51 protein-coding genes and 1 pseudogene (2 of these 52 only partly in view) are annotated in these 57210 nt (G+C 60.3%); 25 read left to right on the plus strand and 27 right to left on the minus strand.

From position 1 onward, the window contains the following. The 3 genes from J7E41_RS21090 to J7E41_RS21100 form a co-directional block, all read left to right on the plus strand. Positions 1-165, plus strand: partial view of a K+/H+ antiporter subunit F gene (locus J7E41_RS21090; protein WP_214995897.1) — the 3' portion only. Its footprint begins 114 nt before the window's first position; only the last 165 of its 279 coding nucleotides appear in the window; its start codon lies beyond the left edge, outside the window; the stop codon is at positions 163-165. Continuing rightward, on the plus strand, positions 162-503 hold the full coding sequence (locus J7E41_RS21095; RefSeq protein ID WP_214995899.1) for a Na+/H+ antiporter subunit G: 342 nt from the start codon (positions 162-164) through the stop codon (positions 501-503). Before J7E41_RS21090 ends, J7E41_RS21095 begins: the two co-directional genes overlap by 4 nt. Positions 504-1249: 746 nt before the next feature. Further along, entirely contained in the window at positions 1250-1585 is a 336-nt protein-coding gene (locus tag J7E41_RS21100) for a DUF6124 family protein (RefSeq protein WP_214995901.1), read from the plus strand. A 73-nt stretch (positions 1586-1658) separates the two neighbouring features. Here the strand turns inward: J7E41_RS21100 and cysS are convergent, their stop codons facing one another. Together cysS and J7E41_RS21110 are read right to left on the minus strand one after the other, a co-directional pair. Then, positions 1659-3047 (minus strand): cysteine--tRNA ligase, encoded by a 1389-nt coding sequence (gene cysS, locus J7E41_RS21105; protein ID WP_214995903.1) that lies wholly within the window; start codon positions 3045-3047, stop codon positions 1659-1661. A gap of 21 nt (positions 3048-3068) precedes the next feature. After that, positions 3069-4769: a glutamine--tRNA ligase/YqeY domain fusion protein gene (locus J7E41_RS21110; RefSeq protein ID WP_214995905.1), complete on the minus strand. Its 1701-nt coding sequence runs from the start codon at positions 4767-4769 to the stop codon at positions 3069-3071. Between the two features lie 247 nt (positions 4770-5016). On the opposite strand from J7E41_RS21110, the gene J7E41_RS21115 reads away from it, so the two are divergent. After that, positions 5017-5520 carry a peptidylprolyl isomerase gene (locus J7E41_RS21115; RefSeq protein ID WP_214995908.1) on the plus strand — a complete coding sequence of 168 codons (504 nt, stop codon included), beginning with the start codon at positions 5017-5019 and terminating at the stop codon, positions 5518-5520. Continuing rightward, the gene (gene lpxH, locus J7E41_RS21120; RefSeq protein WP_214995910.1) at positions 5517-6266 is read left to right on the plus strand and encodes a UDP-2,3-diacylglucosamine diphosphatase; all 750 of its coding nucleotides are present in this window, start codon (positions 5517-5519) and stop codon (positions 6264-6266) included. Before J7E41_RS21115 ends, lpxH begins: the two co-directional genes overlap by 4 nt. 155 nt (positions 6267-6421) lie before the next feature. Here the strand turns inward: lpxH and J7E41_RS21125 are convergent, their stop codons facing one another. From J7E41_RS21125 to J7E41_RS21155, 7 genes are all read right to left on the minus strand, one after another. Then, positions 6422-7951 carry a DHA2 family efflux MFS transporter permease subunit gene (locus J7E41_RS21125; RefSeq protein WP_214995912.1) on the minus strand — a complete coding sequence of 510 codons (1530 nt, stop codon included), beginning with the start codon at positions 7949-7951 and terminating at the stop codon, positions 6422-6424. 66 nt (positions 7952-8017) lie between these two features. Further along, on the minus strand, positions 8018-9220 hold the full coding sequence (locus tag J7E41_RS21130; RefSeq protein WP_214995914.1) for an efflux RND transporter periplasmic adaptor subunit: 1203 nt from the start codon (positions 9218-9220) through the stop codon (positions 8018-8020). 15 nt (positions 9221-9235) lie between these two features. Next, on the minus strand, positions 9236-10687 hold the full coding sequence (locus J7E41_RS21135) for an efflux transporter outer membrane subunit (protein WP_214995916.1): 1452 nt from the start codon (positions 10685-10687) through the stop codon (positions 9236-9238). Next, a complete protein-coding gene (locus J7E41_RS21140; RefSeq protein WP_214995918.1) occupies positions 10684-11157 on the minus strand; it encodes a MarR family winged helix-turn-helix transcriptional regulator in 474 nt (157 codons plus the stop codon). The genes J7E41_RS21135 and J7E41_RS21140 overlap by 4 nt, the downstream gene beginning before the upstream one ends. Before the next feature lie 425 nt (positions 11158-11582). Further along, positions 11583-15257 carry a translocation/assembly module TamB domain-containing protein gene (locus J7E41_RS21145; RefSeq protein WP_214995920.1) on the minus strand — a complete coding sequence of 1225 codons (3675 nt, stop codon included), beginning with the start codon at positions 15255-15257 and terminating at the stop codon, positions 11583-11585. Then, entirely contained in the window at positions 15254-16981 is a 1728-nt protein-coding gene (locus tag J7E41_RS21150; RefSeq protein ID WP_214995922.1) for an autotransporter assembly complex protein TamA, read from the minus strand. The genes J7E41_RS21145 and J7E41_RS21150 overlap by 4 nt, the downstream gene beginning before the upstream one ends. Positions 16982-17045: 64 nt before the next feature. Next, the gene (locus tag J7E41_RS21155) at positions 17046-17696 is read right to left on the minus strand and encodes a GNAT family N-acetyltransferase (RefSeq protein WP_214995924.1); all 651 of its coding nucleotides are present in this window, start codon (positions 17694-17696) and stop codon (positions 17046-17048) included. Positions 17697-17867: 171 nt separating this feature from the next. Between J7E41_RS21155 and xthA the strand changes: the two genes are divergently transcribed. Both xthA and J7E41_RS21165 read left to right on the plus strand, forming a co-directional pair. Further along, complete coding sequence (gene xthA, locus J7E41_RS21160; protein ID WP_214995926.1) at positions 17868-18680, plus strand: exodeoxyribonuclease III; 813 nt, start codon at positions 17868-17870, stop codon at positions 18678-18680. A gap of 77 nt (positions 18681-18757) precedes the next feature. Then, positions 18758-20098 carry a substrate-binding domain-containing protein gene (locus J7E41_RS21165; protein WP_214995927.1) on the plus strand — a complete coding sequence of 447 codons (1341 nt, stop codon included), beginning with the start codon at positions 18758-18760 and terminating at the stop codon, positions 20096-20098. Positions 20099-20155: 57 nt separating this feature from the next. Here the strand turns inward: J7E41_RS21165 and J7E41_RS21170 are convergent, their stop codons facing one another. Beyond that, positions 20156-21385, minus strand: coding sequence for an acyl-CoA dehydrogenase (locus tag J7E41_RS21170; protein WP_214995929.1), 1230 nt, complete (start codon positions 21383-21385; stop codon positions 20156-20158). 150 nt (positions 21386-21535) lie between these two features. Between J7E41_RS21170 and J7E41_RS21175 the strand changes: the two genes are divergently transcribed. From J7E41_RS21175 to J7E41_RS21185, 3 genes are all read left to right on the plus strand, one after another. After that, positions 21536-22471: a LysR family transcriptional regulator gene (locus tag J7E41_RS21175; RefSeq protein ID WP_169355155.1), complete on the plus strand. Its 936-nt coding sequence runs from the start codon at positions 21536-21538 to the stop codon at positions 22469-22471. Positions 22472-22596: 125 nt separating this feature from the next. Further along, positions 22597-22995, plus strand: a complete 399-nt coding sequence (locus J7E41_RS21180; protein WP_155585629.1) for a MerR family transcriptional regulator — start codon at positions 22597-22599, stop codon at positions 22993-22995. 12 nt (positions 22996-23007) lie between these two features. Further along, entirely contained in the window at positions 23008-23907 is a 900-nt protein-coding gene (locus J7E41_RS21185; protein WP_214995931.1) for a hydroxymethylglutaryl-CoA lyase, read from the plus strand. Between the two features lie 548 nt (positions 23908-24455). Here the strand turns inward: J7E41_RS21185 and J7E41_RS21190 are convergent. Beyond that, positions 24456-26138, minus strand: a complete 1683-nt coding sequence (locus J7E41_RS21190) for an AMP-binding protein (protein WP_214995932.1) — start codon at positions 26136-26138, stop codon at positions 24456-24458. Between the two features lie 173 nt (positions 26139-26311). On the opposite strand from J7E41_RS21190, the gene J7E41_RS21195 reads away from it, so the two are divergent. The 4 genes from J7E41_RS21195 to J7E41_RS21210 are packed head-to-tail and all read left to right on the plus strand — an operon-like array spanning position 26312 to position 31863. Next, the gene (locus tag J7E41_RS21195; protein WP_169355159.1) at positions 26312-27475 is read left to right on the plus strand and encodes an isovaleryl-CoA dehydrogenase; all 1164 of its coding nucleotides are present in this window, start codon (positions 26312-26314) and stop codon (positions 27473-27475) included. A gap of 13 nt (positions 27476-27488) precedes the next feature. Next, a complete protein-coding gene (locus J7E41_RS21200; protein ID WP_214995934.1) occupies positions 27489-29096 on the plus strand; it encodes a carboxyl transferase domain-containing protein in 1608 nt (535 codons plus the stop codon). A gap of 14 nt (positions 29097-29110) precedes the next feature. Then, positions 29111-29917 (plus strand): gamma-carboxygeranoyl-CoA hydratase, encoded by an 807-nt coding sequence (locus J7E41_RS21205; RefSeq protein WP_214995936.1) that lies wholly within the window; start codon positions 29111-29113, stop codon positions 29915-29917. After that, complete coding sequence (locus J7E41_RS21210; RefSeq protein ID WP_214995938.1) at positions 29914-31863, plus strand: acetyl/propionyl/methylcrotonyl-CoA carboxylase subunit alpha; 1950 nt, start codon at positions 29914-29916, stop codon at positions 31861-31863. Before J7E41_RS21205 ends, J7E41_RS21210 begins: the two co-directional genes overlap by 4 nt. Here J7E41_RS21210 and J7E41_RS21215 read toward each other — a convergent pair. Beyond that, positions 31860-32507, minus strand: coding sequence for a LexA family protein (locus tag J7E41_RS21215; protein ID WP_214995940.1), 648 nt, complete (start codon positions 32505-32507; stop codon positions 31860-31862). The genes J7E41_RS21210 and J7E41_RS21215 overlap by 4 nt on opposite strands. A 129-nt stretch (positions 32508-32636) precedes the next feature. Here J7E41_RS21215 and J7E41_RS21220 point away from each other — a divergent pair, with 129 nt between their 5' ends. Together J7E41_RS21220 and J7E41_RS21225 are read left to right on the plus strand one after the other, a co-directional pair. Further along, on the plus strand, positions 32637-32984 hold the full coding sequence (locus J7E41_RS21220) for a DUF6124 family protein (protein WP_214995942.1): 348 nt from the start codon (positions 32637-32639) through the stop codon (positions 32982-32984). Between the two features lie 480 nt (positions 32985-33464). Next, positions 33465-34616, plus strand: a complete 1152-nt coding sequence (locus J7E41_RS21225) for a M14 family metallopeptidase (RefSeq protein ID WP_214995944.1) — start codon at positions 33465-33467, stop codon at positions 34614-34616. On the opposite strand, the gene J7E41_RS21230 is transcribed toward J7E41_RS21225, so the two are convergent. Continuing rightward, positions 34613-35086, minus strand: coding sequence for a winged helix-turn-helix transcriptional regulator (locus tag J7E41_RS21230; RefSeq protein WP_214995946.1), 474 nt, complete (start codon positions 35084-35086; stop codon positions 34613-34615). The two genes, J7E41_RS21225 and J7E41_RS21230, sit on opposite strands and share 4 nt — an antisense overlap. Positions 35087-35183: 97 nt before the next feature. On the opposite strand from J7E41_RS21230, the gene J7E41_RS21235 reads away from it, so the two are divergent. After that, positions 35184-36383 (plus strand): MFS transporter, encoded by a 1200-nt coding sequence (locus J7E41_RS21235; RefSeq protein ID WP_214995948.1) that lies wholly within the window; start codon positions 35184-35186, stop codon positions 36381-36383. 3 nt (positions 36384-36386) lie between these two features. Here the strand turns inward: J7E41_RS21235 and J7E41_RS21240 are convergent, their stop codons facing one another. Both J7E41_RS21240 and J7E41_RS21245 read right to left on the minus strand, forming a co-directional pair. Next, a complete protein-coding gene (locus J7E41_RS21240; RefSeq protein WP_214995950.1) occupies positions 36387-36926 on the minus strand; it encodes a cytochrome b in 540 nt (179 codons plus the stop codon). Next, positions 36923-38005, minus strand: a complete 1083-nt coding sequence (locus J7E41_RS21245) for a catalase family peroxidase (RefSeq protein ID WP_214995952.1) — start codon at positions 38003-38005, stop codon at positions 36923-36925. Before J7E41_RS21245 ends, J7E41_RS21240 begins: the two co-directional genes overlap by 4 nt. 168 nt (positions 38006-38173) lie before the next feature. Here J7E41_RS21245 and J7E41_RS21250 point away from each other — a divergent pair, with 168 nt between their 5' ends. Together J7E41_RS21250 and J7E41_RS21255 are read left to right on the plus strand one after the other, a co-directional pair. Continuing rightward, positions 38174-38680 carry a sigma-70 family RNA polymerase sigma factor gene (locus J7E41_RS21250; protein ID WP_214995954.1) on the plus strand — a complete coding sequence of 169 codons (507 nt, stop codon included), beginning with the start codon at positions 38174-38176 and terminating at the stop codon, positions 38678-38680. Continuing rightward, a complete protein-coding gene (locus J7E41_RS21255; RefSeq protein WP_214995956.1) occupies positions 38677-39426 on the plus strand; it encodes an anti-sigma factor family protein in 750 nt (249 codons plus the stop codon). The genes J7E41_RS21250 and J7E41_RS21255 overlap by 4 nt, the downstream gene beginning before the upstream one ends. Here J7E41_RS21255 and J7E41_RS21260 read toward each other — a convergent pair. The 7 genes from J7E41_RS21260 to J7E41_RS21290 are packed head-to-tail and all read right to left on the minus strand — an operon-like array spanning position 39423 to position 45773. Next, positions 39423-40406, minus strand: coding sequence for a Csu type fimbrial protein (locus J7E41_RS21260; protein ID WP_214995958.1), 984 nt, complete (start codon positions 40404-40406; stop codon positions 39423-39425). The two genes, J7E41_RS21255 and J7E41_RS21260, sit on opposite strands and share 4 nt — an antisense overlap. 17 nt (positions 40407-40423) lie before the next feature. Continuing rightward, a complete protein-coding gene (locus J7E41_RS21265; RefSeq protein WP_214995960.1) occupies positions 40424-42817 on the minus strand; it encodes a fimbria/pilus outer membrane usher protein in 2394 nt (797 codons plus the stop codon). 48 nt (positions 42818-42865) lie between these two features. Then, complete coding sequence (locus J7E41_RS21270) at positions 42866-43651, minus strand: fimbrial biogenesis chaperone (protein WP_214995962.1); 786 nt, start codon at positions 43649-43651, stop codon at positions 42866-42868. 26 nt (positions 43652-43677) lie between these two features. Further along, positions 43678-44178 carry a Csu type fimbrial protein gene (locus J7E41_RS21275; RefSeq protein WP_435304134.1) on the minus strand — a complete coding sequence of 167 codons (501 nt, stop codon included), beginning with the start codon at positions 44176-44178 and terminating at the stop codon, positions 43678-43680. Positions 44179-44182: 4 nt separating this feature from the next. Continuing rightward, entirely contained in the window at positions 44183-44719 is a 537-nt protein-coding gene (locus J7E41_RS21280; RefSeq protein ID WP_214995964.1) for a Csu type fimbrial protein, read from the minus strand. A 17-nt stretch (positions 44720-44736) separates the two neighbouring features. Beyond that, complete coding sequence (locus tag J7E41_RS21285) at positions 44737-45276, minus strand: Csu type fimbrial protein (RefSeq protein ID WP_214995966.1); 540 nt, start codon at positions 45274-45276, stop codon at positions 44737-44739. Further along, positions 45270-45773 carry a Csu type fimbrial protein gene (locus tag J7E41_RS21290; protein ID WP_435304135.1) on the minus strand — a complete coding sequence of 168 codons (504 nt, stop codon included), beginning with the start codon at positions 45771-45773 and terminating at the stop codon, positions 45270-45272. Before J7E41_RS21290 ends, J7E41_RS21285 begins: the two co-directional genes overlap by 7 nt. 258 nt (positions 45774-46031) lie before the next feature. Here J7E41_RS21290 and zapE point away from each other — a divergent pair. Further along, a pseudogene (zapE, locus tag J7E41_RS21295) lies at positions 46032-47167 on the plus strand (cell division protein ZapE). Between the two features lie 40 nt (positions 47168-47207). Then, complete coding sequence (locus J7E41_RS21300; protein ID WP_214995968.1) at positions 47208-48521, plus strand: leucine-rich repeat-containing protein kinase family protein; 1314 nt, start codon at positions 47208-47210, stop codon at positions 48519-48521. 122 nt (positions 48522-48643) lie between these two features. Here the strand turns inward: J7E41_RS21300 and J7E41_RS21305 are convergent, their stop codons facing one another. Together J7E41_RS21305 and J7E41_RS21310 are read right to left on the minus strand one after the other, a co-directional pair. After that, complete coding sequence (locus J7E41_RS21305) at positions 48644-49351, minus strand: YebC/PmpR family DNA-binding transcriptional regulator (RefSeq protein WP_214995970.1); 708 nt, start codon at positions 49349-49351, stop codon at positions 48644-48646. 116 nt (positions 49352-49467) lie between these two features. Beyond that, a complete protein-coding gene (locus J7E41_RS21310; RefSeq protein WP_214995971.1) occupies positions 49468-50793 on the minus strand; it encodes an MFS transporter in 1326 nt (441 codons plus the stop codon). A gap of 267 nt (positions 50794-51060) precedes the next feature. Between J7E41_RS21310 and J7E41_RS21315 the strand changes: the two genes are divergently transcribed. Further along, positions 51061-51933: a LysR substrate-binding domain-containing protein gene (locus J7E41_RS21315; RefSeq protein ID WP_214995973.1), complete on the plus strand. Its 873-nt coding sequence runs from the start codon at positions 51061-51063 to the stop codon at positions 51931-51933. A 112-nt stretch (positions 51934-52045) separates the two neighbouring features. Here the strand turns inward: J7E41_RS21315 and J7E41_RS21320 are convergent, their stop codons facing one another. Further along, positions 52046-52918 (minus strand): LysR substrate-binding domain-containing protein, encoded by an 873-nt coding sequence (locus J7E41_RS21320; protein WP_214995975.1) that lies wholly within the window; start codon positions 52916-52918, stop codon positions 52046-52048. A 127-nt stretch (positions 52919-53045) separates the two neighbouring features. Between J7E41_RS21320 and J7E41_RS21325 the strand changes: the two genes are divergently transcribed. The 3 genes from J7E41_RS21325 (at position 53046) to J7E41_RS21335 (ending at position 55903) form a co-directional block, all read left to right on the plus strand. Beyond that, on the plus strand, positions 53046-54155 hold the full coding sequence (locus J7E41_RS21325) for a 2-aminoethylphosphonate--pyruvate transaminase (RefSeq protein ID WP_214995977.1): 1110 nt from the start codon (positions 53046-53048) through the stop codon (positions 54153-54155). A 252-nt stretch (positions 54156-54407) separates the two neighbouring features. Further along, positions 54408-55235 (plus strand): phosphonoacetaldehyde hydrolase, encoded by an 828-nt coding sequence (gene phnX / locus J7E41_RS21330; protein ID WP_214995979.1) that lies wholly within the window; start codon positions 54408-54410, stop codon positions 55233-55235. A 122-nt stretch (positions 55236-55357) separates the two neighbouring features. Then, positions 55358-55903, plus strand: coding sequence for a cytochrome b (locus tag J7E41_RS21335; protein WP_214995981.1), 546 nt, complete (start codon positions 55358-55360; stop codon positions 55901-55903). On the opposite strand, the gene J7E41_RS21340 is transcribed toward J7E41_RS21335, so the two are convergent. Next, positions 55900-56799: a 1-aminocyclopropane-1-carboxylate deaminase/D-cysteine desulfhydrase gene (locus J7E41_RS21340; protein WP_214995983.1), complete on the minus strand. Its 900-nt coding sequence runs from the start codon at positions 56797-56799 to the stop codon at positions 55900-55902. The genes J7E41_RS21335 and J7E41_RS21340 overlap by 4 nt on opposite strands. A 57-nt stretch (positions 56800-56856) precedes the next feature. Next, a protein-coding gene (locus tag J7E41_RS21345) for an NADPH-dependent 2,4-dienoyl-CoA reductase (RefSeq protein WP_214995985.1) crosses the window boundary here: on the minus strand, positions 56857-57210 show its end. 1686 nt of this gene lie beyond the right edge of the window; only the last 354 of its 2040 coding nucleotides appear in the window; its start codon lies beyond the right edge, outside the window; its stop codon occupies positions 56857-56859.

Consider the following 57210-nt stretch of genomic DNA (forward strand, 5'->3'; position numbering starts at 1 on the left):
GCGCTGGACTACCTGTACATCCTGGCGATGCTAATGATGCTGGTGCTAGGCATTCGGTATGCCAGCGACACCTACTTCGAAGCAGCGCTGCTGATTGCGCTGTTCGGCTTTGTCGGCTCATTTGCCCTGGCGAAATTTCTGCTGCGTGGAGAGGTGATCGAATGATGCCGTTATGGGTTGAAGGGATCGTGGCCGTGCTGCTGGTACTCAGCAGCGTATTCGCACTGATCGGCGCGATTGGGTTGCTGCGGATGAAGGACTTCTTCCAACGCATGCACCCGCCGGCACTGGCCTCGACGCTGGGGGCCTGGAGTGTGGCATTGGCGTCGATCATCTACTTTTCGACGCTCAAGGCCAGCCCGGTGCTGCATGGTTGGTTGATTCCGATCTTGCTGTCGATCACGGTACCGGTGACCACCTTGCTGCTGGCGCGCACGGCGTTGTTCCGCAAGCGCATGGCGGGGGATGATGTGCCGGCCGAAGTAAGTAGTCGCCGCACCTAAGCCCTGAAGCGGACACGGTAAAAAATGTGGGAGCGGGCTTGCTCGCGAAAGCGGTGAATCAGACACAGATGTATTGACTGACACGCCACTTTCGCGAGCAAGTCGAATCGTCGCACCGCCGCTCCCACATTTGGATTGGGGGAATCCGCAGAATCATCTCTAGCCGACAGACCGGATTTACGCTGCCAACCCCAGCAATACCTGATCATCCGCCCGCACCGAATCGTGAGACGATATATAGCCTTCATGGGCATTGAAAAATTTATCAACGCTGGAGTTCAAGGGTTTAAGCGCACTGTCTTACCCCGTCCCTTGCATGAGAAACAACTAGCGTGCAGATGATCAGCGCCGTCCCCCTCCAGAATCGTCCCAGTCCGGGAAACGCTCGATTAATCATCAGTGCAGTCTCCTTGACCGCTACAACCAGCTTGGCCACCACTGAATCTGCAGAACCAAGAATTTTCCGACAGCTTTTTAGGGTTGTCGCTCAGAAGATGCCTCACTAATCTTCGGCGGTCGCTGCAAATTCAGCGACCGGGTTTCGCAGCCCGGTTAAACTCTAGACGCACAGCGTCCACCAAAAGATAACGGGCGCTTTTTTATGCCTGATGTTATGGCGGCTGTGCGCGGGATACCTTCGGGTATGCCGGGTGCCTAGAGTCCCGGTCTGCGAACCTGCGTACAGCTGCCACCCAATTATCGTTTCGCAGCGATGGGTGGGGGCTCCAAACTCTAGGAGCTTCGTCATGATTAAAGACAGTCCGAATCCGCCGTTGGATTCATCCCGGTTTCAAGATTCTGCTCATCGAGCGATTAGCCATTATTTGAACCCATCTTCGAAACCAGAGCCGTCAGATAACGGAACGGGTCTGTTTGCCGTGCGCGAAGGATTAGATGCAGAAACCTTATTGATCAACGCTTCAGAGGATCTGGCGTCAGTCCACGCACTGGCAAGCCATCTGGCTTTTGAGATCGACGGTAATCCTCGAAGCGTGGCTCTGGGAATTTGTCGGATGCTGGAAGGGGTTCAGTTGATGGTGGAGAAAACACTAAACCTCAATGACAGTACTATTCAGAGATAAATCCGAAATCGAAGATTGGGCTAAAAATGTGGGAGGTCGCACCGCCCCTCCCACATTTGGATCGGGTTACCAATCAAGCCTGATCAGCCAACCGCCACGTCGTCCCACCCTTCCCGTCTTCCAATACCACCCCCATGGCGGTGAGTTGGTCACGGATACGGTCGGATTCCGCCCAGTCCTTGTTGGCACGCGCCGTCAAACGCGCCTGGATCAGTGCATCCACCTCAGCCGCATCCACGCGCCCTTCAGCGCCCGCTTGCAGGAAGTCATCGGCTTCCATTTGCAGGACGCCCAACACACTGGCCAACTCTTTCAAGCGAGCAGCAAGCCCAGCCGCTGCATCGAGATCGCTCTCACGCAGACGGTTGATCTCACGCACCATCTCAAACAGCACCGCGCACGCTTCCGGTGTGCCGAAGTCGTCGTTCATGACTTGGGTAAAACGCTCAACGAACGCTTCGCCACCAGCAGGCGCAACAACAGGCAAGCCTTTCAACGCATGGTAGAACCGCTCAAGCGCGCCTTTGGCGTCCTTGAGGTTGTCTTCCGAGTAGTTGATCGCGCTGCGGTAGTGGCTCGACACCAACAGGTACCGCACCACTTCCGGATGGTACTTTTCCAGCACGTCGCGGATGGTGAAGAAGTTGTTCAAGGACTTGGACATCTTCTCGCCATTGATGCGAATCATGCCGCAATGCATCCACGCGTTGGCGTAGGTCTTGCCGGTGGCCGCTTCGCTTTGGGCGATTTCGTTTTCGTGGTGCGGGAACTCAAGGTCGCTGCCGCCGCCATGAATGTCGAAGGTCTCGCCCAGGCAGCAGGTGGACATCACCGAGCATTCGATGTGCCAGCCCGGACGCCCGGCGCCCCATGGCGACTCCCAGCTCGGCTCGCCGGGCTTGGTACCTTTCCACAGGACGAAGTCCAGCGGGTCTTGCTTGGCTTCGTCGACTTCGATGCGTGCGCCGATGCGCAGGTCTTCGATTTTCTTGCGCGACAGTTTGCCGTAGCCCATGAACTTGGCGACGCGGTAGTACACGTCGCCATTGCCCGGAGCGTAGGCGTAACCCTTGTCGATCAGGGTCTGGATCATCGCGTGCATGCCCGGGATATGGTCCGTGGCGCGAGGCTCCATGTCCGGCTTGAGGATGTTGAGGCGCGCCTCGTCCTCGTGCATGGCGGCGATCATGCGTTCGGTCAGCACATCAAACGGCTCGCCGTTTTCCTTGGCACGATTGATGATCTTGTCGTCGATGTCGGTGATGTTGCGCACATACGTCAAGTCATAGCCGCTGAAACGCAACCAGCGGGTCACCAGGTCGAAGGCAACCATGCTGCGGCCGTGGCCGATGTGGCAGTAGTCGTACACGGTCATGCCGCACACGTACATGCGCACCTTGTTGCCATCCAGTGGCTTGAAGACTTCTTTGCTCTTGCTGAGCGTGTTGTAGATCGTTAGCACAACGGCTTCCTTAAGACTTGATCACTGGCCCCACGAATCACGCAAGGTCACGGTACGGTTGAATACCGGATGACCTGGTTTCGAGTCCTTGATATCCGCGCAGAAGTAGCCTTCGCGCTCGAACTGGAAACGGTCTTCCGGCTGTGCGTCGCCCAAAGAGGGTTCGGCACGACAACCCGTGAGTACTTGCAGGGAATCAGGGTTGATGTTGTCGAGGAAGCCGGCGCTGTCTTCGGCCTTTTCAGGATTCGGCGAGCGGAACAGACGATCGTACAGGCGCACTTCGCACTCGATGCTGGCAGCGGCCGGCACCCAGTGGACCACGCCCTTGACCTTGCGGCCTTCAGGGTTCTTGCCCAGGGTGTCCGGATCGTACGAGCAACGCAGTTCGACGATGTTGCCATCGGCGTCCTTGATTGCTTCATCGGCGCGAATCACGTAGCTGCCGCGCAGGCGCACTTCGCCGTTCGGTTCCAAGCGCTTGTAGCCTTTTGGCGGCTCTTCCATGAAGTCATCGTGGTCGATGTAGATTTCACGGGCAAACGGCAGCTTGCGCACGCCCAGTTCTTCTTTCTGCGGATGACGCGGCAGTTCGAGGTTTTCGACCTGGTCTTCCGGGTAGTTAGTGATCACGACTTTCAACGGACGCAGCACGCACATGGCGCGCGGAGCGTTCTGGTCGAGGTCCTGGCGGATGCTGAACTCGAGCATGCCGAAGTCGACCACGCCGTCGGAACGGTTGGTACCGACCATGTCGCAGAAATTGCGGATCGACGCCGGGGTGTAGCCACGACGGCGGAAGCCCGACAGCGTCGACATGCGCGGGTCGTCCCAGCCATGTACGTGCTTCTCATCAACCAACTGCTTGAGCTTGCGCTTGCTGGTGATGGTGTAGTTCAGGTTCAGGCGGCTGAATTCGTACTGACGCGGGTGCGCCGGTACCGGCAGGCTGTCGAGGAACCATTCGTACAGTGGGCGATGGCTTTCGAACTCCAGTGTGCAGATGGAATGGGTGATGCCTTCGATGGCGTCCGACTGACCGTGGGTGAAGTCGTAATTGGGGTAGATGCACCACTTGTCACCGGTCTGGTGGTGATGGGCGTGGCGGATGCGGTACATGATCGGGTCGCGCAGGTTCATGTTCGGCGAGGCCATGTCGATCTTGGCGCGCAGTACGCGGGCGCCGTCCGGGAACTCACCGGCGCGCATGCGGGCGAACCAGTCCAGGTTCTCTTCCACCGAACGGTCGCGGAACGGGCTATTCTTGCCCGGTTCGGTCAGCGTGCCACGGTATTCCTTGGCCTGCTCAGGGGTGAGGTCGTCGACGTAGGCCTTGCCGGCCTTGATCAGTTCGACGGCCCAATCGAACAATTGGTCGAAATACTTCGAGGCATAGCGCACTTCACCGGACCATTCAAAGCCCAGCCACTTGATGTCGCTTTCGATCGCGTCGATGTATTCCTGGTCTTCCTTGGCCGGGTTGGTGTCGTCGAAACGCAGGTGCGTGACGCCACCGAACTCCTGGGCCAGACCGAAATTCACACAGATCGACTTGGCGTGACCGATGTGCAGGTAGCCGTTGGGCTCTGGCGGGAAGCGGGTGACGATCTGCGTGTGCTTGCCCGAATCCAGGTCCGCCTGGATGATCGGGCGCAGGAAGTTGACCGGGACGGCAGGTCCGGCCTTGGAATTCGAGGTAGGGTCGACAGTGGGCTTGCTCATAGGATCCTTGAACAGACAGGTACGTGGCCAGGTCAGGCCAGATAAAACAAAGGCGTTATCATAGCCGATGCTGTCAAGCACCTGACAGAGCGAGGCCAAAAACTGCTGCATTTATTGCATGGGCGGTAAAAAACCACCTCGAAATTCCTGCAGGTCACGCTAAACTGCGCGCCTTGGCTGCCGTTTTGCCAGGCAGGTAAGGCGCGAAAGCGCCCAAACCCACGAATTCCTTGAAAGAGTAGTGAACATGACTCAAGTCAAACTGACCACCAACCACGGTGACATCGTCATCGAGCTGAACGCCGAGAAAGCGCCGATCACCGTCGCCAACTTCATCGAGTACGTTAAAGCCGGCCACTACGAAAACACGGTTTTCCACCGTGTGATCGGTAACTTCATGGTCCAGGGCGGCGGTTTCGAGCCAGGCATGAAAGAAAAGAAAGACAAGCGTCCAAGCATCCAGAACGAAGCGGACAACGGCCTTTCCAACGACAAGTACACCGTCGCCATGGCCCGTACCATGGAACCGCATTCGGCCTCCGCACAGTTTTTCATCAACGTGGCCGACAACAGCTTCTTGAACCACAGCGGCAAGAACGTGCAGGGGTGGGGTTACGCGGTATTCGGCAAAGTGACTGCCGGCACTGACGTTGTCGACAAGATCAAAGGCGTACAAACCACCAGCAAGTCCGGTCACCAGGACGTCCCGGTAGAAGACGTGATCGTCGAGAAAGCCGAGATCGTTGAGTGATATTGCTGATTTCAGATTTGCATCTGGAAGAGGAGCGCCCGGATATTACCCGGGCGTTTCTGGATTTACTGAACGGCCGTGCCCGTTCCGCCCAGGCGTTGTACATTCTGGGGGACTTCTTCGAAGCCTGGATTGGCGACGATGGGATGACGCCCTTCCAGCGTTCGATTTGCGAGGCTCTGCGCGAGCTGAGCGATAGCGGCACCCAGATTTTCATCATGCATGGCAACCGGGACTTCCTGATCGGCAAAGCGTTCTGCAAAGCGGCAGGCGCCACGTTGCTCAAGGATCCCAGTGTCGTGCAGTTTTATGGCGAGCCGGTGCTGTTGATGCACGGCGACAGCCTGTGTACCCGCGACGTTGGCTATATGAAGCTGCGGCGCATCCTGCGTAACCCCGTCACCCTGTTTATCCTGCGCCACCTGCCCTTGCGCACCCGGCACAAGCTGGCGCGCAAGCTGCGCAGCGAAAGCAGTGCCCAAGTGCGGATGAAGGCCAACGACATTGTCGATGTGACGCCTGAGGAAGTCCCGCGGGTGATGCAGGAGTTTGGCGTGCGGACCCTGGTCCACGGCCATACGCACCGCCCCGCCATTCACAAGTTGCAGATTGGCGACCAGGCGGCCAAGCGTATCGTGCTGGGGGACTGGGACAAACAGGGTTGGGCGTTGCAGGTGGATGAGCAAGGATTTCAATTAGCGGCGTTTGACTTTGTCAATCCGCAGTTGGCACTGCCTGGAAACTGAATATTCCGTTGTGGCGAGCGGGCTTGCCCGCGTTGGGCTGCGAAGCAGCCCCAGTAAGATCACCGCATTCTTTCAGTTGGACCGACGACAGGTTTTAGGGCTGCTGCGCAGCCCAACGCGGGCAAGCCCGCTCGCCACAGTAAAAAACATCAAGACTAGTGCCCGCTGGCCTCCGGCCCCGCCTTCGCGGCAAACGGCGGCTTGGCCAGCCACACAATCACGATCAACCCCATGAACATCCACCCCAGCAACGTGAAGTAATCCACGGTGGACATCATGTACGCCTGGCTCGTCAGTATCTGATCCAACTGCGCATACGCCTTGTGCCCTGCCCCGCCCAGCGCATTCAACGCGTCGCGGGTGGCCGAGTCGTAGGTCGTCATATTTTCGCTCATATAGGCATGGTGCTGATCCGCCCGACGAATCCAGATCCAGGTCGTCAGCGACGCCGCGAAGCTACCGCCCAAGGTCCGCAGAAAGGTCGCAAGACCCGCGCCATCGGCAATCTGATGCGGTGGCAGGTCGGACATCAGGATGCTCAAGGTCGGCATGAAGAACAGCGCTACACCAATACCCATGAACAGTTGCACCAGAGCGATATGCTCGAAGTCCACTTCGTTGGTAAAGCCGGCGCGCATGAAGCAGCTCACGCCAATCGCCAAAAACGCCAGCCCGGCCAACAGGCGCAAGTCGAACTTGTGGGCGTATTTGCCGACAAAGGGCGACATCAGCACCGGCAGAATCCCGATCGGTGCCACCGCAAGCCCCGCCCAGGTGGCGGTGTAGCCCATCTGGGTCTGCAGCCACTGCGGCAGGATCAGGTTGATCCCGAAGAAACCGGCGTAGCCCAGCACCAGCACAATCGTGCCGATACGGAAGTTGCGATGAGCAAACAACCGCAGGTTGACCACCGGGTGTTTGTCGGTCATTTCCCAGATGATGAACACCGCCAGGGCAATCAACGAAATCACCGCACCAATGATGATGAAGTTCGACTCGAACCAATCCAGGTCATTGCCCTTGTCGAGGATGATCTGCAGGGCACCGACGCCGACAATCAGGCTCAACAACCCAACGTAATCCATCGGCTGGTGACTGGTGACCACTGGCCGCTTCTTCAACTGGAAACGCACCACCATCACCGCAAAGATACCGATGGGCACGTTGATAAAGAAGATCCACGGCCAACTGTAGCTGTCGGTGATCCAGCCACCGAGAATCGGCCCCGCAATCGGCGCCACCACCGTGACCATTGCCAGCAACGCCAAGGCCATGCCTCGCCTCGCCGGCGGGTAGACCGCGATCAGTAACGTCTGGGTCATCGGATACAGCGGACCGGCCACCAAGCCTTGCAGCACCCGGAAGCCGATCAGCTCGGGCATCGAGGTGGAGACACCACAGAGAAACGAGGCCAACACAAACAGGATGGTGGCCCACAGAAACAGCTTCACCTCACCGAAGCGACGGCTCAGCCAGCCAGTCAGCGGCAAGGCGATGGCGTTACTCACGGCAAACGAGGTGATGACCCAGGTGCCCTGCTCCGAACTCACGCCCAGGTTGCCGGAAATGGTCGGCAACGCCACGTTGGCGATGGTGGTGTCGAGCACCTGCATGAAGGTCGCCAGGGACAGGCCGATGGTGGCCATCAGCAAGCTGGGCGGCGTGAAGGAAGCGTTATTGCTCATCGCAAATCCTGTGAAACGGCGGTGGGCGCTACGGCCGCCAAGGGCCGTAGCTGACGGATTGGCGAATCAGCGCTGGGCGGCCTTGGGAGCGGCAGCGCTGTTTTCATGGATCAGTTGGCTGATCATCGCATCGGCCTCGGCCAATTGACGGTCGTACACGTTGGTGCTGAACGAAGCCTTTTGTGGCGCCTGTTGGGCCAATACCGGGCCGCTCTGGTCGTGCAGGTTGACGTTGACCACGGTGGACAAGCCGACCCGCAACGGGTTCTTGGCCAACTCTTCGGCATTGATATGAATCCGCACTGGCACCCGCTGCACGATCTTGATCCAGTTACCGGTGGCGTTCTGCGCCGGCAGCAAGGCGAAGGCACTGCCGGTCCCGGCACCAAGGCTGTCCACGCTGCCGCTGAACTTCACGTCGCTGCCGTAGATATCCGTTTCGATATCCACCGGCTGGCCGATGCGCATCTGGCGTAGTTGGGTTTCCTTGAAGTTGGCGTCGATCCACAACTGATCCAGCGGGATAACCGCCATCAACGCGGTACCTGGCTGCACACGCTGACCCAGTTGCACGGTGCGCTTGGCAACGTAACCGGTGACCGGCGCGATCAGGGTGCTGCGGGCGTTGGTCAGATAAGCCTGGCGCAATTGCGCAGCGGCGGCCTGCACGTCCGGGTGCGACGAAATTACCGTGTCGTCAACCAGTGCGTTGGTGGTCTTGAGTTGCTGCTCGAGGCTGGCCAGCGCGTTATTCGCCGAGGTCAAACTGTCGCGAGCGTGGGACAGTTCTTCCAGGGAAATAGCCCCGCCCTGCGCCAGGTTTTTCCGACGGTTGTAGTTGTCCTGAGCGGTTTGCACTTCGGCTTTCTGTGCGTTGACCTGGGCTTTCATCCCATCAACGTTGCTGTACAAGCCACGCACCTGACGCACCGTGCGCGCCAGGTTAGCCTGGGCACTTTGCAAGCCGACGGCGGCATCGTTGGGATCGAAGTTGATCAGCACCTGGCCCTCATGGACCAGGTCGCCATCGTCGGCACCGATGCTCACCACGGTGCCGGTAACCAGCGGAGTGATTTCCACCACGTTGCCGTTCACGTAGGCGTCGTCGGTGCTTTCGCTCCAGCGTCCGTAGAACTCGTACCAGCCCCATACGCCCAGGACGCCGAGGATGACGATCAACGCCAGGACCAGCAGCATGAATTTGCGTTTGCCCGGGTTGCCGGTGTCTGCAGGTTGTTGGTTTGTGTTGTTTGTTTCGACAGTGGCCATGACTAGTACCTTGAATTATTCAGTGCGCGTGGCTGGGGTGGTCGACGCCACGTTATCGGCGTGAAACCCGCCGCCCAGGGCCTGCATCAATTGAATCGAAAGATCGATTTGCTCGGCATTCAGGCTGGCCAACTGACGTTGGGCCTGCAGCAATTGCTGCTCGATACTGAGCACGTCCAGGTAGTTACCGATACCTGAGCCGTAACGCTGAACCACGGTGTTATAGGACTCTTGGGCGATGTCCGTCGCATGTTGCTGGGCCTGAATCTGGCGGCCGATGTCGCGCAACTGCGAGAGGCTGTCGCTGACATCCCCCAGGGCTTTCACCAGGCTTTTGTTGTACTGGGCCACCGCCAAGTCGTAGTCGGCGTCGCGGGAATCGAGGTCGGCGCGCAGGCGGCCGCCATCGAAAATCGGCAGCGACACCGTCGGCGCGATGTTGAAGAACCGGCTGGCAGAACCGAACATCGCATCCCCCAACAACGACTCGGCCCCGGCGCTCGCGCTCAGGTTGAGGTTGGGATAGAAGTTGGCTTTGCCGGCGACGATGTTCTTGCTCGCCGCCTCCACCCGCCAGCGGGCGGCAATCAGGTCCGGGCGACGCCCCAGCAACTCGGCCGGCAGCACCGAAGGCACGGCGACGGCACTGGGCTTGAGGACATTGGGACGGCTCAGTTCATTGCCGCGGTCCGGGCCTTTGCCGAGCAATACCGCCAGGGTGATCTTGGCGCTTTGCAGGGTTTTCTCGGCGTCGATCAGTTGCGACTCGGCGCTGGCTTCCAGACTTTCAGTTTGCTGGTATTGGTACTGGCTGTCGATTCCGGAGCTCAGCCGACGTTTGCCCAGGTCGAGCATTTGCCGGGTGCGCTTGAGGTCGTCATTGGCCAGGTCCCGAACGATATGGGCGCGGCCCAGGTCGCTGTAGGCCCGCGCAACGTCGGCCGCCAAGGTCAACTGAGCGGCTTGCTGATCAACTTCGGCGGCGCGAGCCTGGCCCAGCGCGGCTTCCCAGGCGGCACGCTGGCCTCCCCAGAGGTCGAAGTTGTAATTGAAGCCGGCGCTGACGTTACGCACGGTGGCGTAGGCATCGCCCACTCCGCGCGGGTCCTGATCCTTGGCCAGGCGCGAACGGCTGATACCGGCACTGGCATCCAGGGTCGGCATGCGTGCAGCATCGGCGGCATAAGCGGCAGCTTCGGCCTGGTGGGCACGGGCGCTGGCCACTTGCATGTCGGGGCTGTCGCGCAAGGCTTCGTGGATCAGGCCGTCGAGTTGCGGGTCGCCGAGGCTTTTCCACCAGTCAGCTTTTGGCCAGGCGGCAGGCGACAGGGTCACGCCGCTAAGGGATTTGCCGGCTTGCAGGTTATTGGCTTCGAGGCGTTTGCCTTCGGTGTCCAAGCCACTGAAATTGGCACAACCGGCCATGCTCATGGCTACCAGCACAAGGCAAAGGGCGCGAGTGTTCATTGGGTACCTACCCGCTGGAGGGTGATGGGATCACCTGCAGCTATCAGAATTTTCTTCAAGATTTTTTCCAGGGTTTGCAACTCACCCGGCTCCAAGGCGCCGGCCAACTGGTTCAAGGCCTGGGCGCCGATGTGCGGCAACATGTCCGCCAGGCGTTGGCCTTCGGCGGTCAACACCAACTGCACCTGGCGCCGGTCCTGTTCGGAACGCTTGCGCGCCAACAGGTCTTTTTGCTCCAGACGGTCGAGCATGCGGGTCATTGAGCCGCTGTCCAGAGACAGGTTGCGGCACAGCTCCGCCGGGGTGTCGACGCCGAACTGGGCCATGATGATCAACACCTTGAACTGCGCGGCGGTGATGCCGTGAGGTTCCATGTGGGTGTCGATGATCTTGTCCTTGAGCAAGGCGGCGCGACCCAAGAGCAGTCCGAGGTGGCAGTTGTGGAAGTTTTCAGGCGTGAAGTGTTTCATCGAGACCTACCTACTAACTGCCTAGGCAGCAAATGTATGACGAGATGTTACTGCCTAGGCAGCGAATGTCAAACAAATAGTTAGGTTGCTTTGTATTGGGCGAATAAGGGGTGGGGAGATAGCGGCGGGAGTGCGGCTAACTGTGGGGGCGCAGCCTGCGATCGGCTGCGCACCAGTCGTAAGGATCTTGAAACCGCCGAAGGTCCTGCGGCCCTTATCGCAGCCTCGTGCCTCGGCAGCGGCTACAGGGTTGTGTCGATCACCTGTAGCCGCTGGCGCAGCCTGCGATCGGCTGCGCAGCAGTCGTAAGAATCTTGAAACCGCTGAAGGGCCTTCGGCCCTTATCGCAGCCTCGTGCCTCGGCAGCGGCTACAGGGCCGCGTCGATTGCCTGCAGCTGCTGGCGTAGCCTGCGATCGGCTGCGGCTAGAAATCCCGCTTGTAGAAAATGTCCAGTGAGCTGGCCACGCCGCTGGCCACTTCCAAATACACTTTCTTGCTCAGCAAGTACCGCAAGGCGATGGTATTGGCCGGCTCAAACACCCCGACGCCATAGCGCAAGCTGAGCTTTTCCGAGATCTTGCCGCTGGCCACCACGGCCGTATTGTTGCCGCTACCCTGGGTGTCGAGGTCGAAGTCTTGGATACCCAGTTTATTGGCGATGTCCGACGTCACCCCCGCGCTGCCCATCAACCCCAACCCCAATGCCGCCTGGGCGAGCATGTTGTTGTCTTCGCCGGTGGTGCTCAGCGGACGCCCCAGCACCAGGTAAGACAGCGCCTGCTCCTGGCTCATGGCCGGTTCCGAGAAAATTTGCGTGGTGGGTTGCTCGGCGCTGCCACTCAGGCGGATGCCGGCGATCACGTCATCGGTCTGGCGGATGGCTTCGATGTCCAGGTACGGCTGGTCGAGCGGGCCGGCGAACAGCAGCCGCGCCCGACGCACATTGAGGCGCTGACCATAGGCACGGTAGCGGCCATCGTTGAGCCACAACTCGCCACGGGTGTCCATGTTGTCGCCGATGTGTACGTGGCCTTGCACCTTGGCGGTCAGGCCGAATCCGGCGAAGTTCAGCGTGTCTTTGCCAACTTCCACATCGATGTCCATGGCCATCGCCATCGGCGGCTTGCCTTCCTCGGTCTGGCTGCCGACGATCACCGTGTCATCGGACACCTTGACCGTCGACGGCGGCAGTTCACGCACGGTGATGTCGCCCTTGGGGATCTGCACCTTGCCGGCGATGGCCAGCTTGTCGTGCTTCAGGGTGATTTTCAGGTCGGGGGCCACTTCCAGTTCTGCGTAAGGCTCAACGGTGACTGGCAGTTGCGTACCTTGCAGGCGGATGTCGACGGCCAGGGCCTGGCCCCAGTCGATCTGGCCCTTCACGCTGCCCTGCCCGGCTTTACCACTTTTCCAGCCGCCATTGAGTTGCACGCTTTCGCCAGCGATCAAGGCCTGGATGTTCAGGTCTTCAAGGCTGATGGGTAATTCAGGGCCGGAAATCTCGCCGCCCACCAGGTTCACACTGCCGTTGACCTGGGGCGCCAACAGGCCGCCGGAAAGACGACCGTTGCCGTTGAGCCGGCCATTGAGTTTTTCCACCATCGGCACAAAGGGTCGCGCAACGGCCAAGTCCAGCCCGGTGAGGCTGAAATTGCCGGTCAACGGCTTGTTCTTCGGCAACGGATTGATCTGGGCCTGCAACAGCAACTCCCCCAGCTTGCCGCCACGGAAACTCAGCTGAGTGTCGATGCGCTTGGGGTTGAGGGTGGTTTCCAGTTTGAGGGTGTCATAAGGGAAATCCAGCCACTGGCCCTTGTCCCTGACCCGCATCGTGCCGCCGCTGGCATCCACCGAAACCACACCTTTAGGCCCGCTGGCCGGCAGGTCGAGTTGTACGTCGGCGTTGAGTTTGCCCTGCCAGGCGAAATCCTTGGGCAGCCATTGCGCCAGGCTGTCGATGGGGAATTGCTTGAGGTGGTAACGCAGCTTGGGCTCGGGCATCAACCGTTGGTCTTCACCACACAGGCTCGCCGGGCCGGACACCCAGCAGTGAGCGGAAAAGGTCAGCTTGCCGTCTGCCAGGCGTTCGATTTTCGCCGGGGCTTGCAGCTTCCAGTCCTGCCCACCAGCTTGCACGTCGCCGCTGGCCAAACGTCCGCGCCAGTTGCCCTTGTCCAGGTTGCCATCAAGGGCCAACGCCAGCTTGAGCAACGGGCCGGCCAGGTCCAACTGGACTTTCTGGCTCTTGATATCGCCCTGAGCACTGGCGGTCAGGGTGCCAACCTGGGTTTCACCGGCCTGAATGCCGCTACCCTTGAGGTCGATCCTGGCTCGCTGGGCGTTGTCGAGGCTGGCGTCCAGGGTCAGGCTTTGCAGGCGGTTGTCTTCAAACGCCAGTTGCTGACCCAACACATTGAGTTTGCCCTGGGGTGCCTGAAGTGTGCCCGCCACATCGAGACGGCCATTGACTTGCCCCCGCAGTTGCGGCCACAGCTGGGCCAGGCGCGCCAGCTTGATATCGATCTGCCCGGCCAGGCGTTGTTGCAGGCTGCCACTGCCGTTGATGCGGTTGTCGCCGAGGCGAATATCCAGGGCACCGAGGGTCCACTGTTCGCCCGCGCCTTCGGCCTTGGCCTGGAGCACGGCCGGCTGGCCGCGCAAGCGACCCTTGAGGTCGAGGTCGGCATTCAGCTTAAGCTGCTGGTTTTTCATCTCGCCCTTGCTGCGCAACGGGCCGGCAAGCGTGCCCGGCAACTCCGCGACCCAGTACGCCGGGTTGATCGCCGACAGGTCCAGTGCCGTATCCCACGCAATGCCGTCGGCGTATTGCAGGTTCAAGTGGCCTTCGGCCTTGCCTTGACCGGCGGCCAGTTTCAGCTCCGGCAGGAACACTTGCTTGAGGTCGCCACTGAACGGGCTGCTCAGGCTGAACTTGCCTGCCGGGCCATCGAGGTCGGCCTTGAAGTTGCCCAGGTAGTTGCCGTCTTTGTAAGAGACTTCGCCATTGAAGGTACGCAACGCCACTTGGGGTTCATCGATCAGCGGGTAGAGCCGATGCCAGGGGAAGTCCAGCCAGTCGATTTTCGCGTCGGCGCTGAAGCCCTGCTGCCAGTCCAACTGGGCACTGAGCTTGAGGCTTTGCTTATCGCCGGCATTCAGGTCCAGGCCAGCGATCTGTGCACCGTTACCGTCGACCGTGCCTTGCAGCAGCAGGTCCACCGGGCCTTTTTCTGCGGGCAACACCGCCTTGCCCAGCAGTTGGTAACCGTTTTTCAGATCGCCCTTGGCTGTCAGATCCAACTGATTGAGTTGCAGGGTATCGGGCAAGTCGGCACTGGCCTTGAACCCATCGGAGGTAATGCGCACTTGCGCCGGCAGGTTTTCTACCAACGGTTGCAACTCGCCGCTGAGTTTGCCAGGCAAGTAGCCGCTGCTGTCAGCATCAAGCTTGAGGGTCTTGAGCAAGTCGCCGTCGACCTTGAGCGCCACTGTCCACGGGGCGCCACCCGGGGCGTAGGGCAAACTCAGGTTACCCGTCGCCGTCAACGGCCAGTCACCGGTGGGTTGCAGCAAGCCGGACAAGTCGAGGACCAGGTCATCCCGTTGCAGGTGCACCGAGTCAATCTTCATGCCCTCTGCGGTCCAGTGCGCCGCCAGTTGCAGACCCTTGAGCTCTTCGCTGCCGTTGAACAGCAAGCTGCCAACACGGACTTCGCCCAGTTGGATCGCCACCGGCAACTTCAACTCCGGCAAGGTGATGGGGCCGCTGCTTTCTTCCGTACTGGGAGGGAATTGCAGACTGACCTGCTCCACGTCCAGTTGGTTGATGCACAGGGTCATGCGCATCAGGCACCCCGGTGACCAATCAAACTTCGGCGCGTTGAGTTCGACCCGGCTGCCGTCTTGTTGCCACAGCAGATGATCGGCACTCCACTGCCCGCCCAGGCGCCCTTGGAAGTTTTCCACGGTCAACCCCGGTACCTGACTCAACGCCCAGCGGCTGCCGGCCTGAGTTCCGAGCACTGTCCACAGTGCCAGCACCAGTAATGCCAGGACGGCAAGAATGGCCAGCCCCGCTATTTTCAAACCACGCGTCACAGCTCAGGCCCCATGGAAAAGTGCAAACGAATACCGCCCGGATCTTCCAGCGCATGGGCCAGGTCAAGACGGATCGGGCCTACCGGAGACACCCAGCGTACGCCGACGCCGACACCGGTTTTCAGGCTCGGCAGGTCGAGGTTGTTGAAGGAGTTGCCCTGATCGATAAAGGTCGCGATCCGCCATCTCTCGGCAATTGAATATTGATACTCGGCGCTCAGCGCCACCATGTAGCGGCCACCGATGCGGTCGCCACGATCGTTTTCCGGCGACAGCGTCTGGTACTCGTAACCGCGCACGCTCTGGTCGCCACCGGCAAAAAAGCGTAACGACGGCGGCACGGACTTATAGCCATTGGTGGCGCTGCCACCGAACTGCGCCCGACCGAGGAAGCGGTGCTTGTCCCACACGGTGGTCAAGCCCTTGATCATCGCCGTGCCGTAGAGCAGGTTGGTGTCGGACATCACCCCTTCCTTGGCCACCCGGGTCTCGAATTGCAGACGGTAGCCGTTGTGGGGATCGATGCGGTTATCGCTGCGCAGGTAGGAGTAGCTGATGCCCGGCATCAGCAAGGTACTCAGGCCCGAGTCATTGCCCAGGCGATATTCTTCGCGCTGCCATTTCAGCGAGATGATCCGTGTCCAGCCGCTGGGCAACTTGCTGTGCCATTCAGGGCCGACCGTCAGCAACTTGCTGAGGGTGTCGGTGCCCGCCAGCTCTTCATTCTGATAGCCACCGGCGAAGCGCAGCTTGTCGGTGAGTGGTGGGTCAAGAGGAATGTCGTACCACAGGCCGACGTTCTGCCGGGGCGCCGACAGTTCGGCCTCCCAACCATAACTATGCCCCTGAGGATTGACCCAATGCCGGGTCCAGTTGGCCTTGCCGCGAGGGCCGACATCGGTGGAGTAACCCAGGCCCAGGCCCATGGTCCGCGGCTTGCGGGTTTCCAGTTGCACGGCCACCGGGATCACATCATTGGCCGACGCAGCGGGCGCAGCGTCCACCCGCACCCCCTCGAAAAAGCCGCTGGATTGCAGGGCCTGGTTCAGTTCGGCTATCAGTTCGGAGTCGTAGGGTGCGCCGCTCTTGAACGGCACCATGCGTTGCAGCAGGTCTTCATCGAACGGCGTGTCGCCGGCAAAGCTGACCTTGCCCAAGGCATAGCGCGGGCCGCTGTCGTAAATGAGTTCGATATCGGCCACGCCCGCTTGCGGGTCCACCGACAGTTTCTGACTGGTAAAGCGCCCGCTGAAAAAGCCGTAGCGTGACGCCTGGTTCTGGATCAGGCGCTTGGCGTCTTCGTAGTTGCCGTGGTTGAGCACCGCGCCGGGTTTGAGTTCATCGCTGCTGGGCAGACGAAAAGACTTGAGGCTCGCCGCCTGGCCGTCGACACGAATGGTCACGTTGCGCAAATGCACCGGTTCGCCGGGGTCAATGGTGAGGATCAGGCGCGGCGTCTTGCCGCCCTTGACGTCACTGGCAATCTGCGGCTGATAGAAACCCAAAGCCTGGGCGGCCTTGCGCGCCTGCTCTTCAGCACCACGGCTGAAACGCAGCAAGGCTTCTTCATCACGGTCGCCAACCCCGCCGATATAGCCTTCGATGTTGGCTTTCAACGCGTCGTTTGAGGGTTTGATGCGCACATCCAATTCGCTTTGCGCCAGTGCGCTGCAGCTCGTGAACAGCAGAATCAAGCCGCTGGTAAATCTTCCTGGAAACTTCATAGGCGCGGATGCTACACGAGCTTGGGAACATCATAGAACCCGGATTTGTCTGAATAATTCTGTCTTAACCCGTTGCAACATGTAACGCCTGCGGATTCGGATGAAAAAACACGTGTTCGAGGATAGGTCCTACGGCGACCTCGCCAATTTCTTCATACCCCTGACGCTTGTAGAAATCCAGGTAACGGGAGTTGCCGGTATCCAGCACGACGCCCGACGAGTTGGGGTCCTCGGCGCACCAGTTATGCACCGCTTCCAGTAGCTGTTCACCAAAATGTTTGCCCTGAAACTGCGGATGAATCCCCAGCAAGGGCAACATATGCACCGATTCTGAAGGCAGGCACGCCAGCACTGCCTGATGGTATTCCAGATAACGCCGAGTACCACGCACACCGGTGCTGAGCCACATGCGCAATTGCCAGGCCCAACTCTCGGTGATCCCCAAGCGTCGTTGGGGTGGCGCGATCAGTGCCAGGCCAATCAACCGGTCGTTGACCAGCAATCCGATGGCCGGCAAGTTCTGGAAGAAGTGCTGCTTGACCAACTCACGCACCGTGGCACGCACCCGCTGCTCGTAACCGGGACGTTCGGCTTCAAAGATGTAGGCGAAAGTCGGCTCATGGCGATAGGCCTGGTACAACAGCGAGCGAGCTTCGCGGGAGTAACCGCTGTCGAGCATGTGGATCTGGGCAATGGCGGTCGAGGTATCAGGCATCAGTGTTGATCTCCCCTGGACGCGACTCGAAAGGTTGCGCTCTTATTGGTACGAACCTTTGCAGCACGACTCGTTCCCAGACATTAGCAGTGCATCCGTCCTACCGCCACGCTGGCTCCCGTCCGACTTGTCGGCTAGCATCGACGTTTTGCCAGGACTGGACCGCCGACCATGAAAATCGTCTCCTTCAACATCAACGGGCTGCGCGCACGCCCTCATCAGCTGGCGGCACTGATCGAGAAGCATCAACCGGACGTGATCGGCCTGCAGGAAACCAAGGTCCACGACGATCAGTTCCCGTTGGCCGAAGTGCAAGCCCTGGGTTATCACGTGTATTACCACGGGCAAAAAGGCCACTACGGTGTCGCCCTGCTCTCGCGTCAGGAGCCCCTGGTGCTGCACAAAGGCTTTGCCGGTGATGAAGAAGACGCCCAGCGGCGGTTTATCTGGGGCACGTTCGCCGACGCCAATGGCGCGCCTGTGACCATCATGAACGGCTATTTCCCACAGGGTGAAAGCCGCGACCATCCCACCAAATTCCCGGCCAAGCAGCGCTTTTACGAAGACCTGCAACAGCTGCTGGAGAGCCAATTCACCAATGACCAGGCGCTGGTGGTGATGGGTGATGTGAATATTTCGCCCGAAGACTGCGACATCGGTATTGGTGCCGACAATGCCAAGCGTTGGCTGAAGACCGGCAAGTGCAGCTTTCTCCCGGAAGAACGCGAGTGGATGGCCCGCCTGAAGAATTGGGGCCTGGTGGACAGCTTCCGTCACTTGAACCCCGATGTGGCGGATCGCTTCAGTTGGTTCGATTACCGCAGCCGTGGTTTTGAGGATGAGCCCAAGCGCGGGCTGCGTATTGACTTGATCATGGCCTCCCAGGGGCTGCTGCCACGGGTCAAGGCAGCGGGTGTGGATTATGAATTGCGCGGCATGGAAAAGCCGTCTGATCATGCACCGATCTGGCTTGAGTTGAGCTGATGGCGCCTGTCGTCATATTTATGCAACTGATCTGACTTAATCTGCCGGCACTCCCTTTGGCTTAAGAAGGTGCCGGCATGAGGCTGCGCGTTCTGTACTTGCTGGCAATCTGCGGTGTATTTCCCCTTTCCGCTTTCTCTGCACCACTCCCCTTTCCCGACCACGGTCCGGCCTTGCGCATACAGGGTTCCAACACCATCGGTGCCGCCTTGGGCCCGGCCCTGGTCAAGGGCCTGATGGAGCAACAGGGGTTGCAGGATGTCCACAGCGAGCCCTCTGAACGTGCCAACGAACAGCATGTAATCGGCAAAACTCGCCAGGGCAAACGCGTGGCCATCGAAGTCGCTGCCCATGGCTCGAGCACCGGTTTTGCCGCGCTGAAGAACCTCAGTGCCGACCTTGCTGCCTCATCCCGCCCCATCAAGGACAGCGAACTGGTGGAGCTGGAGCCCTTGGGCGATTTGAAAAGCCCTGGCGCTGAACAAGTAATCGCCATTGATGGCCTGGCGATCATTCTTCATCCCCATAACCCGCTGAACACCCTGAACACGGAGCAACTGGCACAGGTGTTCAGCGGCGAGGTCACGACCTGGGAAGCATTAGGCGGGATTGGCGGAAAAATTCACCTGTACGCCCGAGATGATCAGTCCGGCACCTACGACACCTTCAAGGAGCTAGTGCTCGCTCGGCGAGGCAAATCCCTGGAGAGCAGCGCCAAACGCTTCGAATCCAGCGAACAATTGTCGGATGCTGTCAGCCGTGATCCCCAGGGCATCGGCTTTATCGGCTTGCCGTACGTACGCCAGGCCAAGGCTGTGGCGATTGTCGACGGCGACTCCCAGGCCATGCTGGCGCTGAACAGTTTGATTGCCACTGAAGACTACCCGCTGTCCCGGCGCCTGTTCTTTTACCTGCCGCCCACGGGCCAGAACCCTTGGGCCAAGGCTTTGGTGGACTTCGCCCAGAGCCCCAAGGGGCAGGCAATCGTGGCCGCCAACGGTTTTATCGCGCAGCAGGTGCAGGCCATGACGGTGGAGCCGCGTGCGCCGATGCCCGAGGACTATCAGGCCATTGCCCGCAATGCCCAGCGGCTGACGGTAAATTTCCGTTTCGAAGAAGGCAGCGCCAGCCTGGACAGTAAGGCACGCCAGGACGTGATGCGGGTGGTGGCTTATCTACGCAGCCATGACAAGCTCAACAAACAGGTGACTCTGGCGGGGTTTGGCGACGCCAAGAATGACCCGCAGCGGGCGGCGCTGCTGTCGAAGTTGCGGGCAATGGCGGTGCGTCGGGAGTTGGTCAAGGGTGGTGTGGTGCTGAGGGATATTCGCGGATTTGGCGATGAGATGCCGGTGGCGGCGAATACGGCGGATGAAGGGCGGATCAAGAATCGGCGGGTAGAGGTTTGGGTGTATTAATCCTCAGACCTCCACACCCCTTGTCCCCCTCACCACAGAAGCCCTTCTCACTTCAAATCATTGCCCGCTGCGCATCATCTCGCGTGGCACATACTTGCCAATCTCGAACTTGCCAATGGCCGCCCGGTGCACTTCGTCGGGGCCATCGGCCAGGCGCAGGGTGCGTTGCATGGCATACATATAGGCCAGCGGGAAGTCGTTGGACACCCCAGCACCGCCATGGATCTGGATCGCCCGGTCGATCACCTTCAAGGCCACGTTCGGTGCCACTACCTTGATCTGGGCGATTTCGCTTTTCGCCACCTTGTTGCCCACGGTGTCCATCATGTAGGCGGCTTTCAAGGTCAGCAGGCGTGCCATGTCGATTTCCATCCGCGAGTCGGCGATCTTGTCGATATTGCCGCCCAGGCGTGCCAACGGCTTACCGAACGCGGTGCGGCTTACGGAACGCTTGCACATCAATTCCAAGGCACGTTCGGCCATGCCGACAGAGCGCATGCAGTGGTGAATACGGCCTGGGCCAAGGCGCCCCTGAGCAATCTCAAAGCCCCTGCCCTCGCCCAGCAGAACGTTTTCGTACGGCACACGGACATTCTCAAACAGCACTTCGGCATGGCCGTGAGGTGCATCGTCGTAACCGAATACCGGCAGCGGACGGACGATTTTCACACCGGGAGTGTCCACCGGCACCAGGATCATCGAATGCTGTTGGTGACGCGGCGCATCCGGGTTGCTCAGCCCCATGAAAATCAGGATCTTGCAGCGCGGGTCGCAGGCACCGGAGGTCCACCATTTTTTACCGTTGATGACCCATTCATCGCCATCGCGCACGGCACGGGCAGCCATGTTGGTGGCGTCGGAGGACGCGACGTCCGGTTCGGTCATGGCGAACGCCGAGCGAATCTCACCGCGCAACAGCGGTTCCAGCCAGCGTTGTTTCTGCTCTTCGTTGGCGTAGCGCACCAGCACTTCCATGTTGCCCGTGTCTGGTGCCGAGCAGTTGAACGGCTCCGGTCCCAACAACGAGCGGCCCATGATTTCTGCCAGCGGCGCATATTCCAGGTTGGTCAGGCCCGCGCCCAGTTCCGACTCCGGCAGGAACAAGTTCCACAGACCCTCGGCTTTGGCGCGGGCTTTGAGCTCTTCCATGATGGCGGTCGGCTGCCAGCGATCACCTTCGCTGACTTGGCGTTCAAACACCGGCTCGGCCGGGTAAACGTAAGCGTCCATAAATGCAGTGACGCGTTCACGCAGTTCCTGAACCTTGGGTGAGTAAGCGAAATCCATGAGCAGCTCCCTTTCTGAGAGGTTGTTTAGGTCATGAAATCGATGCTAGATCAGCTACAAAAATTTACCTAGCCTATTCTCGGCGTGTATTAACATTCATCACCGATATATGATCGACGCATGCAAACCTGACAATAAGAGCGCAGCGAAATGAACTTGAGCAAGGTCGACCTCAACCTTTTCATCGTCTTTGACGCGATCTACACCGAAGCGAACCTGACCCGTGCCGGGCAGATTGTCGGCATTACCCAGCCGGCGGTGTCGAATGCGCTGGCGCGCCTGCGGGAGACCTTCAACGACCCACTGTTCGTGCGCACCGCCCAGGGGATGGTGCCAACGCCCATGGCCCAGAACATCATTGGCCCGGTGCGCAATGCGTTGTCATTGTTGCGGGTGTCGGTACAGGAAAGTCGCATCTTCAACCCGCAGCAGGCGGCGAAGACCTATCGCATCAGCATGACCGACCTGACCGAAGCGGTGATTTTGCCGTTGCTGTTCCAACGCCTGCGCCGCCTGGCACCGACCGTGGTCATCGAAAGCTTCCTGTCCAAGCGCCGGGAAACCACCAAGGAACTGGCCGCCGGCCGGCTGGATTTCGCGGTGGATGCGCCACTCAACACCGACCCGCAAGTGCGCCATGTCAAGCTGATGGAAGACCGCTATGTGTGCGCCATGCGTAAGGGGCATCCGATGGCGAGCAAGGAAAAATTCACCCTGGATGATTACCTGTCGCTGACCCACATCCATATTTCCAGCCGGCGCAACGGCCTGGGTCATGTCGACCTGGCCTTGGGCAAGATGGGTATCCAGCGCAAGATCGCCTTGCGCTCCCAGCATTACCTGATGGCCTCGCAGGTGTTGCAACAGACTGACATGGTGATGACCGTGCCTGAACGCTTTGCCCGCCGCCATGAACTGCATTGGTTCAACCTGCCGGTCAATGATGTACCGCTGGTGGAAACCCACTTGTACTGGCACGAAAGTACCGACCAGGACCCGGCCAACCGCTGGATGCGCGAGCAGATGATCGAGTTGTGCCAACAGGTCACGGCTCATGAGAAGAAGCTGGACAAGCAGCAAGCTTGAACCGTGGTACTTGACCTGTGGCGAGCAGGCTTGCCCGCGTTGGGCTGCGCAGCAGCCCCATTCACCTTGACGTATACGTCAACCAACCATTAGCTTAACGCCCAAGACATTCCTTGAGCGCCCCCATGAGCACGACCTACAGCATCTCCGACCTCGCCCGCGAGCTCGACATCACCACCCGTGCCATTCGCTTCTATGAAGAGCAAGGCCTCCTGTCCCCCGAGCGCCGGGGCCAGGAGCGCATCTATTCGCCGCGGGACAAGGTCAGCCTCAAATTGATCCTGCGGGGCAAGCGCATCGGTTTCTCCCTGGCCGAATGTCGCGAGCTGATCGAACTCTACGACCCTGCCAGTGGCAATCAGAAACAGCTGCACAGCATGCTGGCGAAAATCACCGAGCGCCGCGAACAGCTGGAACAGCAGATGCTGGACATCGAACAGATGAAGCTGGAGCTCGACACCGCCGAAGAGCGCTGCACCCAGGCGCTGGAGCAAACCATTCAAAGCCAGGTTGGCCATTCATAAAAGGTAGCTGCCATGTCCCTTCCCTCTCATGTACGCCTGGTGGAAGTCGGTCCCCGCGACGGCTTGCAGAACGAAGCCCAGCCCATCAGTGTCGCTGACAAGGTCAAATTGGTAGACGCCCTGACGGCCGCAGGCTTGAGCTATATCGAGGTCGGCAGTTTTGTTTCGTCCAAATGGGTGCCACAGATGGCCGGTTCTGCCGAGGTTTTTGCGCAAATCCAGCGCAAACCTGGGGTGATTTATGGCGCCTTGGCACCGAACCTTCGCGGGTTTGAAGATGCATTGGCAGCGGGAGTCAAGGAAGTTGCGGTGTTCGCGGCAGCGTCCGAGGCGTTTTCACAGCGCAATATCAATTGCTCCATCAGTGAAAGCCTGGAGCGGTTCGCACCGATCATGGCGGCGGCTAAACAGCATGGCGTCAGCGTGCGCGGTTATGTGTCGTGTGTGCTGGGTTGTCCGTACGAAGGCGAGATAGCGCCGGAACAAGTCGCAGCGGTAGCGCGCGAGCTGTTTGCCATGGGCTGCTATGAAGTATCACTGGGCGACACCATTGGCACCGGCACGGCGGGCGCGACACGGCGGATGTTCGAGGTCGTCGGTGCCCAGGTACCACGGGACAAGCTGGCCGGACATTTCCATGACACCTATGGCCAGGCGATCGCCAATATCTACGCCAGCCTGCTGGAAGGTATCCAGGTGTTCGACAGCTCTATCGCCGGCCTCGGCGGCTGCCCGTACGCCAAGGGTGCCAGCGGTAACGTGGCCACCGAAGACGTTCTGTACCTGCTCAATGGCCTGGGTATCGAAACCGGGATCAATATGCAGGCATTGGTCCTGGCGGGCCAACAGATTTGTTCCGTGCTGGGCCGCCCAACAGGCTCGCGAGTGGCCAAGGCCCGCAGTGCAGGCTAAGTAGCGTTTCTGTGACGATGTGTTACCGCCCCCCTACACATCGAGTAACACGGGAACATATTGACTGGCTTTGACGCGGTGGCAATTTTGACAAAAAAATTAACCAATTGATTTTAAACACTTTTTAAAAGTTGGCACGGCTTCTGCTATCTCTATGGCATAACAAGAATAAAAAGCACCAAACCTAATAAAAATAAGACGTAACGACTCTGACATAACAAAAACAACACGGCAGAGACGCAGCTAACAGATTTTTTTGGAGAGGATGTGCTTCGCAGGGTACGGCAGATGCCGCCACTCGCAACCGGGCAGAGAACAATAAAACTACCTCAAGGTAGCTACCCACTGGTTGGATCGCGTGCGAAGAAGCAGATCAGCGCTCAAAAAAATACGTTTGCTCTTGACCCCGGATGGGGGTCGCCAAAAACAGCGGTAAAGGGCCACGGTTGCTAAAAACAACAATAGACCGCCCCTCAATAATAAAAAAAGAGCACGTAACAACAAATTAAAGGGGAGCTTCGGCTCCCCTTTGTGCTTTCCGGGTTTCCTCAGTCTCCTTCCCGCAACTCCTCGATCGTGATCTCCCGCATCCGAAATTTCTGAATCTTGCCGGTCACCGTCATCGGAAACTCATCAACAAACTTGAAGTGTTTGGGCGTCTTGAAGTGCGCGATCCGCCCCTTGCACCAGGTTTGCAGCTCCAGCTCATTGGCAACATGACCGGGATGGAACTTGATCCAGGCGACAATTTCCTCGCCATAACGCGCATCCGGGATGCCGATAATCTGCACGTCCGCCACCGCCGGATGGGTAAAGAAAAACTCTTCCAACTCCCGTGGGTACACGTTCTCGCCACCGCGAATGATCATGTCCTTGTTGCGTCCGACGATGCACACGTAGCCCTGTTCATCCATGGTCGCGAGGTCGCCGGTGTGCATCCAGCCAGCATCGTCTATGGCATCGCAAGTCCCGATGGGGTTATTCCAATAGCCCAACATCACGCTGTAGCCGCGGGTACACAGTTCGCCGATCTGACCTCGGGGCACGGTGTTACCGGCGGCGTCGATGATCTTGCTTTCCAGTTGCGGCTGGGTGCGGCCGACGGTGGTGACGCGCAGTTCCAGGCCGTCATCCGGCCCGGTCTGCAGTGACACCGGGCTGGTTTCGGTCATTCCATAGGCAATCTGCACCTCGTTCATGTGCATCTCGCTGATGACCCGGCGCATCACCTCGATAGGACAGGTAGAACCGGCCATGATCCCGGTGCGCAGGTGCGACAGGTCGAATTCGGTGCGGCGCGGATGATCGAGCATGGCGATAAACATAGTGGGCACGCCGTACAAGCCGGTGGCCTGCTCTTCGGCGACGGCGGTCAGGGTCAAGAGCGGGTCAAAACCGTCGTTGGGGTAAATCATGGTAGTGCCGTGGGTGATGCAACCGAGGTTGCCCATGACCATGCCGAAGCAGTGATAGAGCGGCACCGGAATCACCAGGCGATCGTGCGCTGTGAGGCCCAGGCTTTCGCCGACCATGTAGCCGTTATTGAGAATATTGTGGTGACTGAGGGTCGCGCCCTTGGGGAAGCCGGTGGTGCCGGAGGTGTACTGGATGTTGACGGCTTGATCGAAGTGCAGACTGGCCTGGCGAGTGTGCAACTGCTCTGGCGGGATGCCCGCACCGATAGCCGACAACTGCGACCAGGGCAGGAATCCCGAAGGCGGTCGCGGGTCGAGACTGATCACACCGCGCAGTTCGGGCAACGCCTCACAGTGCAACTGGCCGATGGAGTGCTCCGCCAGTTCAGGTACCAGCGCTTGCACCATGGCGTGGTAGTCGGAGGATTTGAACGAGCCGGCGCAGACCAGCCATTGGCAGCCGGATTGCTTGAGCACGTATTCCAACTCGCTGCTGCGGTACGCCGGATTGATGTTGACGAGAATCACCCCGAGCTTGGCGCTGGCCACTTGACTGATGCACCACTGGGCACAGTTGGGAGCCCAGATGCCGAGGCGGTCGCCGGTCTGCAACCCCAATGCCAGCAGGGCACGGGCGTGCAGGTCGACAGCCTCGGCCAACTGCCGCCAGGTGTAACGCAGGTGTTGGTGGCGCACCACCAGCGCTTCGCCCTCGGGATAGGCGGCGACGGTGCGATCGAACGCCTCGCCAATGGTTTGCGCCAGCAAGGCTTTATCCTGGGAACCACGGCTGTAGCTCTGATTCGGTTGTTGCATAACGACCCCTATTGTCTTTTTTGTAGGTGGACGGTGCTCTGCGCCGAGCATGCTTGACGTTAACGTAAACTACGATTGACAGCCACGCAACGCAAGCTTACGTTAACGTAAAGGTGAGCGCCCTCCTCCGCGCAATCAGCCCACACAACAACAAAGCTTAAAGGTGCCTGTCCATGAGTTATCCCTCCCTGAACTTCGCCCTCGGTGAAACCATCGACATGCTGCGCGACCAGGTACAGTCCTTCGTCGCCAAGGAGCTGGCACCCCGGGCCGCCCAAATCGACATCGACAATCTGTTCCCCGCCGACATGTGGCGCAAGTTCGGCGACATGGGCCTGCTGGGCATCACCGTCCCGGAAGAGTACGGCGGCGCGGGCCTGGGTTACCTGGCCCATGTGGTGGCCATGGAAGAGATCAGCCGTGGCTCGGCCTCGGTGGCGTTGTCCTACGGCGCTCACTCCAACCTGTGCGTCAACCAGATCAACCGCAACGGCACTCACGAACAGAAACTCAACTACCTGCCCAAACTGATCAGCGGCGAGCATATCGGCGCCCTGGCCATGAGCGAACCGAATGCCGGTTCCGACGTGGTATCGATGAAGCTGCGCGCCGACAAACGTGGCGACCACTACGTCCTCAACGGCAGCAAGACCTGGATCACCAACGGCCCCGACGCCAACACCTATGTGATCTATGCCAAGACCGACCTGGAAAAGGGTGCTCACGGCATCACGGCCTTTATTGTCGAACGCGACTCGAAAGGCTTCAGCCGCAGCAGCAAGTTCGACAAGCTGGGTATGCGCGGTTCGAACACCTGTGAGCTGTTTTTCGATGACGTGGAAGTGCCCGAAGAAAACATCCTCGGCGTGCTCAACGGTGGCGTGAAAGTGCTGATGAGCGGCCTCGATTACGAGCGCGTCGTGCTGTCCGGCGGCCCTACCGGGATCATGCAGGCCTGTATGGACCTGATCGTCCCGTATATCCACGACCGCAAGCAGTTCGGCCAGAGCATCGGCGAGTTCCAGCTGATTCAGGGCAAAGTCGCCGACATGTACACCCAGCTCAACGCCAGCCGTGCGTACCTCTACGCCGTCGCCCAGGCCTGCGAGCGTGGCGAAACCACCCGCAAGGATGCCGCCGGGGTGATCCTCTACAGCGCCGAACGCGCCACGCAAATGGCCCTCGACGCGATCCAGATTCTCGGCGGTAACGGCTACATCAATGAATTCCCCGCCGGTCGCCTGCTGCGTGACGCCAAGCTGTATGAAATCGGCGCCGGCACCAGCGAGATACGGCGCATGTTGATTGGTCGCGAACTGTTTAACGAAACCCGCTGACGGAGCGCGATCCATGGCCACTCTGCATACCCAGCTCAACCCGCGCTCGGCGGAATTTGCCGCCAACAGCGCGGCGATGCTCAAGCAGGTCGACGCCCTGCACACCCTGCTCGCCCACGTGCAGCAAGGCGGTGGTGCCAAGGCCCAGGAACGTCATACGTCGCGGGGTAAACTGTTGCCTCGCGAGCGCATCAATCGCTTGCTTGATCCTGGCTCGCCTTTCCTCGAACTCAGCCAACTGGCCGCCTATCAGGTGTATGGCGAAGACGTGCCGGCAGCCGGAGTGATCGCCGGGATCGGCCGGGTCGAAGGTGTCGAGTGCATGATCGTCGCCAACGATGCCACGGTGAAAGGCGGCTCCTATTACCCGTTGACGGTAAAAAAACACCTGCGCGCGCAAACCATCGCCGAGCAGAATCGCCTGCCTTGTATCTATCTGGTGGACTCTGGCGGCGCCAACCTGCCGCGTCAGGATGAAGTGTTCCCGGATCGCGAGCACTTCGGGCGGATCTTCTTCAACCAGGCCAACATGAGTGCCCAGGGCATCCCGCAGATTGCCGTGGTGATGGGCTCCTGCACCGCCGGTGGCGCCTACGTGCCCGCCATGGCGGACGAAGCGATCATGGTCCGCCAGCAAGCCACCATCTTTCTCGCCGGCCCACCGCTGGTCAAGGCGGCGACCGGTGAAATAGTGAGCGCCGAAGAACTGGGCGGTGCCGATGTGCATTGCAAGATTTCCGGGGTGGCCGACCACTATGCCGACAGCGATGAGCATGCCTTGGCGTTGGCCCGACGCAGCGTGGCCAACCTCAACTGGCGCAAGCAGGGGCAGTTGCAACAACGCGCCCCGGTGGCGCCGCTGTACAACAGTGAAGAACTGTATGGCGTGATTCCGGCTGACGCCAAGCAGCCGTTCGACGTGCGGGAAGTTATTGCTCGCTTAGTGGACGGTTCGGTATTCGATGAGTTCAAGGCGCTGTTCGGCACCACGCTGGTATGCGGTTTTGCTCACCTGCATGGCTACCCGATTGCGATCCTGGCCAACAACGGCATCCTCTTCGCCGAGGCTGCGCAAAAAGGCGCGCACTTTATCGAGCTGGCCTGTCAGCGCGGGATTCCGCTGCTGTTTCTGCAAAACATCACCGGGTTCATGGTCGGCCAGAAATACGAGGCCGGTGGCATCGCCAAGCACGGCGCCAAGCTGGTCACGGCGGTAGCCTGTGCCAAGGTGCCGAAGTTCACCGTGATCATCGGCGGCAGCTTTGGTGCCGGTAACTACGGGATGTGCGGTCGTGCCTATGACCCACGTTTCTTGTGGATGTGGCCCAACGCACGCATCGGCGTAATGGGCGCCGAACAGGCCGCCGGTGTGCTGGTGCAGGTCAAGCGCGAGCAGGCCGAACGCGCGGGCCAATCGTTCAGTGCGCAGGAAGAAACCGCCATCAAGCAGCCAATCCTCGACCAGTACGAAACCCAAGGCCACCCTTACTACTCCAGCGCTCGCTTGTGGGACGACGGTGTCATCGACCCGTTGCAGACCCGTGACGTACTGAGCCTGGCGTTGTCGGCCGCGCTGAATGCCCCCATCGAGCCGAGCCGCTTCGGCGTGTTCCGCATGTAAATGGAGCTGCACCCATGAGCGATTTCAATACGCTGGAACTGGTGACCGACGCCCGTGGCTTTGCCACCTTGTGGCTCAGTCGCGAAGCAAAGAACAATGCCTTCAACGCAGAGATGATCCGCGAGCTGATCATTGCCCTGGACCAAATCCAGGGCAACCCGGCCCTGCGCTTCCTGGTGCTGCGCGGCCGCGGCAAGCACTTCAGCGCCGGCGCGGACCTGGCCTGGATGCAGCAGTCGGCCGAACTGGATTACCACACCAACCTGGATGACGCCCGTGAACTGGCGGAGTTGATGTACAACCTCGCCAAACTGAAGATCCCGACCCTGGCTGTAGTTCAGGGTGCAGCCTACGGCGGCGCTCTGGGTTTGATCAGTTGCTGTGACATGGCCATTGGTGCAGACGATGCGCAGTTCTGTCTGTCAGAAGTGCGCATCGGCCTGGCGCCAGCGGTGATCAGCCCGTTTGTGGTCCAGGCCATTGGGGAGCGTGCAGCCCGGCGTTACGCCCTGACGGCGGAACGTTTCGGCGGCCAGCGCGCGCGGGAGATCGGACTGCTGGCGGAAAGTTACCCGGCCGACGAGCTGGACCGCCAAGTCGAACAGTGGATTGCCAACCTGTTGCTCAATAGCCCCGCGGCCATGCGGGCCAGCAAGGACCTGCTACGGGAAGTCGGCCATGGCGCCCTCACCCCGGCCCTGCGCCGCTATTGCGAAAATGCCATTGCGCGCATCCGCGTCAGTAGCGAAGGCCAGGAAGGTTTGCGGGCCTTTTTGCACAAACGAGCGCCCAGTTGGCAGTCTCAGGAGCCGCGTTCATGAGTTCACCCGTTCTTAACACCGTGTTGGTGGCCAATCGCGGCGAAATCGCTTGCCGGGTCATGCGCACCGCCAAGGCCATGGGCTTGACCACCGTCGCCGTCCACAGTGCCACGGATCGCGATGCGCGCCACAGCCGTGAGGCCGACATCCGCGTCGACCTCGGCGGCAGCAAGGCCGCCGACAGCTACCTGCAAATCGACAACCTGATTGCGGCGGCCAAGGCCAGTGGCGCCCAGGCGATTCACCCCGGCTATGGCTTTCTCTCGGAGAACGCCGGGTTTGCCCGCGCCATTGAAGCCGCCGGCCTGATCTTTCTCGGCCCGCCCGCCTCGGCCATTGACGCCATGGGCAGCAAGTCCGCCGCCAAGGCGCTGATGGAAACCGCTGGCGTACCGCTGGTGCCCGGCTACCACGGCGAAGCCCAGGACCTGGAGACCTTCCGCCAGGCCGCTGAACGCATTGGTTACCCGGTGCTGCTCAAGGCCACCGCCGGCGGTGGCGGCAAGGGTATGAAGGTGGTTGAGGACGTCAGCCAACTGGCCGAAGCCCTGGCCTCGGCGCAGCGTGAAGCGCTGTCATCGTTTGGCAATGCGCAGATGTTGGTGGAGAAGTACCTGATCAAGCCGCGTCACGTGGAGATCCAGGTGTTTGCCGATCAGCACGGCCACTGCCTGTACCTCAACGAACGCGACTGCTCCATCCAGCGCCGCCACCAGAAGGTGGTCGAGGAAGCTCCGGCCCCCGGCCTCAGCCCCGAGCAACGCAGATCCATGGGGGAAGCCGCCGTGCGTGCGGCGCAGGCCATCGGTTACGTCGGCGCCGGGACCGTAGAGTTCCTGCTGGATGCCAGGGGCGAGTTTTTCTTTATGGAGATGAACACCCGGTTGCAGGTGGAGCACCCGGTGACTGAAGCCATTACCGGCCTCGACCTGGTGGCCTGGCAGATTCGTGTCGCCCTGGGCGAGCCGCTGCCGATGACGCAGGAACAGGTGCCACTGCGGGGGCACGCCATTGAAGTGCGGTTGTACGCCGAGGACCCGGGCAATGATTTTCTGCCGGTCACCGGGCATCTGGCGTTGTACCGCGAACCCACACCGGGTCCGGGGCGGCGCGTGGACAGCGGTGTCGAGCAAGGAGACAGCGTCTCGCCCTTCTACGACCCGATGCTGGGCAAGCTGATTGCCTGGGGGGAGGATCGCGAACAGGCGCGGCTGCGACTGCTGAGCATGCTGGATGAATTCGCCATCGGCGGGCTGAAGACCAACCTGGGTTTTCTGCGGCGCATCATTGGCCACCCGGCCTTTGCGGCAGCGGAACTCGATACCGGGTTTATTCCCCGCTATCAGGATGAGCTGCTGCCGGCTGCCGGCGAACTGAGCGACGAGTTCTGGCAGGCCGCAGGTGTTGGTTTCATGCAGAGCCGAGCCGCCAGGGTGCGGGAGGATGATCCGGCGTCGCCTTGGGCCCACAGCAATGGTTTTCGTCCCGGCCTGCCCGCCGAGACGTCGCTGCATTTGAGCTGCAATGGCCAGGACCGCCTGGTGGCGTTGCAAGCCCCCGGGGCCCAATTACGGGGGGAGCAACTGGTGATCGAACAGAACGGCGTGCGCCGCTCACACTTGGCCGTACGGGCCGAGGACACACTGTTTCTGCGCTGGGGCGACGAGATGCACAGCATCACCCTGTTTGATCCGATTTCCGCCGTCGAGGCCAACCAGTTTCATCAGGGTGGCCTGACGGCGCCGATGAACGGCAGCATCGTGCGGGTGTTGGTGGAAATCGGGCAAGTGGTTGAGGCTGGGGCGCAACTGGTGGTGTTGGAAGCCATGAAAATGGAGCACAGCATCCGCGCGCCCCATGCAGGTGTGGTCAAGGCGTTGTATTGCCAGGAAGGCGAGATGGTCAGTGAAGGCAGTGCGCTCGTGGAGCTTACGGTCGCGGATTAAAATTTCGCGACTGCTTGCACTACCACGCCGATGATCCGGCACTCATCGCTGAACAGCATCTTGGGGTAGGTCGGGTTGAGCGGCACCAGGTAAAGCTGGCCGCTTTCCTCCATCAATTTGCGGAAGGTGGCTTGAGGGCTGAAGGCCCATTGCGCAACCACCAGCTTGCCGGGCTCGGCTTTGATGGCCGGGTCCACCAGGATCATCATGCCCTCGCTGATGCTCAAGCCGCTGGGGGCCGTCATGGCATCACCCGCCACCCGCAACCAGAACGCCGCGCCCCGCGCATGGTAGTCACTCAACTCGAAACGGGCAGCGCCGTAAGGCACACGTTCTTCCTGCACCTCACACACTCCCTTCCAATCGCTGACCGGGTAACGGAAATACGGGTTGTATTGCTCCGTCGGCGGCAGTTCGTCTTGCGCCCGCTCGGCATTTTTTTCGCGCACGACCAGCGCAACTTCAAGGCTCCCCAAGCCGAGCTCCTCCATCACCCGATTCATGTCGGCGATGCTTGGCTCGCGACGCTTGTTCAGCCAATGACCAATGCCGCCCTGAGACATGCCCAAGCGCTCGGCCAGTTGGTCCTGGGTGATCTTGCGGTCCTTCATGCTGGCTTTGACCAACGCTATCCATTTATCCATGGGGCCTGACAATACGGTGTGAATTCACCGCCACAATAAACAGTTTGTAGTAATCAATCAAAAGACATAAATACGATCCGTACTATTATTCAATCCAGGCATTCGACACCCACCCTGAGTACCGACCTCATGACGACATCCCCGGATCACCGGCCCTGCACACCCGACGATGATGAACTGCTGTGCCTGCGCAGCAGCGGCGCTGCCCGGCGCGCGCTCGACTATTACTTGAAAGAGGATGTAACTGGACCCGCCATCGGCGACACCTTGTTTGAAGTCAAAAACGACGTAACTGATGAAGAAGCCCTGGTTCATGCTTCCGACCTGCTGCGCAGCGCCGCCGCCACGGCTTACGAGGCGGCAAATAGCACGCAGGGCAATAGCCGGGACCTAGCGTTTTCGGTGGTGTATCTGATTGATATGGCGAAGGCCATGGTAGAGCGATTGCTGCATGCATCGGCCCGAGAAAATCGATAGCCGTACGCGCTGCACAAAGACGCAAAGGAAAAATATTTCTATCCCACGGATAAAAACATTTGACTTGCAAATGATAATGATTATTATTGCATCAGCTGATCGCGAGATCAGTCGATAGACCAAGGGACCTTAGGTCGGACTCTTGGAATATCTCCTCATCAGGCTAATCACGGTTTTTGACCCGGCTCTTTGGCCGGGTCTTTTTTTTGCCAGTTTTTCTGGCATGGCTTCAGGCTAATGAAGACTGTGTGTTGCTTGATGGCGCACATGGTAGCAAAAGACCATCGCCGAAAGAAGCCAAACGAGCGCTCTAGCCCGGATCTTTCGAAAATAGCACTTGAGAATCAATCTCATAGACTCTAAGCTGCTGCGGCGTCATGGATGACGCCCCCTTCCTGCGCCGCAACAATTTGCCCCCCGGCCTCCCCCCGCTCCCGTGTAAAATACCCGCCACAACAATCATATTCAGGCAACCAGACTATGACCGTGGCCTTGACGTCCATCAAAATCAGCACCGACTTCGACAGTGGCAATATCCAGGTCCTCGACGCCAGCGATGCCTATCAGTTGCTGCTGGCCATCAAACCCGATACCCGCAGCCAGCACTTCCAGTGGTTCCACTTCAAGGCTGAGGGTATGCACGTTGGTCACACTCATACGTTCCGCCTGAGCAACGCCGGCCAGTCGTCCTATAAACACGCCTGGAGCGGCTACAACGCCGTTGCGTCCTACGATCACATCAACTGGTTTCGGGTACCCACTCGTTTTGATGGCGAAACCCTGCACATCAATCTGCAGCCCCAGGAAAAACAAGCCTGGATTGCCTACTTCGAGCCCTACAGTCGTGAGCGCCATGATGGGTTGATCGACCAGGCGCTGAATCGCGCCGGCACACAATTGCTCGCCACCGGTAAAAGTGTCGAAGGCCGTGATATCCAGTTGTTGCGCCGAGGTAAAGGCGATGCCGTCAAGCGTAAGGTCTGGATCATTGCCCAGCAGCATCCCGGTGAACACATGGCCGAATGGTTCATGGAAGGCATCATCGAGCGCCTGCAACAAGACGGCGACGATGAACTGAAAAAGCTCCTGGCAGCCGCCGACCTGTACCTGGTGCCGAATATGAACCCGGACGGTGCCTTTCACGGTCATCTGCGCACCAACGCCATGGGCCAGGACCTCAACCGAGCATGGCAGAGCGCAAGCCAGGAGATCAGCCCGGAAGTGCTGTTCGTCCAGCAGCAGATGGAAAAGTACGGCGTCGACCTGTTCCTCGATATTCACGGCGACGAAGAAATTCCCTACGTCTTCACCGCCGGCTGCGAAGGCAACCCCGGCTACACGCCACGTATCGAGCAGCTGGAAAAACACTTCCGCAGTCACCTGAGCGCCCTGACCCGGGACTTCCAGACCGCCCACGGCTACACCCGCGACCTGCCGGGCGAAGCCAACATGACCCTGGCCTGCAACAGTGTCGGCGAGAGATTTGACTGCTTGTCCCTGACCCTGGAGATGCCTTTCAAGGACAACGACGATGCGCCCAATGCGCACACCGGTTGGTCCGGCAAGCGCTCGATGCAGTTGGGCAAGGATGTGTTGAGTACGGTGGCAGATATGGTCAACGTACTGCGTTAATCCTCGATAGCAAGGGCGCTCGCCTGATCGGCGGGCACCCGCTCACAGTCCTCGGGTGCCAGTAACCGACCGTCTGCCGACCGTAACTCCAGCGCCCTTAACGGCTTGCCGTGTTCGCGATCTACCATCACCGAATGCGCTTCCCCTTCGCGGTAGAAAAACCCTTCACCCCATTGGCGCAAGCCAATGATCACGGTGAACAGTCCCCTCCCCTTGTCCGTCAACGCGTACTCCTGATACGCACTGCCATCCGACGCCGGCACCACCTCAAAAATCCCGTGAGCCACCAGGCTGCGCAACCGCGTGGACAGAATGTTCTTGGCCACCCCAAGGCTGCGCTGGAATTCGCCAAAACGCCGAATGCCATCAAAGGCATCACGAACAATCAGTAGCGACCAACCGTCACCTATAGCGTCCAGCGAGCGCGCCACCGGGCATTCAGCGCTTTCAAAGCGGGTGAGCTTAACCATGGGCACTGCCTGCCTTCAACAAAATGTAGTTGCAATATAAAACCGGAATACCTACCGTACAACTGGTTTCAATTTAAAACCAGAACGGATAACTCCCATGCCTAACTCACCTTTAAGCGGCACCGTGGTACTGCTGTTCGCCATTGCCTGCGGCCTGTCGGTCGCGAATGTCTACTACGCCCAACCCTTGCTGGACGCCATGGCCGACACCTTTGCCCTGGACCCCGCCACCGTCGGCATCGTGATCACCCTGACCCAGATTGGCTATGGCGTGGGCCTGGTGCTGCTGGTGCCTCTGGGAGACCTGCTCAACCGGCGGCGCTTGATTGTCGGCCAATTGCTGCTGTCGACCTTTGCGGTATTGCTGGTGGCATTCGCGTCCAACAGCTTCTTGTTGCTGGCAGGCATGGCCTTGACCGGCCTGCTGGCGGTGGTCACGCAAACCCTGGTGGCCTTTGCCGCCAACCTGGCGCGGCCGGAACAGCGTGGGCATGTAGTAGGCCTGGTCACCAGCGGCATCGTGGTGGGCCTGCTGCTCGCGCGTACGGTGTCGGGTGCCATGGCGGACCTGGCGGGTTGGCGTTCGGTGTACCTGTTGTCAGCGGGGTTGACCTTGATGATGGCGCTGTTGCTCTGGCGAGTCTTGCCTGCGACCGAGCAGCCGCGAGCCACCGACGCCTATGCCCAACTGATCCGTTCAGTGTTCAGCTTGTTCAAGCAAGAAAAAGTACTGCGAGACCGGGCGATCCTGGCCTTGCTGATTTTCGCCGCCGGCACGGTGTTGTGGACGCCACTGGTACTGCCCTTGAGCGCCCCGCCGCTGTCGCTGTCCCACACACAAATCGGCTTGTTCGGAATCGCCGGTGCCGCCGGTGCCCTCGGCGCCGCCCGCGCCGGGCGCCTGGCCGACCGCGGCTTTGCGCAGTGGACCAGCGGTGGCGCACTGATCCTGATGCTGGTGTCCTGGCTGGCAATCGGCTTTACCCAGACGTCCTTGTGGGCGTTGTTGCTCGGTGTCATCGCTTTCGACCTGGGCCTGCAAGCCGTTCACGTCACCAGCCAGAGCCTGATCTACAGCGTGCGCCCCGAAGCCCAGAGCAGGCTGGCTGCTGGCTATATGCTGTTCTATTCAGTGGGCAGTGCGTTGGGGTCGGTAGGTTCGACGGTGATGTACGCCTGGGGGGGATGGATCGGCGTGTGCGGCCTGGGCGCAGCAATCAATCTGCTGGCGCTGATCTACTGGATGGCCACGTTGGGCCCCGCACCGGCTGTACACTCACAGCCGGTGCAGGGTTAGGCTTCAGTCCTTGGTGCCGGTCATGCTTTGCAACACGCCATCACGACGGATCAGACCATGGAACAACGCCGCCGCCAAGTGCAACAGCACCGTCAGAAACAGCAGATAGGCGAGAAGCCCATGAGCCTTGCGCAGCACCGCAAACAGCTGCGCATTGGCCGGGACCAGCGCCGGTAATTGCAGGGAACTGCTGAGCATCACCGGGTCCCCCGCCGCCGAGATCATCGCCCAACCCAACAGCGGTAACACCAGCATCAAGCCATAGAGCATCCAATGAGACGCCTTGGCCGCCAGCACCTGCCAGAGCGGCAAATCAGTGGGCAATGGCGGCTGACGGGTGGAAAAACGCACCACCAACCGCACGATCACCAAGGCCAGAATGGCGATCCCCAAGGGCTTGTGCAGGTGGATCAACCACTCGTGCCGTTCCGACACCGACGCCGCCATGCCTGCGCCAATAAACAACATGGCAATGACCATCAACGCCATCAGCCAATGCAGCAGCCGCGCCAGAGGGGCGAAATACCGAGGTTGAGCATTCATGGCTTCGACTCCTGAGGGGCGCTGGGCAACTGGCTGACTTCACTGGTGCGACGCAAGTAGGAACTGGCGTAGGCCGCCGAACGTGCTGCCAGCAACGGGTCATTCGAGGCTTCAATCCCACTCGGCAGGATCAACGGATCAAAGTTGATATCACGGCAATCACCGTCGAGTTGTGGCTGGCTGCTTTCCAGCACCAGCGTCCCGGCATTCAGCACCTTGTGCTCACCGGTCCAGGCCTTGGCGGCGTCGTCGACCGGGTCTCCCGGATTGGCCAGCGTGACGTTCAACTGCCAACGCAGTGGCCCCGCAATTAGGCGTTGCATCAGGTCTTTTTCCAGGAAATCACTGCCTTCAGGCGCAGCGGCACCGGGTGCGTCCTGGCTCTGCGGCACTACGCCCCAGCGTACGGCCTGGCGCTGACCACTGGCATTTACCAGATAAAACGCATTGATGCCGTTATAGGTTTCGGTGGCATAACTGGCCGACGGCTTGGCGGTCTTGACCCAGGCCAGGAACGGCGCGGCCTCCGGGTGGGAGGCGAAAAAGGCCGGCATGCTGGTCGGGTTCGGCTTGCCGGTGGCTGGGTCCGGTGCACCGGCCTTGAGCATCTGGAAGAACGCTTCGGGCGTGCCCACCGGGAACACCGGCATGCTGTTCATCCCGGTTCGCCATTGCTGGCCGTTGGCCAGACTGAACTGCAAGGCAAAACTGCGCAGGGGCACACTGCTGTCCGGCGCATAAGGGTTGCCACTGGGCAAGGCAAAACGGCCGATGATTGGCGTGCGCGCCTCGCTGAATACCTGGGCACTGGAATACTGGCGCGCCTCATTGCTGCTTTCGAAATAACCCGCCACGCACACGCCCTTGGAATGGTTACGCCGGTAACCAGGGTGTAGGCCATTATTGGTTTCCAGCGCATTGACCAGGGTCTTGGGACGCAACCGCTGTGGGTCCAGGGTACCGTTGACGTAGGCAAAAGCCCCCGCCGCAACCGCGACCACCACCCCGATGCTGGCTAACCGAACGATCAGGCTTGCGGTGCTCAGCGGCGGGCGTGGCGGTGATGAGTGATCTACCATGAAAAACTCCAGGGCCAAGGGCCTCAGGTGCGAAAACATAAGGTCGGAGCATTAGGACGAACGCCAACTCCCTCTATTCCCTGGCCTACTGTTTATTTTTAATGGCCTGGAATAACCTTCGACGCCGGACGTCTCCCTAGTCCCAGCGTAGTGACTAGCCAGAATCCCATGCACGAACTCGACGAACAGTTACGTGAACTCATCCCCAGGCTTCGGCGCTTTGCCGTGTCCCTGACACGCCAGTCCAGCAGCGCCGATGATCTGGTGCAGGCCAGCCTCGAACGGGCGATCATCCGTTGGGCCGACAAACGCCCTGAAGGCGACCTGCGGGCCTGGTTGTTCTCGATCCTCTACCGGCAGTTCCTCGACGCTCACCGCCGTTCCCGGCGCTATACACGAATGCTGGAGTTCTTCACCGGCCGGGACGACGCCCAGCCCTCGGTGGAACGCACCGTGATGGCTCAATCGACCCTGCAAGCCTTCGACCAACTGAGCACCGAGCAACGCGCCCTGCTGCTCTGGGTGTCGGTAGAAGGCCTGAGCTACAAAGAAGTCGCCGACATCCTCGATGTGCCGATCGGCACCGTGATGTCTCGCCTGTCCCGCGCGCGTCAGGCCTTGCGCCAACTCAGCGACGGCGAAATCACCAGCCCTTCCCTGCGGATACTCAAATGATCAGCCTGCCTCCCAGCGAACGCGACTTACACGCCTACGTCGATCACCAACTGCTGGAGTCCGATCGGCGCCTGCTCGAAACCTGGCTGGCGGCCCATCCCGATGTGGCGGCCCAGATCCAGGCCTGGCAGCAGGATGCGCAACACCTGCGCGCCTCTTTAAGCGGCGCGCTGCAACAGCCTGCCAACCCCGACCTTGACCCGGCGTTGATTCGCCAGCGGATCAAGCGCCAATCCCGCCGTCACCTCGCGACTGCCGCCGTGCTGCTGATGGCCGTCAGCGCCGGCGGCCTGGGTGGTTGGCAAGCACGGCAGATGACCCTGAGCACCGTGCTCCCGATGACAGATGCCATGCAGGCGTACCGCATGTTCGCCCAGGACAACATCCTGCCCGCCGACTACAACGTGCAAGGCAACGGCGACATGCAAGCCTGGCTCGACCGCTACTTCACCCAGGCCCATCGCCTGCCGGATTTGAGCCAGGCCGGGTTCAATGCGGTCAGCGGGCGCCTGCTCACCACGGACCAAGGCGCGGCGGCCATGGTGCTGTATGAGGATCAACAGGGCCGCCGCATCAGCTTCTACATCCGGCCACCGGGACCGCAGAACAAACTGCTGCCCCGTGGCAGCAGCAGTGCCGATGGGCTACAGGCCGAATACTGGTCCGGCGACGGTTATAACTATGCGATGGTCAGCCCATCAGACGAGCCGGTCACCCAGATGCTGGAACAGACCGTAGGGTTCTAGAAACCCACGTCCAGCACCACATTGTCGATGTACGTTCCGCCTGGTGGGGTGTTCTGGTCGGTATAGATCCTGGCGTTGTAGTTGAAGATCTGGCTACCGGTACCCAGGCCATTGCCCGGATTGACCTCAGCGGTGGAGCTGGCGCGGCGCGCCGTCGACACACTGCCCCAACGGGTAGTAGTGGCGCTCTTGAAGATGTCATAAGCCAGCAGGTTACTGCCGGAGATCATCTGTCGCCGCCCGCCCACACTTACCGGGTTCTGGCCATCACTCAAGCCCACGGTGTAGGCACTGCCCTTGGTGCAGGCGATGTTGATGGTCTGGCCGGTCACCGCGGCGAAGCCACTGACCACCGGTGCGCTGCCAAAACTGATATTGGGCGCGGTGATCTGGCAGTCGTTGGTCACGGTCATGCTGACAGTCAGACTGGCGGTGCCGGTACCGATATCCCGCAATATGCAAAGCGAGCCAACCCCCAGTGCCGAGCAATAGTTCCAGCTCCAGAAGATACTCAACGTCTCGCTGTAGACCCCGGCCGCAACGTTACTGCCCGTAATGCTGCTCAGGTAGATCGGTACGGTCTTGTTGCCTGGCCCGGAGACCAGCCCCAGGCTTTGGGCAATGTTGTTGCTGGCAAAGTCGAACTGGGCCCCGCGGGTGATCGGAAAACTGGTGCTGTTATTGGCATAAATCGTATAACCGATGACATCACCCGTGGGGCCGACCATGCCGCTGGTGGCCGAGGTGATCGTCGCATAGAAGTGATCGCTGGCCGCCAGCAAGGAGATCAGCGTAGGCCCGCATCTCAGGCCGGCATTGGTGGTGGAACTGGCCTGGGCCGCCGTGCGCACCGTCATCGAACTCACCAGGCCGAAGCCCACCGGCACGGTCGACACCACCGAGCAAGCCGCCTGCACCTGTGCCGCGAAACCCAGGCTTGCCAGCAACGCCAGTGAGTACAACCCTTGCTTGAACCGCACGTCCACACTCCTTCACGTTATTGACAAACCAGAGGGCCGATCAGCGGCACCTGCTCCTGCTTGATATCCAGGTCGAACGTCGCCTGGCAGGTATGACCCTCCCCCACGGTCACCCGCAACGTGTTGTGCTCCGCCAGACCCTCCAGATAGACCAGGCCATCCCAGCCCACCATCGCCTGCGCACCGCTTTGCTCATGCTGCACCAGGCTGCCCAGGGGCAGATCCTGGTGCTGGGTATCCACCAGCGTGATGCTGGCCGCAATGACCCGGCGCACCGCAAACTCCAGCACATAGCCACTGCCGCGACGAACCGCGACGCGTTGTTCAACCTTCGGGGTTTGCACGTTGGATGGCAGGTTCAACGGGTCGATTTCATACTTGGCGCGGTAATAGGCGCTGCTCCAGGGCACCAGCAAATGCCCGTTGCGGTCGGTTTCTCCTACCTTCTGGTTCTCGTAGAGCACCGGTACACCGGCAAAACCATCGGTACTGACCACCACAAAGGCGTCATTGACCCGATTGGCGGCGAAGACTTGCTTGTCCATCCACACCAGCGAGCCACTGGCATCCGCCCAACGGGTTTGTGCATCGCTGCTGCCATACACGCCAGCCTGCAATTGCACCGACTGCAAGCGCCACGTCAGGTCGGCCTGGCGATAGGCCGGACCATCGCCATGGGCGTAGCCGAGGTTGTAGCCCACACCGCCGTCGGTGGGGACCGCACGGCTGTAGTTGACCCGCTGACGGTTTTCCCCGGCCTTGCTGCGCTCATTGCTCAGGCTCAAACTGCCGTACATGTCGAAAGGAACCACCAATTGCGCCTGCATGGCCCAGTTGCTGTCGCCGATCTCGCGGTTGGCAGACAAGTAGAAACTGGTGTTGTGCCACAGCTGTTTACTCCAGGTCAGGTTCAACAGCCGTGTGCGTGAATCATCGGCCGCCTGCACATCGAAATAGCCGGCGCCGATGCTGCCGTAGGTGTCCAGGTTCAGACTCAGGGTCACCTGTTCGCTGCGCTTGCTGAGACTGGCGTAAGGCGTGTCGATCAGAGTCAAGTCGGCGTACTGGTCACGGCGCTGCATCCGCTGGTACGACAGGCTGTAACGCTGGCTGCTGTACTGATAGCCCAGGCTCAACTGCTGGCCTTTCTCGCCCTCGAATTGGCTTTGGCTGATAGCCGTGTTGAGCACGCCAAAGTTGCCCAACCGCAGGTTGCCGCCCAACCCGCCCAGGGTCAGGGAACTGGAAGCTTCGGCATGGCTCTCCAGGGTGAAGGTGTCTGATAGACCGTAACGAAAACTGCCGCTGGCCACGCCCGACCCATAGCCAAAATCCTTCACGGTGTAGTCCCGACGCAGATTACCGGCGGCCACCGAAAAATCCGACAACCCCTTTTGCAGCAACGTACTGGTGACGTAGAACGGCACGGTGGTCGAGACCTGCCTACCCAAGGCATCCGTTGTAACCACCACCGCTTCGCCCGCACCGTTGATAAACGGAATATTGGTCAAGGTGTAGGGCCCTGGCTGCAGGTCGGCACTGCTGGATTTATAGCCGTTGATAAACAAGTCCACCGACGACGGCACGGCGGCCTCACCAGCGAACTGTGGCAAGGGGTAGGTCACCAAGTCCGGGCGTACGGCAAAGTCCCGAGACAGTTGCACGCCACCCAGGCGCACCGAACTGCTCCAGGGCAATGCGCCGCTGATCACGTCGCCGGCCTCGTAAGTCAGCAGGCGCTCATCGTCGGAGAAACGCCAGGTGGTGTCATAGCGCCGGTAGCCATTGTTGAGCGTACTGCCTTCCACCTGGGAGCCAATGGCGCTGCGGTATTGGCCGGTGTTGGACAGAGTGCCCCAGGTATCAAACAGCCGGAGTTCATTCCAGACGGCCAGATAGGTGCCGCTGTCGTCGGTGTCATTGAGGTAGGCGTCATAGTTGAGCAAGGCACCAAAACTGGTCATCGCCTGGGTGCGCGGGTAGTTGTTGCGGTTGCCGATGAACTGATCCGGCAACCAGGCCGGTGGCACATCCAATAGCAAACGCTGGCCCTGGCTGTCGTAGTCGGCGTGCAGCCCGGAGAGGCTGTCGAGGGCGACTTCTTCACCGACGCCCGCCGGCAGCTTCATACCGACATCCCGCAAGGTGGCCGCAGGTAGAAACAACCGCCCGGCACGCTGATTGACAGCGACCACCCGGCCGGTGTCGAGTTGATTGACCACCAGTCCCAAAAACAACTGTGCATCGGCAATAGCCTCCATATTGCCGGGGGGCGGCGGCAACGCGGTGGCCACGCCTTGCGACGCAAACACCAGGCCATACAGACCACTCACCACCAACACCAAACGCCACAGATAACGAGCCCCGACATGGCTCACCAAGGCTTTGTGTCCTTCACTGGACATCTCCATCCTATTGAAACCAGGGACTGCTCCTGCATCACGCCCCAGGCCGTTGCCTTACCGCCCCGGCGCTATGTTCTCCACATTTGTTGCTCCGTTGATCCTGACCTGTAACGGCTGGTCGGCCGGCACCGTATCAGGAATCGGCCAGCGCATGGTCGCGCCGGGCAACACGTATCCCAGCAAACCGTCCACGAGGGGACGAGGCTGGCTGCCCTGCTTGAACGCGGCGTCGGTCAGGCGCGCATGCACTGCGCCCTGGTTGCGCATTTCCACATAGTTACGCCCGGCGACAGTGACCTTTTTCCAGCTCAGATCTGGCTTGCCCGCGCCTTTCGGGTCCCGCTGACGGGTGCTGTCATCCTTGCTCCACAGCCCCGGGCCATAGGCGAACAAGGGCACCGAATAGCGCATCTGAAAGCGGATGGCAGCGGCCGTCTTGCCATCGGCCGATGGCGCAACCGGCGTTGCCGAAGGGATTTCATCGATGATGATCCGATAGGCCAATTCCTGGCCCGGCGGCACTTCCCGGGTGCGGGTCAGGCGCACCAGTTGCTTCTGCCCCGGTTCAATCTTGGCCACCGGCGGGCTACCAATCACGTCGCGCTGGTTCTGGTATTGATCATCAAACCCGCTCTGGCTCCAGGCAAACACCCGGATTTGCAGGTTGGCCGTTTCGGTACCACGGTTCTCCAGCCACAACGCGCTGGCCTGTTGATCCGCTTCCAGCACCGGATCAATCGGCCAGATCAGCACTGAGCTCGCGGCCTGAACCTTTCCTACGCCCAGCGCCACCAGCCCGAAAAAACCTGCAACCCATAACCGCCGGGAAGCTGAATACATAGACCCCACTCCTTATGCCAATCGCCTTACCACGACAGCTGCACCTGCAGCACGTCGCTGTACGTCCCCCCAGGCTGGTTACCCGGCAGCTGCACCCGGCCGTATATCGGCAGGGTAATGGTGTTGGCGTTACTGTAAGCCACGCTGACACTTTGGCTGACTCCCAGGCTCTGGCTCAGGGCCGCGTCCTGAAATAGCTGATACGCAACCAGGGCACCGCCGCTATTGAGCTGCATATGCCGGCCGCTGCTGTTGTGCAACCCCCCGTCGACGCTCATGTTCAGGGTGACCCCCGGTGTACATTGCAAGGTCACCCCACCACTCAGCGCCACGGACACCGTGCTGGTGGACAACGCCGAATAAGTGCCGAAGGTCAGGCTGCCGTAGTTCGACCCGCCGCCCACCACCAGGCAACCTGGGGTAATCGTCGCGCTGACCTGGAATGTCTGGCTGGTGACCGCCAACAGCGACAACGGCATCCCCCAGCCGATAACCACCGCCGCTGTCGTATACCAAACGCCCTTCATGACCTTAGAACGTCAGTTGCACGGATACCGTATCGGTGTAAGTACCGGCCGGCAGCCCCGTCTTGCCCACAGCTTGACCATAGAGATTCACGGTTTGCGCCACACCCGTGCTCGCCCCCACATTGATCGTTCCGTTAATCGCCAGCAGCGTCGAATGCCCGGAATCGGTGTAGAAGTCATAGGGCACATAATTGGCAACGCCGTCGTACAGTGCCCGGGTCCTGCCCGTCGATAGACCGTCATGGGCGCCCGCGCCCACGGTGATCACCGGCGAGGTGCCCGAAGAACACTGAATGGACAAGGCCCCACCGCCGCCGCCCAACACTTGGCCGGAGGCCGTGGTGAACTGACTGTCGGTGGTACCAAAGTTGAGCGCACCGAAGTTCAAACCTGTGGTACCGCCCGCACCATTGACCAGGCAACTGTTGGTCAGGATCAATGTCGAGGTGATCTGCCCCGTCACGGTGGTCGCCGCCTGCGCGCTGGACGCCAACACCAGCGCCATCAGCGGAACGCCTATTTTCCAGACAAGTGCATGCATGATGTTCTCCTCATGGTTTACCAATCCAGTGTCACCGTCAGGGTGTCTGTGTAGACCCCGGTCGGTAAGGCTCTGGTATTCGCCATCACAGAGCCGAATACCGGAATCGGTATTTGTTTGCCCTTGGTCACGACGAAATTACGTTGTTGGCCGATGCTGTAGGTAGTGCGACCGGAAGCATCGGCAGACAGGCTGTAGGGAATGGTTTGCCGACCGTTGCTCAACCGCCGGGTATTGCCGTCGCCATGGGCACCGCCGTCGATGGTCACAGTGAAGCTACTGACCGCAGGGTTGCAGGACACCGCCAACGGAGCCTTTTCATAGTCACTGACCTCGGCACTCAAGCGGTTCTCCCAGGTCGGACCGTGGCTGCCGAAATCCAGCACCGCCACCCCACCGTCCGGGCTGACCGGGGCGCTGTCAGTGCCTTTGCTCACTTCGCAACTGGCGCTAATCACCAGCCGCGCATGAATCTGCCCGCTGACCGCCGCCCGGGCGTCATCTGCCAGCAGCAACAGGCCGCCCATGACCACCAGGGCCAAGCACCGGGCTACCATGTCACCGTCACCTTGAGCAGGTCGGAATAACGCCCAACCCGGGGAATCTCCTGGAGCGGCTCGATACGCCCGTAGAGTGGCAAATCCACCGAGCCTGAATCCGGTACACGACCGCTGACCGGCACATCCACAGCTAAAGGGATTCGCCGGGCGGCGTCGGTATAAATGCGGTAAGGAATGGGTTTACTGCTTGAAGAGGTCATAGCGGCCAGGTAACGCACCTCGCCTACACCACCGTGCAAGCCGCCATCGACGCGCACCTGATAAGGCGTATCCGGGTTGCACTCCAGGCGTGGTTGGCGTTGACTGATCAGCGCGGCACTCAGCGGGCCTGCGGGGTCATCCAGGCGCGGGCCACTGCCAAAATCCAGCACCCCGAGTTGTTCGATACCCGCACGACGAGTAGTACCCACCAATTGGCAACCACGCTGCACGTCAATACGCACCTCCACCTGGAGCTGTGCGCCATAAACCGTGTCGCAGAGCATCATGCTCATGATTGCCAGGACCGCGTGTATCTTCACTGCCCCAATCCTTGTATAGGGGGGATTACTGAGTATGAGGTTAGTCTCTCGGCGGGAATCTGCCAGCTGGATCAGATACTTGCCGAGCATCCTCGCAGCACGGGGATCTAAACTTCTTCTCCCCTACGCACAGTCGCTGTTTGTGGCGAGCGGGCTTGCCACACTCTCTATTGGTCAAAAAGTCCGTGCCGCTCTAAAGTGAGCGACCACCGAAACACAGAGTGACTTGCATTGGCCGCTTTACCGCCAACCCCCTCCTCCCGCACGCCCTTGATCAAGCGCCTGCTGGGCAAAAAACCCGACACCGGCAGTGATCCGGCCATCCATCGGTTCTTCCAGGACAAGGCCCGCCAGCAGGGTTATACCCTCAGCCCTGGCCAACAGCAGGTCATCGAGACCATGGCCCGGCAATCCGCTCAGTTGCTGGCGGGTCGGGCCACCCGCAGCGTATACCTGCATGGCGCCGTCGGGCGGGGCAAAAGCTGGTTGCTGGATGGGTTTTTCCAGGCGCTGCCGATCGCCGAGAAGCGCCGAGTGCATTTCCACAACTTTTTTGCCCGTCTGCACCGGGGCATGTTCACCCATCGTCAACAACGTGATGCCCCGGGCAGCACGCTGGACGAGTTGCTCGATGACTGCCGGGTGCTGTGCTTCGATGAATTCCACGTCCACGACATCGGCGATGCGATGCTCATCAATCGCTTGTTCAAGGCCTTGTTCCAGCGGGATGTCCTGCTACTGGTCACCTCCAATTACCCGCCCGAGGGCCTGCTGCCCAATCCTCTGTACCACCAGCGATTCAAACCGGTGATCGAGTTGATCAGCGCACAGATGGACGTCATGGAAGTCAGCGCCCCCCAGGACTACCGAAGCCTGGTCCAGGCCCATGCTGAACAACGTTTTACCCAGGGCTATTTTGTCTGGCCCGCCAGCCAGGCGCAGCGCATCGCCCTGGGTTTACCTTCAGCGGATCTGCCGCCCTTGTCACTGACGGTCGGTGCTCGCCAGTTGACGGTGCGCGGGTGCCAGGAGCGCACCCTGGGTGTGACCTTCAGCGACCTGTGCGAACAGCCGACGGCCGTGATGGACTACCTGCACCTGTGTGAGGACTTCGACCACTGGATCATCGACGGCCTGCCTGCCTGGGCGATTGCCCGATTGCGGTCCAGCAGCGCTTCATCAACCTGATCGACGTGCTTTACGACCAGGACAAACACCTGATCCTGCTGGGTGAACAGCCACTGGACCACGCCTTGAGCGGCCATGCCATCGACTTGGCACGCACCCGTAGCCGGCTGGGGCAGTTGCACGTGGCAGGTCCAAGCGCATTTGAACACGACCCCATCCCCCCCAAGCCGCTATCATGAGCGCCTTTTACACCCCTCTTGCCGAGTGACCGCGCTGCTCATGGATACCCTTGCCCAACTCAAAGCTGGCCAGTTGGCTGGCGCTACCCGTCTGGATCTGTCTTGCGGGCTGACCGAATTCCCACGGGAAATTTTCGACCTGGCGGACTCCCTGGAGATCCTCAACCTGAGCGGCAATGCCTTGAGCAGCCTGCCGGATGACCTGCATCGCCTGCGCCACCTGCGCATACTGTTCTGCTCGGACAATGCCTTTACTGAAGTCCCGGAATGCCTGGGGCAATGCCAGCAGTTGAGCATGGTTGCGTTCAAGGCCAACCGTATCCACACAGTCAGCGCCGCGTCACTGCCGCCACTGTTGCGCTGGCTTATCCTGACCGACAACCAGATCAGCCACTTGCCAACGGCGCTGGGTGAACGTGCGCTGCTGCAAAAGCTGATGCTGGCGGGTAACCACCTTGAGCAACTGCCCGAAAGCCTGGCCAACTGCAAAAACCTGGAGCTGATCCGCATTGCCTCCAATCGCCTGACCCACCTGCCGGAATGGTTGCTGGCCCTGCCCAGCCTGACCTGGCTGGCCTACGCCGGCAATCCGGTGGAGATGGCTGTGGAGCTCGCCGGCAATGATTCGACGCCGAACATTCCCTGGTCGCAATTGGCCCTGGATCAGGTGCTGGGCGAAGGTGCTTCCGGGATCATTCGCCAGGCTTCCTGGACGCCGCCAAGCGGCCCGGCTCAGGCAGTCGCGGTCAAGTTGTACAAAGGCAGCATCACCAGCGACGGCTCACCGCTGCACGAAATGCAGGCCTGCATCGCTGCCGGCCAACATGCCAACCTGATCAAGGTTGAAGGACGGGTTGTCGACCATCCCGAGAACCAGGCAGCCTTGGTGATGCAGTTGATCGATCCGAGCTACCGCAACCTGGCAGCCTTGCCGAGCCTGGCCTCGTGTACCCGTGATATCTACGAACCAGGCACCCGCTTCAGCGCCGATGTGGCACTGCGCATTGCCCGTGGAATTGCCTCGGTCGCCGCCCATTTGCACCAGCACGGCATCACCCACGGCGATTTGTACGGCCACAATATTTTGTGGAACGAGGCCGGTGATTGTCTGCTGGGGGATTTTGGTGCGGCATCGTTCCATGCCACGGCTGACAACCTGGAATCCAGAGCCTTGCAGCGTATTGAAGTGCGCGCGTTCGGAGTGTTACTGGGAGAGTTGCTGGAGCGGATTAACGGGGGGTTGAGTGAGGACAACCGCCAGCAACTGGAAGCATTGCGCGAACGTTGCTGCCAGCCGAATGTGCTGGCGCGGCCGGGGTTTGAGGAAGTAAAACGGTCTTTAGAACACCACTGAACCCATGTGGGAGCGGGCTTGCTCGCGAATGCGGTGGGTCAGCCACAAATGTATTGGCTGACACTACGCATTCGCGAGCAAGCCCGCTCCCACATTTAGTCCAGGTTCACGTCACAAAGCAGTTAACCCGCCAGGCCGACGAACATATCCTGCACATCGTCATGGTTGTCCAGGCCTTCAAGGAAGGCTTCGACTTCGGCCATTTGTTCATCGCTCAAGCCCGAGACCGGGTTCTTGGCGATGTAGCCCAATTTGGCGGACAGCACGGTAAAACCCTGCTCCGGCAAGGCCTTCTGCACGGCATCAAGATCAGTCGTCTCGGTAATGAACAGGGTTGTGCCCTCTTCTTCACCTTCCTCGAAATCCTGGGCGCCGGCTTCAATAGCCGCCATTTCCGGATCGGCATCCGGGCTGTCTGGCGAGGCTTCAATCAAGCCCACATGGTTGAAGTCCCAGGTCACGGAACCGGAAGCACCCAGTTGCCCCTTGCGGAACGCCACGCGGATTTCCGCCACGGTACGGTTGATGTTGTCGGTCACACACTCGACGATCAGTGGCACCTGATGCGGGGCAAAACCTTCATAGGTCACGCGATGGTATTGCACGGTCTCGCCCAGCAGGCCCGCGCCTTTCTTGATGGCTCGCTCCAGGGTTTCCTTGGGCATCGAGGCCTTTTTGGCCTGCTCTACCACCAGACGCAAGTGTGCGTTGGTCGCAGTGTCGGCGCCGTTGCGGGCAGCAATGGTGATCTCTTTCACCAGCTTGCCGAAAATCTTGCCCTTGGCATTGGATGCCGCTTCTTTATGTTTGACTTTCCACTGTGCGCCCATGACTCACTCTCTTCTATCCATGGCGCCGAGACGTCTACTGGCCGGCGCTTTGGGGCAGAGTTTATAGGGCAAAAAGTCTCTAATCCACCAAAAAACCGGCCAGCCCTGTCACCGCCTCAGATGCGCAAGGGTTTGATCGTCGCCTCGCGCTGCGGCACAAAATCCCCCACCTGCGCCAACACCGCAGGCCTGGCGTTCCAGTAAGGCATCAACACCAAAGAGGAAAACAACGCGGCACCGGCGAACACGATAAACACCGTCACCGTGTCGAAATACCCCGGCAGCAAGCCACCCAGTACCGCCCCCACCGAGCCGCAACCGTTGACAAAGCCCGCGGCCGTCGCACCCGCCTTGGCGGTGCCGAAGTCGATGGCCGCAGTGCTGCTGATCATCGAATCCGGCCCATACAGGGTCAGGCCCATGACAAACAGCAACGCCATCACCATCACCACACTGCCGGTGTGCAAGGCGCCCATGAACAGCGCCAGGGCTACGGTCAACGCCAGCAGGCTAAGGACGCACGCGGGCATGCGGCGGGCGCCAAACAGCTTGTCGGAGGCCACGCCAATCATGATCGGCCCCAACAACCCCGCCAACTCGAACGTCGTCGGCACAATGGCTGCACCGACCTTGCCCACCGACGGCATCTGCTCGAAGACAATCACCGGCCCCCACAACAGGATCGCGTAGCGCGCCGGCTTCAATAGGAAGTACGCCAGCCCCAGGGTCAGCACTGTGCGGTTGCGCAAGATGGCGCGCAGAGGCTCCATCACGCTGATCTTCTTGGCGGCGGCTGCTTCCTCAGCGGTCAGTTCCGGCTCGACTTCTACGGCCGGCAGCCCCACATCCTGTGGCGTATTGCGCTGAAAAATGAAGAACAGCACCGCGACGACGGCAACAACAGCCGCACTGGAGATAAACGCCGCATGCCAGCTCCCGATCAGCGTATAAGCCCACCACCCGGCAAACGGCGACGCCACCAGACCGCCGAACGCATAACAGGAACTCCACAACCCCAGCACTCGTCCACGCTGCTGGGCCGGGAAAAAACTGCCGAGGTTCTTGCACAGCCCTGACCAGCCTGTGGATTGCGCCAGCCCCTGAATCAACATGCACGTCACAAAGATCGGCAACGTGGCAAAGGTGCCCATCACCAGGGCCGCCGCCGCTGAAATCAACAACCCGCCCAGCACCACCACCCGCGGCCCGAAGCGGTCGGCCAACATACCCCAGGTGAATTGGCCAACGGCATACGCGGCCAAGTAGATGCCATCCAGGTTGGCCATCATCATCTTGTCCAGCGGGAAGCTCGGATCGTCGACGATCCCCAACTTGGCCACGGAAAACGCTTTGCGGGTGAAATAGAAGGCGGCGTACGCCAGCCAGGTGATAGCGAAAATCTGCACGCGCCAACGCTTGATGCTACTCATAGGAGTATTCATGGTGGTTCTGACCTCGGGTGTGAGTGTGCCGGCAGAATGGGAAGCAAACGCCTGTATTTTTATTGTTGAGCACTGCAGTACCGGCCCCCTGACCGGGGCGGTACTGGTCAGATGAGTCCCGCGGGTAAGCACGCAAAAGACCCATGGCCGCCGAAGTTGTAGGACTCAACCTGCGGCGGTTGAGGGCTATCAAAGCAATGGCTGACTAATAGGTAAAATCGATTTATCGTATTTCAAATATAAGCTGAGCTTGTTAGAGGATTCGTGATGTCGGTGTCCCACGCCCAACTCAAAGCCTTCCATGCCGTCGCCGTCCACGGCAGTTTCACCCAGGCCGCCGAGCGTCTGTTTCTGACGCAGCCGGCGATTTCCGACCAGGTGCGCAAACTGGAAGAACGCTTTGGCGTGTTGCTGTTTCACCGCAACAAACGTTCCGTCAGACTGACCGACCTGGGAGAGCGGCTGCTGAGCATCACCCAGCGCCTGTTTGTCATCGCGGCCGAAGCCGAAGAGCTGTTGCAAGACTCCCGCGCCCTGCAAACCGGCACCCTAACCCTGGCAGTGGACGCTCCCGTACATGTATTGCCGCAAATCGCGCTCTTCTGCCAGCGATACCCAGGCATCAGCGTCAAGATCGAAACCGGCAACACCGATGAATCGCTGTTTCGCCTGTACAACTATCAAGCCGATCTGGCGTTGTTGGGGCGTGACGTCAACGATGAGCGGCTGCTGTCACTGCCGCTGCCCGACGATCAACTGATGGCATTTGTTGCCCGCAACCACCCGTGGGCCGGGCGCGAGTCGATCTGTCTGGCGGACCTGGACGACACGCCGTTGGTCTTGCGGGAAATCGGCTCAGTGACCCGTCAGACCCTGGAACAGGAAATGCGTCAGGCCGGGCTGCGCATTCGTCCGGCGATTCAGGTAGAGGGCCGGGAAGCGGCGCGGGAGGCAGTGGTGGTGGGGATTGGTGTGGGCGTGGTGTCAGCGGCAGAATTTGGTGCGGACTCGCGGGTGTATGCCATGCCGATTCGCGACTGTACCCAGCGGATGAAGGAAACGCTGGTGTGCCTGAAGGAGCAGAGTTCGCGGCGGGTAGTGGCGACGTTTCTCGATATCGTGCGGGAAAGCCTTCGCTGAAGCTGAGGGCCCCTTCGCGAGCAAGCCCGCTCCCACACTTGACCGTATTCATCCTGAAGGAACTCGATCAAATGTGGGAGCGGGCTTGCTCGCGAAGGGGTCAACTCGGTCGTCAGCCAACACCTCCCCCCGGCGCCAACTCGAAAAACGCCTGAATCAAGCGCAATTCCCGACGCCGCTCCATGCAACCCACCACATGCCGGTTCACCAACCCATCGCCACGGATCGGAATCGCATGCACCCGCGGGTCGCGGCTGACTTCCATCGACGACACCACGCCCACACCCAGTTCTGCGGCGACGGCTTCGGTCACCGCCTCACGACTGTCCAGTTCCAGCAGTACCTTAGGCTGCACCCCGGCCTGCGCGCAGGCTTCGTCAAAAGTACGTCGAGTGATGGAGCTCGGCTCGCGCAGCACCATGATCACCTGATCCAGTTGCTCCAGGCCAATCCCCGCAGGCTCCGACAACCAGGGATGGCCGGCCGGCACCAGCGCGCAGATCCGTGACTCGATCAAGGGTTGCAGGTGCAGGCCCTTGCGCGGCTCAACCTCCGTCAGCACCGCCACATCCGCATGTTCAGACAACAGCGCAGCCAGGGTTTCCTGGGCGTTGCCCAGGCGCAAGTTAACGGTAATTCCCGGATAACGGGCGCGTAGGCTGGCCAACATCGGCATGACCAGGTGCGGCCCGTCTGCCGCCACTTCCAGGCGCCCGGTGAGCAATTGCCGATTGGCCTCCAGCATTGTCTGCGCTTCTTCCACCAAGCCGAAGATAGCCCGTGTGATCGCCGCCAGCCGGGTGCCCTCCTCGGTCAACTCTACCCGTCGGGCGGTGCGGCGCAACAGGGGGATCTGGTAGTGCTCTTCCAGCGCCTTGATATGCCCGGTAACTGCCGGTTGGCTGATGAACAGCCGCGCAGCGGCGCGGGTGAAGCTGCCCTCACGGGCCACGGCGTCAAATGCACGGAGTTGAAACAGGTTCATAGCTATCGGCCTCACTGATGGCTGGCATAACAACAAACAATTTGATTGATGACAAGCCAAACTGCAATTTATGCCCCGTAGCTTCACCCCACATCGCTTCATTCCCACGCTGTGCGAGGACATAAGAATGAGTACTGCCGCGCCGATTCTGCTCACCCCGGGACCTTTGACCACCTCAGCCCGCACCCGTCAGGCGATGATGGTCGACTGGGGTTCATGGGATGACCGCTTCAATCAACTGACCGCTAGCCTCTGCGAACAACTGCTGGCGATCGTCAACGGCGCCGACAGCCACCATTGCGTGCCTTTGCAAGGCAGCGGCACCTTCGCCGTGGAAGCCGCCATCGGCACACTGGTGCCGCGAGACGGCAAGGTGCTGGTGCTGATCAACGGCGCTTATGGCAAACGCCTGGCGAAGATTTGCGAAGTGCTGGGCCGCCCGTTCAGCACCTTTGAAACCGCCGAAGACGAACCCACCACCGCCGCTGACGTGGATCGCCTGTTGCAGGCCGACACCGGCATCACCCACGTCGCGCTGATCCATTGCGAAACCAGCACCGGGATTCTCAACCCTCTGCCGGAGATCGCCCAAGTCATCGCCCGCCACGGCAAGCGCCTGATCATCGACGCCATGAGCTCTTTCGGCGCGCTGCCGATTGATGCCCGCGAAGTGCCCTTCGATGCGCTCATCGCCGCCTCGGGCAAGTGCCTGGAAGGCGTACCCGGCATGGGTTTCGTCTTTGCCGAAAAACAGGCGCTGGCTGTGGCTCAGGGCAACTGCCACTCCCTGGCAATGGACCTGTTCGACCAGCACGCGTATATGGCCAAGACCGGCCAATGGCGTTTCACCCCGCCAACCCACGTGGTCGCCGCGTTGCATGAAGCGTTGCTGCAATACAACGAAGAAGGCGGCCTGCCCGCCCGGCATCAGCGCTATGCCAATAACTGCCAGGCACTGCTGGACGGCATGGCCGAACTGGGCCTGCGCAGCTTCCTGCCGGCCGCGATCCAGGCGCCGATCATCGTCACCTTTCACGCGCCAAAAGACCCGCGCTACCAGTTCAAGGAGTTCTACGAGCGGGTCAAGGCCAAGGGTTTCATCCTCTATCCGGGCAAATTGACTCAGGTCGAGACCTTTCGTGTCGGCTGCATCGGCTACGTCAACCAGACCGAAATGCAAGCGGCCGTCGCAGCAGTCGCCGAGGTGCTGCAAGAGATGCAAGTGCTCGAAATCTGACCGCTCACACGCCTAATGCCAGCCAGTGATGAGATCAAATAAGCAGCAAATGCTCTGTGGCGAGGGGGCTTGCCCCCGTTGGGCTGCGCAGCAGCCCCAATAAGATCGCTGCATTTTTTCAGATAGCCCGAGATAACAGGCTTCAGGGCTGCTTCGCAGCCCAACGGGGGCAAGCCCCCTCGCCACAAGTTCGGTGTTCGGCATTAGCCCACACGCCCTTTAAAACCCTCTTTGAACCACAGGACTTGAGCCATGAACTACCAGAACCCAATCAAGCTGCAAGCCGCCATCCTCGACTGGGCCGGCACCGTGGTCGACTTCGGCTCCTTCGCACCCACCCAGATTTTTGTCGAAGCCTTCGCCGAGTTCGACGTGCAGGTCTCCATCGAAGAAGCCCGTGGCCCGATGGGCATGGGCAAGTGGGACCACATCCGCACCTTGTGCGACCAGCCGCAGGTTGCCGAACGCTACCGCAAGGCCTTTGGCCGCACGCCCACCGACGACGATGTCACCGCCATCTACCAACGCTTCATGCCGCTGCAGATCGAAAAAATCGCCGAGCACTCGGCGTTGATCCCCGGTGCTCTGGACACCATCGCCAATCTGCGCCAGCAAGGAATCAAGATCGGCTCCTGCTCCGGCTACCCCAAGCAAGTCATGGACAAGGTTGTGGAACTGGCCGCCATCAACGGCTACATCGCCGACCACGTGGTCGCCACCGACGAAGTGCCCAATGGCCGTCCATGGCCAGCCCAGGCCCTGGCCAACGTGATCGCCCTGGGGATTGATGATGTGGCGGCCTGCGTGAAGATCGACGACACCGTGCCAGGTATACTCGAAGGCCGTCGCGCCGGGATGTGGACAGTGGCGCTGACCTGCTCGGGTAACGCCCTGGGCCTGACCTATGAACAGTTCCGTGCGCTGGACGGCGACACACTGGCCAGCGAACGCAAGCGCATCCAGGCTCTGTTCGAAGGTTCCCGCCCTCATTACTTGATCGACACTATCACAGACCTGCCTGCCGTCATCATCGACATTAATCAGCGTCTGGCGCGCGGCGAAATGCCTCAGGGCAACTGATCGAGATCAAAACATCGCGACCTCACGCACCTGTCACGGGCAAACCGCTGAAAACAGGCTTACATTAAAAGGACTCCGTCGCCAAAGAACGGAGGTTTGCCCGATGAGTGAGGAAGAAAGCGATGCCGTGGAAAAATTCCGATACACGCTACAGCACCCTGTCGATTGCCCTGCACTGGCTGATGGTGGTGTTGCTGGCGGTGGTTTACGCCTGCATAGAGTTACGCGGACAGTTTCCCAAAGGCAGTGGCGCAAGAACGCTGATCGTGGAAATGCACTACATGTTCGGCCTGACCGTGTTTGTGCTGGTCTGGCTGCGCCTGTTTGCGCGCAGCCTGGGGGTGGCACCGAAGATCGTCCCGGCGCCGCCACAATGGCAGGCAACCCTCGCCACACTGATGCATGTGGCGTTGTATGTGTTCATGATCGGCATGCCGATCTTCGGCTGGTTGATCGTCAGCGCCCAGGGCCACTCGGTGATGTTCTACGGGCTTGAGTTGCCGCCATTGATTGGCGAAAACAAGGACCTGGCCAAACAGATCAAAGGTTGGCATGAGCTGGGGGGCACTGTCGGTTATTGGCTGATCGGGCTGCACGCCTTGGCGGGGCTGTATCACCATTACTTCGTGAGGGATAACACCGTGCTGCGAATGATGCCCAAGCGCTAGGCCCGGGCAAAACCCCGGCGGCCCTGCAAGCCGCCGGTATGGATGAAGATCAGGCGGGTGCCGGGCGCGAAACGTCCTGCCTCGATCTGCCCCTTCAAGGCCAGCAATGCCTTGCCGGTATAAAGCGGCTCCAGGGGCACGCCGCAAGCCTGCTCGGTGGCGTCGATAAATGCCAGCAGCAGTGGGTCGACCTTGGCAAATCCGCCCCGGCTGGCATCGATCAGTTCGTACCCTGCTTGCACAATTTCACGTACCGACTGCCCGACACCATGATCATCCGGCACGGCCAGCGCGCCATATACCGGATGCGCCCCCGCTTCGGCCAACACCAGCCCAGCCAACGTGGTACCCGTTCCCGCCGCCAGCCACCAACCGTCATAGTCGTGCCAACCCAAGCCGTCTAACTGCGCCCGCGCCTGATCCACCAGTGGCCGGCATCCCAACGCACCCGCCAAACCACCGCCACCTTCGGGCACCGGGTGAAGGTGCGGATACTGTGTTTGCCAGGGTTCCCAGAAACCGGGCTCATTGCGCGCGCGATAGCCGCCATAACCCAGCCAATGCAACTGCATGCCGAAGGCTTCAAGGTCAAGGATCGTAGGGTTTTGTTGCCGATGGCCACGCAGCAGGCCGACGGTGGGGAAACCGAAACGTTTCCCCGCTGCCGCCAAGGCGTGCAAATGATTGGAGTAAGCCCCGCCCAGGCTAATGATCCCGGTGGCACCGGCTTCCCGGGCTTGCACCAGATGTTCGGTCAGTTTGAACCACTTGTTGCCGGTGATCAGCGGGTCGATACGATCCAGACGCAGCACCGCGACCTCAACGTGAGCCAGGGCTAGCCAGTCCAGGTTCAGCGGTTCAAGGGGTGCGTGAGGAAGCCAGTCGAAGGGACCCATGACGGCGGATCTGCATGAAAAAAGGGGCGGTAGTCTAACACCGCCCCTTCAAGCCATTTACAACTCGGCAGCCAGACGCGAGCCCTGGTTGATGGCGCGCTTGGCATCCAGTTCAGCCGCCACATCGGCGCCGCCGATCAAGTGCACATTCTGCCCCGCGGCTACCAGGCCATCCTGCAACTCCCGCAGCGGGTCCTGGCCGGCGCAGATGACGATATTGTCCACCGCCAATACCTGCGGCTCGCCCTCGGCACCGATGCGGATGTGCAGGCCTTCGTCGTCGATCTTCAGGTACTCGACGCTGTTGAGCATCTGCACGTGCTTGTTCTTCAAACCGGTACGGTGAATCCAGCCCGTGGTCTTGCCCAAGCCATCGCCGACCTTGGACGTCTTGCGCTGCAACAGGAACAC

The sequence above is a fragment of the Pseudomonas fluorescens genome (assembly GCF_018614655.1).
GTDB classification, from domain to species: Bacteria; Pseudomonadota; Gammaproteobacteria; order Pseudomonadales; family Pseudomonadaceae; genus Aquipseudomonas; species Aquipseudomonas fluorescens_BX.

Coding starts and splice junctions, on each gene's coding strand:
- J7E41_RS21095 (WP_214995899.1), top strand. CDS start 162: ATGATGCCGTTATGGGTTGAAGGGATCGTGGCCGTGCTGCTGGTACTC.
- J7E41_RS21100 (WP_214995901.1), top strand. CDS start 1,250: ATGATTAAAGACAGTCCGAATCCGCCGTTGGATTCATCCCGGTTTCAA.
- J7E41_RS21110 (WP_214995905.1), bottom strand. CDS start 4,769: ATGAGCAAGCCCACTGTCGACCCTACCTCGAATTCCAAGGCCGGACCT.
- J7E41_RS21115 (WP_214995908.1), top strand. CDS start 5,017: ATGACTCAAGTCAAACTGACCACCAACCACGGTGACATCGTCATCGAG.
- J7E41_RS21125 (WP_214995912.1), bottom strand. CDS start 7,951: ATGAGCAATAACGCTTCCTTCACGCCGCCCAGCTTGCTGATGGCCACC.
- J7E41_RS21130 (WP_214995914.1), bottom strand. CDS start 9,220: ATGGCCACTGTCGAAACAAACAACACAAACCAACAACCTGCAGACACC.
- J7E41_RS21135 (WP_214995916.1), bottom strand. CDS start 10,687: ATGAACACTCGCGCCCTTTGCCTTGTGCTGGTAGCCATGAGCATGGCC.
- J7E41_RS21140 (WP_214995918.1), bottom strand. CDS start 11,157: ATGAAACACTTCACGCCTGAAAACTTCCACAACTGCCACCTCGGACTG.
- J7E41_RS21150 (WP_214995922.1), bottom strand. CDS start 16,981: ATGAAGTTTCCAGGAAGATTTACCAGCGGCTTGATTCTGCTGTTCACG.
- J7E41_RS21155 (WP_214995924.1), bottom strand. CDS start 17,696: ATGCCTGATACCTCGACCGCCATTGCCCAGATCCACATGCTCGACAGC.
- xthA (WP_214995926.1), top strand. CDS start 17,868: ATGAAAATCGTCTCCTTCAACATCAACGGGCTGCGCGCACGCCCTCAT.
- J7E41_RS21165 (WP_214995927.1), top strand. CDS start 18,758: ATGAGGCTGCGCGTTCTGTACTTGCTGGCAATCTGCGGTGTATTTCCC.
- J7E41_RS21170 (WP_214995929.1), bottom strand. CDS start 21,385: ATGGATTTCGCTTACTCACCCAAGGTTCAGGAACTGCGTGAACGCGTC.
- J7E41_RS21175 (WP_169355155.1), top strand. CDS start 21,536: ATGAACTTGAGCAAGGTCGACCTCAACCTTTTCATCGTCTTTGACGCG.
- J7E41_RS21180 (WP_155585629.1), top strand. CDS start 22,597: ATGAGCACGACCTACAGCATCTCCGACCTCGCCCGCGAGCTCGACATC.
- J7E41_RS21185 (WP_214995931.1), top strand. CDS start 23,008: ATGTCCCTTCCCTCTCATGTACGCCTGGTGGAAGTCGGTCCCCGCGAC.
- J7E41_RS21190 (WP_214995932.1), bottom strand. CDS start 26,138: ATGCAACAACCGAATCAGAGCTACAGCCGTGGTTCCCAGGATAAAGCC.
- J7E41_RS21195 (WP_169355159.1), top strand. CDS start 26,312: ATGAGTTATCCCTCCCTGAACTTCGCCCTCGGTGAAACCATCGACATG.
- J7E41_RS21200 (WP_214995934.1), top strand. CDS start 27,489: ATGGCCACTCTGCATACCCAGCTCAACCCGCGCTCGGCGGAATTTGCC.
- J7E41_RS21205 (WP_214995936.1), top strand. CDS start 29,111: ATGAGCGATTTCAATACGCTGGAACTGGTGACCGACGCCCGTGGCTTT.
- J7E41_RS21210 (WP_214995938.1), top strand. CDS start 29,914: ATGAGTTCACCCGTTCTTAACACCGTGTTGGTGGCCAATCGCGGCGAA.
- J7E41_RS21215 (WP_214995940.1), bottom strand. CDS start 32,507: ATGGATAAATGGATAGCGTTGGTCAAAGCCAGCATGAAGGACCGCAAG.
- J7E41_RS21220 (WP_214995942.1), top strand. CDS start 32,637: ATGACGACATCCCCGGATCACCGGCCCTGCACACCCGACGATGATGAA.
- J7E41_RS21225 (WP_214995944.1), top strand. CDS start 33,465: ATGACCGTGGCCTTGACGTCCATCAAAATCAGCACCGACTTCGACAGT.
- J7E41_RS21230 (WP_214995946.1), bottom strand. CDS start 35,086: ATGGTTAAGCTCACCCGCTTTGAAAGCGCTGAATGCCCGGTGGCGCGC.
- J7E41_RS21235 (WP_214995948.1), top strand. CDS start 35,184: ATGCCTAACTCACCTTTAAGCGGCACCGTGGTACTGCTGTTCGCCATT.
- J7E41_RS21240 (WP_214995950.1), bottom strand. CDS start 36,926: ATGAATGCTCAACCTCGGTATTTCGCCCCTCTGGCGCGGCTGCTGCAT.
- J7E41_RS21245 (WP_214995952.1), bottom strand. CDS start 38,005: ATGGTAGATCACTCATCACCGCCACGCCCGCCGCTGAGCACCGCAAGC.
- J7E41_RS21250 (WP_214995954.1), top strand. CDS start 38,174: ATGCACGAACTCGACGAACAGTTACGTGAACTCATCCCCAGGCTTCGG.
- J7E41_RS21255 (WP_214995956.1), top strand. CDS start 38,677: ATGATCAGCCTGCCTCCCAGCGAACGCGACTTACACGCCTACGTCGAT.
- J7E41_RS21265 (WP_214995960.1), bottom strand. CDS start 42,817: ATGGAGATGTCCAGTGAAGGACACAAAGCCTTGGTGAGCCATGTCGGG.
- J7E41_RS21270 (WP_214995962.1), bottom strand. CDS start 43,651: ATGTATTCAGCTTCCCGGCGGTTATGGGTTGCAGGTTTTTTCGGGCTG.
- J7E41_RS21275 (WP_435304134.1), bottom strand. CDS start 44,178: ATGAAGGGCGTTTGGTATACGACAGCGGCGGTGGTTATCGGCTGGGGG.
- J7E41_RS21280 (WP_214995964.1), bottom strand. CDS start 44,719: ATGCATGCACTTGTCTGGAAAATAGGCGTTCCGCTGATGGCGCTGGTG.
- J7E41_RS21285 (WP_214995966.1), bottom strand. CDS start 45,276: ATGGTAGCCCGGTGCTTGGCCCTGGTGGTCATGGGCGGCCTGTTGCTG.
- J7E41_RS21290 (WP_435304135.1), bottom strand. CDS start 45,773: ATGAGCATGATGCTCTGCGACACGGTTTATGGCGCACAGCTCCAGGTG.
- J7E41_RS21300 (WP_214995968.1), top strand. CDS start 47,208: ATGGATACCCTTGCCCAACTCAAAGCTGGCCAGTTGGCTGGCGCTACC.
- J7E41_RS21305 (WP_214995970.1), bottom strand. CDS start 49,351: ATGGGCGCACAGTGGAAAGTCAAACATAAAGAAGCGGCATCCAATGCC.
- J7E41_RS21310 (WP_214995971.1), bottom strand. CDS start 50,793: ATGAATACTCCTATGAGTAGCATCAAGCGTTGGCGCGTGCAGATTTTC.
- J7E41_RS21315 (WP_214995973.1), top strand. CDS start 51,061: ATGTCGGTGTCCCACGCCCAACTCAAAGCCTTCCATGCCGTCGCCGTC.
- J7E41_RS21320 (WP_214995975.1), bottom strand. CDS start 52,918: ATGAACCTGTTTCAACTCCGTGCATTTGACGCCGTGGCCCGTGAGGGC.
- J7E41_RS21325 (WP_214995977.1), top strand. CDS start 53,046: ATGAGTACTGCCGCGCCGATTCTGCTCACCCCGGGACCTTTGACCACC.
- phnX (WP_214995979.1), top strand. CDS start 54,408: ATGAACTACCAGAACCCAATCAAGCTGCAAGCCGCCATCCTCGACTGG.
- J7E41_RS21335 (WP_214995981.1), top strand. CDS start 55,358: ATGCCGTGGAAAAATTCCGATACACGCTACAGCACCCTGTCGATTGCC.
- J7E41_RS21340 (WP_214995983.1), bottom strand. CDS start 56,799: ATGGGTCCCTTCGACTGGCTTCCTCACGCACCCCTTGAACCGCTGAAC.